This is a genomic window from Mycobacterium colombiense (genome assembly GCF_001665835.1).
GTDB classification, from domain to species: domain Bacteria; phylum Actinomycetota; class Actinomycetes; order Mycobacteriales; family Mycobacteriaceae; genus Mycobacterium; species Mycobacterium colombiense_A.
In genome coordinates this window covers 1-57671 of the sequence record NZ_LZSX01000081.1, presented here as the reverse complement: position 1 = coordinate 57671, position 57671 = coordinate 1, and the positions used below count along the sequence as shown (strand labels likewise).

The 57671-nt window shown below is 67.4% G+C and carries 57 protein-coding genes (1 of these 57 running past the window's edge); 47 read left to right on the top strand and 10 right to left on the bottom strand.

Annotated elements, in window-relative coordinates:
• Positions 1-225: the 5' portion of a winged helix-turn-helix transcriptional regulator gene (locus tag A5760_RS19880; protein WP_064883957.1), read on the bottom strand. 105 nt of this gene lie to the left of the window's left edge; only the first 225 of its 330 coding nucleotides appear in the window; its start codon is at positions 223-225; its stop codon lies off the left edge, out of view.
• Between the two features lie 66 nt (positions 226-291).
• Here A5760_RS19880 and A5760_RS19875 point away from each other — a divergent pair, with 66 nt between their 5' ends.
• The 3 genes from A5760_RS19875 to rplL all read left to right on the top strand — a co-directional run bounded on the left by A5760_RS19875 (position 292) and on the right by rplL (position 2050).
• Positions 292-732 (top strand): DUF1772 domain-containing protein, encoded by a 441-nt coding sequence (locus A5760_RS19875; RefSeq protein ID WP_064883898.1) that lies wholly within the window; start codon positions 292-294, stop codon positions 730-732.
• 247 nt (positions 733-979) lie between these two features.
• Positions 980-1612: a 50S ribosomal protein L10 gene (rplJ, locus tag A5760_RS19870; RefSeq protein WP_064883896.1), complete on the top strand. Its 633-nt coding sequence runs from the start codon at positions 980-982 to the stop codon at positions 1610-1612.
• A 42-nt stretch (positions 1613-1654) separates the two neighbouring features.
• Positions 1655-2050 carry a 50S ribosomal protein L7/L12 gene (gene rplL, locus A5760_RS19865; protein WP_007767831.1) on the top strand — a complete coding sequence of 132 codons (396 nt, stop codon included), beginning with the start codon at positions 1655-1657 and terminating at the stop codon, positions 2048-2050.
• Between the two features lie 49 nt (positions 2051-2099).
• Here rplL and A5760_RS19860 read toward each other — a convergent pair whose 3' ends face one another.
• Positions 2100-2771, bottom strand: coding sequence for a TetR/AcrR family transcriptional regulator (locus A5760_RS19860; RefSeq protein WP_064883954.1), 672 nt, complete (start codon positions 2769-2771; stop codon positions 2100-2102).
• A 71-nt stretch (positions 2772-2842) separates the two neighbouring features.
• Between A5760_RS19860 and A5760_RS19855 the strand changes: the two genes are divergently transcribed.
• From A5760_RS19855 to A5760_RS19815, 9 genes are all read left to right on the top strand, one after another.
• Entirely contained in the window at positions 2843-4345 is a 1503-nt protein-coding gene (locus tag A5760_RS19855; RefSeq protein ID WP_064883894.1) for a carotenoid oxygenase family protein, read from the top strand.
• A gap of 182 nt (positions 4346-4527) precedes the next feature.
• Positions 4528-5538 (top strand): ABC transporter ATP-binding protein, encoded by a 1011-nt coding sequence (locus tag A5760_RS19850; RefSeq protein WP_064883892.1) that lies wholly within the window; start codon positions 4528-4530, stop codon positions 5536-5538.
• 392 nt (positions 5539-5930) lie between these two features.
• Positions 5931-9437 (top strand): DNA-directed RNA polymerase subunit beta, encoded by a 3507-nt coding sequence (locus A5760_RS19845; RefSeq protein WP_155764390.1) that lies wholly within the window; start codon positions 5931-5933, stop codon positions 9435-9437.
• Positions 9438-9495: 58 nt separating this feature from the next.
• Positions 9496-13446 (top strand): DNA-directed RNA polymerase subunit beta', encoded by a 3951-nt coding sequence (locus A5760_RS19840; RefSeq protein WP_064883887.1) that lies wholly within the window; start codon positions 9496-9498, stop codon positions 13444-13446.
• A 92-nt stretch (positions 13447-13538) separates the two neighbouring features.
• Positions 13539-14294, top strand: a complete 756-nt coding sequence (locus A5760_RS19835; RefSeq protein ID WP_064883885.1) for a deoxyribonuclease IV — start codon at positions 13539-13541, stop codon at positions 14292-14294.
• A 59-nt stretch (positions 14295-14353) separates the two neighbouring features.
• On the top strand, positions 14354-15982 hold the full coding sequence (locus tag A5760_RS19830; protein WP_064883883.1) for an acyl-CoA dehydrogenase family protein: 1629 nt from the start codon (positions 14354-14356) through the stop codon (positions 15980-15982).
• 8 nt (positions 15983-15990) lie between these two features.
• The gene (locus tag A5760_RS19825) at positions 15991-16929 is read left to right on the top strand and encodes a crotonase/enoyl-CoA hydratase family protein (RefSeq protein WP_064883881.1); all 939 of its coding nucleotides are present in this window, start codon (positions 15991-15993) and stop codon (positions 16927-16929) included.
• A gap of 2 nt (positions 16930-16931) precedes the next feature.
• Entirely contained in the window at positions 16932-17651 is a 720-nt protein-coding gene (locus tag A5760_RS19820) for a PaaX family transcriptional regulator C-terminal domain-containing protein (RefSeq protein WP_064883879.1), read from the top strand.
• A complete protein-coding gene (locus tag A5760_RS19815; RefSeq protein WP_064883877.1) occupies positions 17648-18415 on the top strand; it encodes a crotonase/enoyl-CoA hydratase family protein in 768 nt (255 codons plus the stop codon). The genes A5760_RS19820 and A5760_RS19815 overlap by 4 nt, the downstream gene beginning before the upstream one ends.
• Before the next feature lie 15 nt (positions 18416-18430).
• On the opposite strand, the gene A5760_RS19810 is transcribed toward A5760_RS19815, so the two are convergent.
• From A5760_RS19810 to A5760_RS19800, 3 genes are all read right to left on the bottom strand, one after another.
• Positions 18431-19174 (bottom strand): DUF732 domain-containing protein, encoded by a 744-nt coding sequence (locus A5760_RS19810; protein WP_064883875.1) that lies wholly within the window; start codon positions 19172-19174, stop codon positions 18431-18433.
• A 245-nt stretch (positions 19175-19419) separates the two neighbouring features.
• Positions 19420-19905, bottom strand: a complete 486-nt coding sequence (locus tag A5760_RS19805; protein ID WP_064883873.1) for a DUF3060 domain-containing protein — start codon at positions 19903-19905, stop codon at positions 19420-19422.
• A 45-nt stretch (positions 19906-19950) separates the two neighbouring features.
• The gene (locus A5760_RS19800) at positions 19951-20328 is read right to left on the bottom strand and encodes a DUF3060 domain-containing protein (RefSeq protein ID WP_064883871.1); all 378 of its coding nucleotides are present in this window, start codon (positions 20326-20328) and stop codon (positions 19951-19953) included.
• 196 nt (positions 20329-20524) lie between these two features.
• Here A5760_RS19800 and A5760_RS19795 point away from each other — a divergent pair, with 196 nt between their 5' ends.
• The 9 genes from A5760_RS19795 to A5760_RS19755 all read left to right on the top strand — a co-directional run bounded on the left by A5760_RS19795 (position 20525) and on the right by A5760_RS19755 (position 29829).
• Positions 20525-21169: a TetR/AcrR family transcriptional regulator gene (locus A5760_RS19795; protein WP_064883870.1), complete on the top strand. Its 645-nt coding sequence runs from the start codon at positions 20525-20527 to the stop codon at positions 21167-21169.
• Positions 21170-21505: 336 nt separating this feature from the next.
• Positions 21506-21880: a 30S ribosomal protein S12 gene (rpsL, locus tag A5760_RS19790; RefSeq protein WP_007767794.1), complete on the top strand. Its 375-nt coding sequence runs from the start codon at positions 21506-21508 to the stop codon at positions 21878-21880.
• Positions 21880-22350 carry a 30S ribosomal protein S7 gene (gene rpsG, locus A5760_RS19785; RefSeq protein WP_007767793.1) on the top strand — a complete coding sequence of 157 codons (471 nt, stop codon included), beginning with the start codon at positions 21880-21882 and terminating at the stop codon, positions 22348-22350. Before rpsL ends, rpsG begins: the two co-directional genes overlap by 1 nt.
• Positions 22351-22433: 83 nt before the next feature.
• On the top strand, positions 22434-24539 hold the full coding sequence (gene fusA / locus A5760_RS19780) for an elongation factor G (RefSeq protein ID WP_064883868.1): 2106 nt from the start codon (positions 22434-22436) through the stop codon (positions 24537-24539).
• Positions 24540-24647: 108 nt separating this feature from the next.
• Positions 24648-25838 (top strand): elongation factor Tu, encoded by a 1191-nt coding sequence (gene tuf / locus A5760_RS19775; RefSeq protein WP_064883866.1) that lies wholly within the window; start codon positions 24648-24650, stop codon positions 25836-25838.
• A gap of 164 nt (positions 25839-26002) precedes the next feature.
• Complete coding sequence (locus A5760_RS19770; protein ID WP_155764389.1) at positions 26003-26773, top strand: PE family protein; 771 nt, start codon at positions 26003-26005, stop codon at positions 26771-26773.
• 91 nt (positions 26774-26864) lie between these two features.
• The gene (locus tag A5760_RS19765) at positions 26865-27698 is read left to right on the top strand and encodes an SHOCT domain-containing protein (protein WP_064883862.1); all 834 of its coding nucleotides are present in this window, start codon (positions 26865-26867) and stop codon (positions 27696-27698) included.
• A 90-nt stretch (positions 27699-27788) separates the two neighbouring features.
• The gene (locus tag A5760_RS19760) at positions 27789-28616 is read left to right on the top strand and encodes a mycofactocin-coupled SDR family oxidoreductase (RefSeq protein WP_064883860.1); all 828 of its coding nucleotides are present in this window, start codon (positions 27789-27791) and stop codon (positions 28614-28616) included.
• Positions 28617-28641: 25 nt separating this feature from the next.
• Positions 28642-29829 (top strand): NAD(P)/FAD-dependent oxidoreductase, encoded by a 1188-nt coding sequence (locus A5760_RS19755; RefSeq protein ID WP_064883858.1) that lies wholly within the window; start codon positions 28642-28644, stop codon positions 29827-29829.
• 21 nt (positions 29830-29850) lie between these two features.
• On the opposite strand, the gene A5760_RS19750 is transcribed toward A5760_RS19755, so the two are convergent.
• Complete coding sequence (locus A5760_RS19750; protein WP_064883856.1) at positions 29851-30678, bottom strand: inositol monophosphatase family protein; 828 nt, start codon at positions 30676-30678, stop codon at positions 29851-29853.
• A gap of 540 nt (positions 30679-31218) precedes the next feature.
• On the opposite strand from A5760_RS19750, the gene A5760_RS19745 reads away from it, so the two are divergent.
• The gene (locus A5760_RS19745; RefSeq protein ID WP_082279543.1) at positions 31219-32079 is read left to right on the top strand and encodes an aldo/keto reductase; all 861 of its coding nucleotides are present in this window, start codon (positions 31219-31221) and stop codon (positions 32077-32079) included.
• Positions 32080-32136: 57 nt separating this feature from the next.
• On the opposite strand, the gene A5760_RS19740 is transcribed toward A5760_RS19745, so the two are convergent.
• Together A5760_RS19740 and mftR are read right to left on the bottom strand one after the other, a co-directional pair.
• Complete coding sequence (locus tag A5760_RS19740; protein ID WP_064883854.1) at positions 32137-33183, bottom strand: DUF2332 domain-containing protein; 1047 nt, start codon at positions 33181-33183, stop codon at positions 32137-32139.
• Positions 33180-33776, bottom strand: a complete 597-nt coding sequence (gene mftR / locus A5760_RS19735) for a mycofactocin system transcriptional regulator (protein ID WP_196772144.1) — start codon at positions 33774-33776, stop codon at positions 33180-33182. Before mftR ends, A5760_RS19740 begins: the two co-directional genes overlap by 4 nt.
• A gap of 98 nt (positions 33777-33874) precedes the next feature.
• Here mftR and mftA point away from each other — a divergent pair, with 98 nt between their 5' ends.
• The 7 genes from mftA (at position 33875) to mftG (ending at position 40419) form a co-directional block, all read left to right on the top strand.
• Positions 33875-33964, top strand: coding sequence for a mycofactocin precursor MftA (mftA, locus tag A5760_RS19730; RefSeq protein ID WP_064883852.1), 90 nt, complete (start codon positions 33875-33877; stop codon positions 33962-33964).
• The gene (gene mftB / locus A5760_RS19725; protein WP_196772143.1) at positions 33949-34275 is read left to right on the top strand and encodes a mycofactocin biosynthesis chaperone MftB; all 327 of its coding nucleotides are present in this window, start codon (positions 33949-33951) and stop codon (positions 34273-34275) included. Before mftA ends, mftB begins: the two co-directional genes overlap by 16 nt.
• A complete protein-coding gene (gene mftC / locus A5760_RS19720) occupies positions 34272-35477 on the top strand; it encodes a mycofactocin radical SAM maturase (RefSeq protein ID WP_064883848.1) in 1206 nt (401 codons plus the stop codon). Before mftB ends, mftC begins: the two co-directional genes overlap by 4 nt.
• Before the next feature lie 2 nt (positions 35478-35479).
• Entirely contained in the window at positions 35480-36667 is a 1188-nt protein-coding gene (gene mftD / locus A5760_RS19715; RefSeq protein ID WP_064883846.1) for a pre-mycofactocin synthase MftD, read from the top strand.
• Positions 36668-36830: 163 nt separating this feature from the next.
• Positions 36831-37562: a mycofactocin biosynthesis peptidyl-dipeptidase MftE gene (gene mftE / locus A5760_RS19710; RefSeq protein ID WP_064883844.1), complete on the top strand. Its 732-nt coding sequence runs from the start codon at positions 36831-36833 to the stop codon at positions 37560-37562.
• Entirely contained in the window at positions 37559-38971 is a 1413-nt protein-coding gene (gene mftF / locus A5760_RS19705) for a mycofactocin biosynthesis glycosyltransferase MftF (protein WP_064883842.1), read from the top strand. Before mftE ends, mftF begins: the two co-directional genes overlap by 4 nt.
• Positions 38972-38979: 8 nt before the next feature.
• Positions 38980-40419 carry a mycofactocin system GMC family oxidoreductase MftG gene (mftG, locus tag A5760_RS19700; protein ID WP_064883840.1) on the top strand — a complete coding sequence of 480 codons (1440 nt, stop codon included), beginning with the start codon at positions 38980-38982 and terminating at the stop codon, positions 40417-40419.
• Positions 40420-41099: 680 nt separating this feature from the next.
• Here mftG and A5760_RS19690 read toward each other — a convergent pair.
• Positions 41100-42689, bottom strand: coding sequence for an MFS transporter (locus tag A5760_RS19690; protein ID WP_064883836.1), 1590 nt, complete (start codon positions 42687-42689; stop codon positions 41100-41102).
• Between the two features lie 142 nt (positions 42690-42831).
• Between A5760_RS19690 and A5760_RS19685 the strand changes: the two genes are divergently transcribed.
• The 14 genes from A5760_RS19685 (at position 42832) to A5760_RS19620 (ending at position 52785) form a co-directional block, all read left to right on the top strand.
• Positions 42832-43434 carry a TetR/AcrR family transcriptional regulator gene (locus tag A5760_RS19685; RefSeq protein ID WP_064883834.1) on the top strand — a complete coding sequence of 201 codons (603 nt, stop codon included), beginning with the start codon at positions 42832-42834 and terminating at the stop codon, positions 43432-43434.
• Positions 43435-43862: 428 nt separating this feature from the next.
• Positions 43863-44168 carry a 30S ribosomal protein S10 gene (gene rpsJ, locus A5760_RS19680; RefSeq protein ID WP_003873519.1) on the top strand — a complete coding sequence of 102 codons (306 nt, stop codon included), beginning with the start codon at positions 43863-43865 and terminating at the stop codon, positions 44166-44168.
• A 13-nt stretch (positions 44169-44181) separates the two neighbouring features.
• Positions 44182-44835 (top strand): 50S ribosomal protein L3, encoded by a 654-nt coding sequence (gene rplC / locus A5760_RS19675; protein WP_064883832.1) that lies wholly within the window; start codon positions 44182-44184, stop codon positions 44833-44835.
• Positions 44835-45515 (top strand): 50S ribosomal protein L4, encoded by a 681-nt coding sequence (gene rplD / locus A5760_RS19670; protein ID WP_064883830.1) that lies wholly within the window; start codon positions 44835-44837, stop codon positions 45513-45515. The genes rplC and rplD overlap by 1 nt, the downstream gene beginning before the upstream one ends.
• Positions 45516-45818: a 50S ribosomal protein L23 gene (gene rplW, locus A5760_RS19665; RefSeq protein ID WP_007773589.1), complete on the top strand. Its 303-nt coding sequence runs from the start codon at positions 45516-45518 to the stop codon at positions 45816-45818. It abuts the gene before it with no gap.
• A gap of 27 nt (positions 45819-45845) precedes the next feature.
• Positions 45846-46688 carry a 50S ribosomal protein L2 gene (gene rplB, locus A5760_RS19660; RefSeq protein ID WP_064883828.1) on the top strand — a complete coding sequence of 281 codons (843 nt, stop codon included), beginning with the start codon at positions 45846-45848 and terminating at the stop codon, positions 46686-46688.
• A gap of 17 nt (positions 46689-46705) precedes the next feature.
• Entirely contained in the window at positions 46706-46987 is a 282-nt protein-coding gene (gene rpsS / locus A5760_RS19655) for a 30S ribosomal protein S19 (protein WP_007773585.1), read from the top strand.
• Entirely contained in the window at positions 46984-47550 is a 567-nt protein-coding gene (rplV, locus tag A5760_RS19650) for a 50S ribosomal protein L22 (protein ID WP_007773584.1), read from the top strand. Before rpsS ends, rplV begins: the two co-directional genes overlap by 4 nt.
• Positions 47550-48389 (top strand): 30S ribosomal protein S3, encoded by an 840-nt coding sequence (gene rpsC, locus A5760_RS19645; RefSeq protein WP_064883826.1) that lies wholly within the window; start codon positions 47550-47552, stop codon positions 48387-48389. Before rplV ends, rpsC begins: the two co-directional genes overlap by 1 nt.
• A 3-nt stretch (positions 48390-48392) precedes the next feature.
• Entirely contained in the window at positions 48393-48809 is a 417-nt protein-coding gene (gene rplP / locus A5760_RS19640; RefSeq protein WP_007773582.1) for a 50S ribosomal protein L16, read from the top strand.
• A complete protein-coding gene (gene rpmC / locus A5760_RS19635; protein WP_007773580.1) occupies positions 48809-49042 on the top strand; it encodes a 50S ribosomal protein L29 in 234 nt (77 codons plus the stop codon). The genes rplP and rpmC overlap by 1 nt, the downstream gene beginning before the upstream one ends.
• Entirely contained in the window at positions 49042-49398 is a 357-nt protein-coding gene (gene rpsQ / locus A5760_RS19630) for a 30S ribosomal protein S17 (protein WP_064883824.1), read from the top strand. Before rpmC ends, rpsQ begins: the two co-directional genes overlap by 1 nt.
• A gap of 88 nt (positions 49399-49486) precedes the next feature.
• A complete protein-coding gene (locus A5760_RS19625) occupies positions 49487-51847 on the top strand; it encodes an arylsulfatase (RefSeq protein ID WP_064883822.1) in 2361 nt (786 codons plus the stop codon).
• Between the two features lie 11 nt (positions 51848-51858).
• On the top strand, positions 51859-52785 hold the full coding sequence (locus A5760_RS19620) for a DUF4436 domain-containing protein (protein ID WP_064883820.1): 927 nt from the start codon (positions 51859-51861) through the stop codon (positions 52783-52785).
• Positions 52786-52791: 6 nt separating this feature from the next.
• Here the strand turns inward: A5760_RS19620 and pstS are convergent, their stop codons facing one another.
• Entirely contained in the window at positions 52792-53913 is a 1122-nt protein-coding gene (pstS, locus tag A5760_RS19615) for a phosphate ABC transporter substrate-binding protein PstS (protein ID WP_064883818.1), read from the bottom strand.
• A gap of 266 nt (positions 53914-54179) precedes the next feature.
• Between pstS and A5760_RS19610 the strand changes: the two genes are divergently transcribed.
• The 4 genes from A5760_RS19610 to A5760_RS19595 all read left to right on the top strand — a co-directional run.
• Positions 54180-55124 carry a DUF4436 domain-containing protein gene (locus tag A5760_RS19610; protein WP_064883816.1) on the top strand — a complete coding sequence of 315 codons (945 nt, stop codon included), beginning with the start codon at positions 54180-54182 and terminating at the stop codon, positions 55122-55124.
• 21 nt (positions 55125-55145) lie between these two features.
• Positions 55146-56036: a formylglycine-generating enzyme family protein gene (locus A5760_RS19605; protein WP_064883814.1), complete on the top strand. Its 891-nt coding sequence runs from the start codon at positions 55146-55148 to the stop codon at positions 56034-56036.
• Positions 56037-56288: 252 nt separating this feature from the next.
• Positions 56289-57224: a DUF4436 domain-containing protein gene (locus A5760_RS19600; protein ID WP_064883812.1), complete on the top strand. Its 936-nt coding sequence runs from the start codon at positions 56289-56291 to the stop codon at positions 57222-57224.
• 36 nt (positions 57225-57260) lie between these two features.
• A partial coding sequence (locus A5760_RS19595; RefSeq protein ID WP_155764386.1) for a DUF222 domain-containing protein occupies positions 57261-57671 on the top strand: 411 nt, incomplete at its 3' end.

Below are 57671 nucleotides of genomic sequence, written 5' to 3'. Positions count from 1 at the left end.
CACCGTGCGCGCGTCGTGGCGCTCGATGATCCCGGCGTCGACCAGTTCGTGCAGGTGCCGGATGAGCATCCGTTCGGTGATGCCGGGGATGCTGCGCCGCAGTTCGGCGGTGCGCATCGGGCCGTCGCACAGTCGCCACAGGATGGTGCCCTTCCAGCGGCCGTCGATGACCGACAGCGCGGCGTCGATCGGGCAGTCGCTGAGTTCCTTCTTCGATACGGACACGAGCACCTCGCTGACTAATTTGTCAGTACCTTGATATTTGTCAGCATAACCGCAAAGGTCATTGCCATGAACAACAGCATCGACGCGCTCGCGGTTGTGGTGACCGGACTGATGGTCGGCGTGGAGCTGGCGGTCGCGGTCTTCTTCAACCCGCTCATCGCCCGGCTGCCCGACGACGGCTTCCGGGCGGCCCGCGGCGGTGCCGCCCGCGCGCTGGGCACGACGATGCCGTTTTGGTACGCCGTCACCCTGCTGCTGGTGGCCTCGCTCGCCATCCAGGAGCGCGGCGAGCAGCGCGACTGGCTCTGCGGCATCGCCGCGGGGCTGATGGCCGCGGTGATCCTGCTGACCATCGCCCTGCTGGTGCCGATCAACAACCGCATCGCGAAGTGGCCGAGCACCGGTGAGCTCTCGCGCGAGCTCGCGGCCCGCTGGGATCGACGGCACCGGGTGCGGGTGATCCTGCTGCTGGCGGTGTTCGTCCTGCTGGTCCTCGCCGTCACCTGAGGCCACCGTTTTGGCTGATCGCGCGGGCCACGCTATTCTGTTAGCCGATCCACCGAAGACCGTCGGTCACCGAGCAATCGGTTGAAGGTCCGGGAGCATCCCGGCGGCCCACGCAGGAGGACGAGGCATCAGCGCCGGCTCGCGCCGGCGTATTTCACGCCCCGGCCGCTTCTGCGCCGGGGCGTTCGTCGTTCTTCGGGGGAATCGAGACGACACGTCGCATTGTCTTTCACTTCAGGAGGTAGGCATGGCCAGGGCTGACAAGGCCACCGCCGTTGCAGACATCGCCGAGCAGTTCAAGGAATCGACCGCGACCCTGATCACGGAGTACCGGGGTCTGACCGTCGCCAACCTGGCCGAGCTGCGGCGCTCGCTCAACGGGGCGGCCACCTACTCGGTGGCCAAGAACACGCTGGTCAAGCGTGCGGCTTCGGAGGCCGGGGTCGAGGGGCTCGACGAGCTGTTCGCCGGCCCGACGGCCATCGCGTTCGTCACCGGGGAAGCGGTCGACGCCGCCAAGGCCATCAAGACTTTCGCCAAGGAACACAAGGCGCTGGTCATCAAGGGCGGCTACATGGACGGCCGTGCGCTCACGGTCGCCGAAGTCGAGCGCATCGCCGACCTCGAGTCGCGCGAGGTGCTGCTGGCCAAGCTGGCCGGCGCGATGAAGGGCAACCTCGCCAAGGCGGCGGGGCTGTTCAACGCTCCCGCTTCGCAGGTCGCCCGCCTCGCGGCAGCGCTGCAGGAGAAGAAGGCCGCCGAAGGTCCCGCCGCTGCTGCAGAACCCGCAGCCGCTGCGGAGCCCGCCGCGGACGCCACCCCGGAACCCGCTTCGGAAGCGCACGCCGAGGCGCCGGAAACCCCGGCCGAAGCCCAGTAACAACCAACCCGGAACCTGGAAAACAAGGAAGGACCCACACCCATGGCAAAGATGTCTACTGACGACCTGCTCGACGCTTTCAAGGAAATGACCCTGCTGGAGCTCTCCGACTTCGTGAAGAAGTTCGAGGAGACCTTCGAGGTCACCGCGGCCGCCCCGGTCGCCGTTGCCGCCGCCGGTGGTGGCGCTGCCGGTGGCGCGCCCGCCGAGGCCGCCGAGGAGCAGTCGGAGTTCGACGTCATCCTCGAGGCCGCCGGTGACAAGAAGATCGGCGTCATCAAGGTGGTCCGCGAGATCGTCTCCGGCCTGGGCCTCAAGGAGGCCAAGGACCTGGTCGACGGCGCGCCCAAGCCGCTGCTGGAGAAGGTGGCCAAGGAGGCCGCCGACGAGGCCAAGACCAAGCTCGAGGCCGCCGGCGCCACCGTCACCGTCAAGTAAGTCGCAAGCGCGCCACCCCCGGGATCACCATCCCGGGGGTTTCGTGCGTTCAGTGCCTGGCCGACCGCAGCGACTGCTCCACCCGTTCGGGTGAATCCCCGAGGGCGACAAGCAAGTTCGTAGTCATCGCACCGAGCACCGGTGCGACCGCCGAGTCGTCGTCGCCGTAATAGCCGGCCAGCTCCAGCATGACGAACCCGTGGATCAACGCCCAGAATTGGGCCGCGGTGGCCACGACGGACGCGTCGTCGTGCGCGGCGCCCACGGTGATCCGGCGGGCCAGCATGCACCGGTGCACCCCGCGCACCACGTGCGCGAAGCTGGGATAGCTCCGCTCGATCTCGGCGACCGTCAGCGTCAGGACGTTGTGGGCGGGCGCGTTGATGCCGTGCGCGCTGGTGCTGCCGAACATCAGTCGGTACATGTGCGGGCGCCTGATGGCGTAGCGGCGGTAGGCCGCACCGGTGACGAACAAATCGGCGACCGGGTCGGCGGTCCGCGGCACCGTCAGCGCTTCGTCGAACTGCCGCAGGCCCTCCTCGGCCACCTCCGCGATCAGCCCCCGCATGCCGCCGAAGTGCGTGTACACCGCCATCGTGGAGGTTCCCGCGGTGCCGGCCACCTTGCGCGTCTGCAGGGCGTCGGGCCCGTGCTCGTCGAGCAGGCCGACCGCGGCGTGCAGCATCTCGTCGCGAACGCTGCGCTGAAGCTCTGAAGTCATCGTTGCCATCTTCTCATCGGCGGCGTACCGTGCCAATAACGCTGAAATAACAATGTTATAGGAGTTCAGCCTTGGTGACTACGGCAACCGCCAAATCCGGCAACCCCTACCTCGAGGACTTCCTGGCGCCGGTGAGCGCGGAAGTCACCGCGCACGATCTGCGCGTCACCGGTCGCATTCCCGAACACCTCGACGGCCGCTACCTGCGCAACGGGCCCAACCCGGTCGCCGAGGTGGACCCGGCCGTCTACCACTGGTTCAGCGGCGACGGCATGGTGCACGGGGTGGCGCTGCGCGACGGGCAGGCCCGCTGGTACCGCAACCGCTGGGTGCGCACCGCGCACGTCTGCAGGGCATTGGGCCGGCCGGCGCCCCGCGGGCTGAACCCCCGCGCCGGGATGCTCTCCGCCGGCCCGAACACCAATGTGCTGAGCCATGCCGGGCAAACGCTGGCGCTCGTCGAGGGGGGCGGGGCGAATTACCGGCTGACCGACGAGCTGGACACCGAGGGGCCGTGCGATTTCGACGGCACCCTGTTCGGGGGCTATACCGCCCATCCGCACCGCGATCCCCGCACCGGCGAATTGCACGCGGTGTCCTACGCGTTCACCCGCGGGCGGACCGTGCAGTACTCGGTGATCGACACCGCCGGCCGTGCCCGTCGCACCGTCGACATCGAGGTCGGCGGGTCGCCGATGATGCACGACTTCTCGCTGACCGACAAATACGTGGTGATCTACGACCTGCCGGTGACGTTCGATCCCGTGCAGGTGATGCCGACGAACGTGCCGCGTTGGTTGGGTTTGCCGGCCCGGCTCGTGATGCAGTCATTGCTCGGACGCGTCCGGATCCCCGGTCCGGTGACCACGATGATCAACCGCAATCGCGAGCCGATCAATCGGATGCCCTACCGGTGGAATCCGGACTACCAGGCGCGCATCGGCGTCATGCCGCGCGAGGGCGGCAACAAAGACATCCGCTGGTTCGACATCGAACCCTGCTACGTCTACCACCCGCTCAACGCCTACACCGAGATGCGCGGTGGCGCTGAGGTTTTGGTGCTCGATGTGGTCCGCTACTCGCGGATGTTCGACCACGACCTGCGCGGCCCCGGCGACAGCCGGCCGACGCTGGACCGCTGGACAGTCAACCTCGCGACCGGGGCGGTGACCAGCGAACGCCACGACGATCGCCCGCAGGAGTTTCCGCGCATCAACGAGGGCCTGCTGGGCGGGCGGCACCGATTCGGCTACACCATCGGCACCGACGGCGGCTACCTGTCGAACGGGGCGTCCGAGATGTCCACCGCGCTCTACAAGCACGACTATGCGACCGGATCGAGTACGGCCGCTGCCCTCGATGCCGGCCTTTTACTCGGCGAGATGTCCTTTGTGCCGAACCCCGGCGCCCGCGCCGAAGACGACGGCATCCTGATGGGCTTCGGCTATCACCGCGACCACGATGAGGGCCAGTTGCTCTTGCTGGACGCGCAGACGCTCGAGCGGGTGGCCACGGTCCACCTGCCGCAGCGGGTGCCCATGGGCTTCCACGGCAACTGGGCGCCCACTGGCTAACGCTCGGCTAACACGTGCGTCAAATAAGTTGTGCCCTGCGGGCTTCCGGCTGATCTCAGGACCGTCAATATTTCCCCGCTGTCGCCCGCATCCCTGCTGCCGTGTGGCAGGCGTGCGCTACAGTGACTCATGCCACATAAAAGGGCAGGTGGCGGGCACAAGTTTCGACGGAAGGATTTCCCATGGGCGTCGCTATCGAGGTGAATGGACTTACGAAGTCCTTCGGCTCCTCGAGGATTTGGGAAGACGTGACACTGGAAATCCCCGCCGGGGAGGTCAGCGTCCTGCTGGGGCCGTCGGGTACCGGCAAATCGGTTTTCCTGAAGTCCTTGATCGGTCTGTTGCGGCCCGAGCGCGGCTCGGTCGTCATCGACGGCACCGACATCCTGCAGTGCTCGGCCAAGGAGCTCTACGAGATCCGCACGCTGTTCGGCGTGATGTTCCAGGACGGTGCCCTGTTCGGTTCGATGAACCTGTTCGACAACGCGGCGTTCCCGCTGCGCGAGCACACCAAGAAGAAGGAAGGCGAGATCCGTGACATCGTCATGGAGAAGCTGACCCTGGTCGGTCTCGGTGGCGACGAGAAGAAGTTCCCCGGCGAGATTTCCGGTGGTATGCGCAAGCGCGCCAGCCTGGCCCGTGCCCTGGTGATGGACCCGCAGATCATCCTCTGCGACGAGCCCGACTCCGGTCTGGACCCGGTCCGTACCGCGTACCTGAGCCAGTTGATCCTCGACATCAACGCCCAGATCGACGCCACGGTGCTGATCGTTACCCACAACATCAACATCGCCCGCACCGTGCCGGACAACATGGGCATGCTGTTCCGTCGCAAGCTGGTCATGTTCGGCCCGCGCGAGGTGCTGCTGACCAGCGAGGAGCCGGTCGTGCGGCAGTTCCTCAACGGCCGCCGGATCGGGCCGATCGGGATGTCCGAGGAAAAGGACGAGGCGACCATGGCCGAAGAGCAGGCCATGATCGACGCCGGTCACCACGCCGGCGGTGTCGAGGAGATCGAGGGGGTGCCGCCCCAGATCGTCGCGACGCCCGGGATGCCCGAGCGCAAGGCGGTCGCCCGCCGCCAGGCCCGGGTGCGCGAGATCCTGCACACCCTGCCCAAGAACGCTCAGGCCGCCATCCTCGACGACCTGGAGGGCACGCATAAATTCCGCGCGCACGAGTTCGGCGACTAGGGCGCGATGCCCGTCGTGTTTCGCGATAACTCCGCGTAACACGACGGCCCGCCCTCTTGACGGCGGGCCGTAAACGGGCCAGTCTGTTGGGCAGCATGTATCCAGCGGAGAGTCGAAACGCCAGCCAGCGCCGATGTCCCTGGACTGCTGATGTTGGGAAGTTGAGGAATGCGCCGTCCTGCGCTATTGTTGGACGTTGCGCTGGCTACCTCCTGCCCACCTCACCCGCCACCTGACACCGTGGTCTAAGCCTGAGCCCCCTCAAGCGGCTTAGTTCTAGTTGCGCGTGAGATCCGGACAGATCGTTCGCCGGCCGAACCGACACAATTCGCGGCGAGCTGGCCGGTGGTCCCGGCCTTCGTGAGTCGCACGAGGTGCTGGAAGGATGCATCTTGGCAGATTTCCGCCAGAGCAAGACGGATCGCCCACAAAGTTCCTCTAACGGAAGTTCCTCAAACGGCTCCGTGCCTGGAGCGCCCAACCGAGTTTCCTTCGCCAAGCTCCGCGAACCGCTCGAGGTTCCGGGTCTGCTTGACGTGCAGATCGACTCCTTCGAGTGGTTGATCGGCGCGCCGCGGTGGCGTGAGGCCGCCGCCGCTCGCGGGGACGTGACTCCGGTGGGTGGCCTGGAAGAGGTGCTCTACGAGCTCTCGCCGATCGAGGACTTTTCCGGCTCGATGTCGCTGTCGTTCTCCGACCCGCGTTTCGACGAGGTCAAGGCGCCGGTCGACGAGTGCAAAGACAAGGACATGACGTACGCGGCCCCGCTGTTCGTCACGGCCGAGTTCATCAACAACAACACCGGCGAGATCAAGAGCCAGACGGTCTTCATGGGTGACTTCCCGATGATGACCGAAAAGGGCACCTTCATCATCAACGGGACCGAGCGTGTGGTGGTCAGCCAGCTGGTCCGCTCGCCGGGCGTGTACTTCGACGAGTCGATCGACAAGTCGACCGAGAAGCTGTTGCACAGCGTCAAGGTGATCCCGAGCCGTGGTGCGTGGCTGGAGTTCGACGTCGACAAGCGCGACACCGTCGGCGTCCGTATCGACCGCAAGCGCCGCCAGCCGGTCACCGTGCTGCTCAAGGCGCTGGGCTGGACGAACGAGCAGATCACCGAGCGGTTCGGTTTCTCCGAGATCATGATGTCGACGCTGGAGAAGGACAACACCGCCGGCACCGACGAGGCGCTGCTGGACATCTACCGCAAGCTGCGTCCGGGCGAGCCGCCGACCAAGGAGTCCGCGCAGACCCTGCTGGAGAACCTGTTCTTCAAGGAGAAGCGCTACGACCTGGCCCGGGTGGGCCGCTACAAGGTCAACAAGAAGCTCGGCCTCAACGTCGGCGAGCCGATCACGTCGTCGACGCTGACCGAGGAAGACGTCGTCGCCACCATCGAGTACCTGGTACGCCTGCACGAGGGCCAGGCCACGATGACCGTCCCCGGCGGCACCGAGGTGCCGGTGGAGACCGACGACATCGACCACTTCGGCAACCGCCGGCTGCGCACCGTGGGCGAACTGATCCAGAACCAGATCCGGGTCGGCATGTCGCGCATGGAGCGCGTGGTCCGGGAGCGGATGACAACGCAGGACGTCGAGGCCATCACGCCGCAGACCCTGATCAACATCCGGCCGGTCGTCGCCGCGATCAAGGAGTTCTTCGGCACCAGCCAGCTGTCGCAGTTCATGGACCAGAACAACCCGCTGTCCGGGCTGACCCACAAGCGTCGCCTGTCGGCGCTGGGCCCCGGCGGTCTGTCCCGTGAGCGCGCGGGTCTGGAGGTCCGTGACGTCCACCCGTCGCACTACGGCCGCATGTGCCCGATCGAGACCCCGGAGGGTCCGAACATCGGTCTGATCGGTTCGCTGTCGGTGTACGCCCGGGTCAACCCGTTCGGCTTCATCGAGACGCCGTACCGCAAGGTCGTCGACGGTGTGGTCTCCGACGAGATCCACTACCTGACCGCCGACGAGGAGGACCGCCACGTCGTGGCGCAGGCCAACTCGCCGATCGACGACAAGGGCCGGTTCGAGGAGACCCGCGTCCTGGTCCGCCGGAAGGCGGGCGAGGTCGAGTACGTGCCCTCGTCCGAGGTGGACTACATGGACGTGTCGCCGCGCCAGATGGTGTCGGTGGCCACGGCCATGATCCCGTTCCTCGAGCACGACGACGCCAACCGTGCCCTGATGGGTGCCAACATGCAGCGCCAGGCGGTTCCGCTGGTGCGCAGCGAGGCGCCGCTGGTGGGTACCGGCATGGAGCTGCGCGCGGCGATCGACGCCGGCGACGTGGTCGTGGCCGACAAGGCCGGGGTGATCGAGGAGGTCTCCGCCGACTACATCACCGTGATGGCCGACGACGGCACCCGGCACACCTACCGGATGCGCAAGTTCGAGCGGTCCAACCACGGCACCTGCGCCAACCCGTCGCCGATCGTCGACGCGGGGGAGCGGGTTGAGGCCGGCCAGGTCATCGCCGACGGTCCCTGCACCGAGAACGGTGAGATGGCGCTGGGCAAGAACCTGCTCGTGGCGATCATGCCGTGGGAAGGCCACAACTACGAGGACGCGATCATCCTCTCCAACCGGCTGGTTGAGGAGGACGTGCTCACCTCGATCCACATCGAGGAGCACGAGATCGACGCCCGCGACACCAAGCTGGGCGCCGAGGAGATCACCCGGGACATCCCGAACGTCTCCGACGAGGTGCTGGCCGACCTGGACGAGCGCGGCATCGTGCGCATCGGTGCCGAGGTCCGCGACGGCGACATCCTGGTCGGCAAGGTCACCCCGAAGGGTGAGACCGAGCTGACCCCGGAGGAGCGGCTGCTGCGTGCGATCTTCGGCGAGAAGGCCCGCGAGGTCCGCGACACCTCCCTGAAGGTGCCGCACGGCGAGTCCGGCAAGGTCATCGGCATCCGGGTGTTCTCCCGCGAGGACGATGACGAGCTGCCGGCCGGTGTCAACGAGCTGGTGCGCGTCTACGTGGCCCAGAAGCGCAAGATCTCCGACGGCGACAAGCTCGCCGGACGCCACGGCAACAAGGGCGTCATCGGCAAGATCCTGCCGCAGGAGGACATGCCGTTCCTGCCGGACGGCACTCCGGTGGACATCATCCTGAACACGCACGGTGTGCCGCGACGGATGAACATCGGTCAGATCCTGGAGACCCACCTCGGGTGGGTGGCCAAGTCCGGCTGGAACATCGACGGTTCGCCCGAGTGGGCGGTCAACCTGCCCGAGCAGCTGCGGCACGCGCAGCCGGATCAGATCGTGTCGACGCCGGTGTTCGATGGCGCCAAGGAGGAGGAGCTGCAGGGCATGCTGTCCTGCACGCTGCCCAACCGCGACGGTGAGGTCATGGTCAACGGCGACGGCAAGGCGGTGCTGTTCGACGGCCGCAGCGGCGAGCCGTTCCCGTACCCGGTGACCGTCGGCTACATGTACATCATGAAACTGCACCACCTGGTGGACGACAAGATCCACGCCCGCTCCACCGGCCCGTACTCGATGATCACGCAGCAGCCGCTGGGTGGCAAGGCGCAGTTCGGTGGCCAGCGCTTCGGTGAGATGGAGTGCTGGGCCATGCAGGCCTACGGTGCGGCGTACACGCTGCAGGAGCTGTTGACCATCAAGTCCGACGACACCGTCGGCCGGGTCAAGGTGTACGAGGCGATCGTCAAGGGCGAGAACATCCCGGAGCCGGGCATTCCCGAGTCCTTCAAGGTGTTGCTCAAGGAACTGCAGTCGCTCTGCCTCAACGTCGAGGTGCTCTCCTCGGACGGTGCGGCGATCGAACTGCGCGAAGGCGAGGACGAGGACCTCGAGCGGGCGGCGGCGAACCTGGGAATCAACCTGTCCCGCAACGAATCTGCGTCTGTTGAGGACCTGGCTTAGCGGAAGCGAAGCCAGCCCTCTTATTGGTAACTAAACCCGCAAGGGGAAAGGGAGTTACGTGCTCGACGTCAACTTCTTCGATGAACTCCGTATCGGCCTGGCCACCGCGGAGGACATCAGGCAATGGTCTTACGGCGAGGTCAAGAAGCCGGAGACGATCAACTACCGCACGCTGAAGCCGGAGAAGGACGGGCTGTTCTGCGAGAAGATCTTCGGACCGACTCGCGACTGGGAGTGCTACTGCGGCAAGTACAAGCGTGTCCGGTTCAAGGGCATCATCTGTGAGCGCTGCGGCGTCGAGGTGACCCGCGCCAAGGTGCGTCGCGAGCGGATGGGTCACATCGAGCTGGCCGCGCCCGTCACGCACATCTGGTACTTCAAGGGTGTGCCGTCGCGGCTGGGCTACCTGCTCGACCTGGCGCCGAAGGATCTCGAGAAGATCATCTACTTCGCCGCCTACGTCATCACCTCGGTCGACGACGAGATGCGCCACAACGAGCTCTCGACGCTCGAGGCCGAAATGATGGTGGAGCGCAAGGCCATTGAGGACCAGCGCGACGCCGACCTGGAGGCCCGCGCCCAGAAGCTCGAGGCCGACCTGGCCGAGCTGGAGGCCGAGGGTGCCAAGGCCGACGCGCGCCGCAAGGTCCGCGACGGCGGCGAGCGCGAGATGCGTCAGCTGCGCGACCGGGCCCAGCGCGAGCTGGACCGGCTCGAGGAGATCTGGACGACCTTCACCAAGCTGGCCCCCAAGCAGCTGATCGTCGACGAGAACCTCTACCGCGAGCTGATCGACCGCTTCGGTGAGTACTTCACCGGTGCCATGGGTGCGGAGTCGATCCAGAAGCTGATCGAGAACTTCGACATCGACGCCGAGGCCGAGATCCTGCGTGACGTCATCCGGAACGGCAAGGGGCAGAAGAAGCTTCGCGCCCTCAAGCGGCTCAAGGTGGTCGCCGCCTTCCAGCAGTCGGGTAACTCCCCGATGGGCATGGTGCTCGACGCCGTCCCGGTGATCCCGCCGGAACTGCGCCCGATGGTGCAGCTCGACGGTGGCCGGTTCGCCACGTCGGACCTGAACGACCTGTACCGCCGCGTGATCAACCGGAACAACCGCCTCAAGAGGCTGATCGACCTCGGCGCGCCCGAGATCATCGTCAACAACGAGAAGCGGATGCTGCAGGAGTCGGTGGACGCGCTGTTCGACAACGGCCGTCGCGGCCGCCCGGTCACCGGGCCGGGTAACCGCCCGCTGAAGTCGCTTTCCGATCTGCTCAAGGGTAAGCAGGGCCGGTTCCGCCAGAACCTGCTCGGTAAGCGCGTCGACTACTCGGGCCGTTCGGTCATCGTGGTCGGCCCGCAGCTCAAGCTGCACCAGTGCGGTCTGCCCAAGCTGATGGCGCTGGAGCTGTTCAAGCCGTTCGTGATGAAGCGGCTGGTCGACCTCAACCACGCGCAGAACATCAAGAGCGCCAAGCGCATGGTGGAGCGCCAGCGTCCCCAGGTGTGGGATGTCCTCGAAGAGGTCATCGCCGAGCACCCGGTGCTGCTGAACCGTGCACCCACCCTGCACCGGTTGGGTATCCAGGCCTTCGAGCCAATGCTGGTGGAAGGCAAGGCGATCCAGCTGCACCCGCTGGTGTGTGAGGCGTTCAACGCCGACTTCGACGGTGACCAGATGGCGGTGCACCTGCCGCTGAGCGCCGAGGCGCAGGCCGAGGCACGCATCCTGATGCTGTCGAGTAACAACATCCTGTCGCCCGCGTCGGGCCGACCGCTGGCCATGCCCCGTCTGGACATGGTGACCGGTCTGTACTTCCTGACCACCGAGGTCGACGGCGACAAGGGCGAATTCAAGGCGGCCGCCAAGGACGAGCCCGAGGTCGGGGTGTACTCCTCGCCGGCCGAGGCGATCATGGCGTCCGACCGTGGCGTGCTGTCGGTGCGGGCCAAGATCAAGGTGCGACTGACCCAGCTGCGTCCGCCCACCGAGATCGAGGCCGAGCTGTTCGGCGCCAACGGCTGGCAGCCGGGCGATGCCTGGCTGGCCGAGACCACTTTGGGCCGTGTGCTTTTCAACGAACTGCTGCCGGTGGGCTACCCGTTCGTGAACAAGCAGATGCACAAGAAGGTGCAGGCGTCGATCATCAACGATCTGGCCGAGCGCTACCCGATGATCGTGGTCGCGCAGACCGTGGACAAGCTCAAGGACGCCGGTTTCTACTGGGCGACCCGCAGTGGTGTCACCGTCTCGATGGCCGACGTGCTCGTCCCGCCGCGCAAGAAGGAGATCCTCGACCAGTACGAGGAGCGGGCCGAGAAGGTCGAAAAGCAGTTCCAGCGTGGTGCTTTGAACCACGACGAGCGCAACGAGGCGCTGGTGGAGATCTGGAAGGAAGCCACCGACGAGGTCGGTCAGGCGCTGCGGGAGCACTACCCGGCCGACAACCCGATCATCACGATCGTCGACTCGGGCGCCACGGGTAACTTCACCCAGACGCGAACGCTGGCCGGCATGAAGGGTCTGGTGACCAACCCGAAGGGTGAGTTCATCCCGCGTCCGGTCAAGTCGTCCTTCCGTGAGGGCCTGACCGTGCTGGAGTACTTCATCAACACCCACGGCGCTCGAAAGGGCCTGGCGGACACCGCGTTGCGTACCGCCGACTCCGGTTACCTGACCCGTCGTCTGGTGGACGTCAGCCAGGACGTCATCGTCCGCGAGCACGACTGCGAGACCGAGCGCGGCATCATCGTCGAGCTGGCCGAGCGTCAGCCCGACGGCACCCTGATCCGCGACCCGTACATCGAAACCTCGGCGTACGCACGGACTCTGGGCGCCGACGCGGTCGACGAGGCCGGCAACGTCGTCGTGGCGCGTGGTGAAGACCTGGGCGACCCGTCGATCGAAGCCCTACTGGCGGCGGGCATCACGCAGATCAAGGTGCGCTCCGTGCTGACGTGCACCACCGGTACCGGTGTGTGCGCGACCTGTTACGGGCGGTCGATGGCCACCGGAAAGCTGGTCGACATCGGCGAGGCCGTCGGTATCGTCGCGGCCCAGTCCATCGGTGAGCCCGGCACCCAGCTGACCATGCGTACCTTCCACCAGGGTGGTGTCGGTGAGGACATCACCGGCGGTCTGCCCCGTGTGCAGGAACTGTTCGAGGCCCGCATCCCGCGCGGTAAGGCGCCGATCGCCGACGTCACCGGGCGGGTTCGTCTCGAGGACGGTGAGCGCTTCTACAAGATCACCATCGTTCCCGACGACGGCAGCGAAGAGGTCGTGTACGACAAGCTCTCCAAGCGGCAGCGGCTGCGTGTGTTCAAGCACGAAGACGGTTCCGAGCGCGTGCTGTCCGACGGCGACCACGTCGAGGTGGGCCAGCAGCTGATGGAAGGCTCGGCCGACCCGCACGAGGTGCTGCGCGTGCAGGGCCCCCGCGAGGTGCAGATCCACCTGGTCCGCGAGGTCCAGGAGGTCTACCGCGCTCAGGGTGTGTCGATTCACGACAAGCACATCGAGGTGATCGTTCGCCAGATGCTGCGCCGCGTCACCATCATCGACTCGGGTTCTACGGAGTTCCTGCCCGGCTCGCTGATCGACCGTGCCGACTTCGAGGCGGAGAACCGCCGGGTGGTGGCCGAGGGCGGCGAGCCCGCGGCCGGCCGTCCGGTGCTGATGGGTATCACGAAGGCGTCGCTGGCCACCGACTCGTGGCTGAGTGCGGCGTCGTTCCAGGAGACCACGCGTGTGCTGACCGATGCGGCGATCAACTGCCGCAGCGACAAGTTGCAGGGTCTGAAGGAGAACGTGATCATCGGAAAGCTGATCCCGGCCGGTACCGGTATCAACCGGTACCGCAACATCCAGGTGCAGCCGACCGAGGAGGCCCGGGCCGCCGCGTACACGATCCCGTCCTACGAGGATCAGTACTACAGCCCGGACTTCGGCCAGGCCACCGGTGCCGCGGTGCCGCTGGACGACTACGGCTACAGCGACTACCGCTAAGTCGACAACGAAAAAGCCCCGGGTTCGCCCGGGGCTTTTTCGTTTGCGCGGGGCCGTCGCGGCCGTCGGAGGCCGTCACTAGACTGGCCGACGTGCTCATCGGTTCACACGTCCGCAACGACGACCCGCTGGCCGCCGCGCAAGCCGATGGCGCCGACGCGGTGCAGTTCTTCCTCAGCAACCCGCAGAGCTGGAAGAAACCGAAACCCCGTGACGACGCCGAGGCGCTCAAAGCGTCGACCGTGCCGCTTTACGTCCATGCGCCGTACCTCATCAACGTCGCATCGGCGAACAACCGCATCCGGATCCCGTCGCGCAAAATCCTGCAGGACACCTGCGACGCGGCCTCTGAAATCAACGCGACGGCGGTCATCGTGCATGGCGGCCACGCCGATGACGACGACATGGAAGCCGGCTTCGAGCGGTGGGTCAAGGCGCTGGACTACCTGGAAACGGATGTTCAGGTGTATCTCGAAAATACCGCCGGCGGCGATCACGCAATGGCCCGTCATTTCGACACCATCGGCAGACTGTGGGATCACATCGGCGACAAGGGAATTGGGTTCTGCCTGGATACCTGTCACGCCTGGGCGGCCGGTGAGGCCCTGATCGATGCGGTCGACAGGATCAGGGCCCTGACCGGACGCATCGACCTGGTGCACTGCAACGACTCGAGGGACGCGGCAGGCTCCGGTGCCGACCGGCACGCCAACTTCGGCACCGGCCAGATCGACCCGGACCTGCTCGTCGCCGTGGTCAAGACCGCCGACGCGCCGGTGATCTGCGAGACCGCGGACGAGGGCCGCAAGGACGACATCGCGTTCCTGCGGGAGCACACCGAGAGCTGACCGCCCGGCCCGGCTGTTACACCTCTTGTGCAACTGTCGAGAAAATGTAACATGGTGGCATGTCGGACACCCATGTCGTCACCAACCAGGTCCCGCCCCTGGAAAACCACAACCCCGCCGGCTCCGCGGTGCTCATCGAGGCCCTGATCCGCGAGGGCGGGCAGTGGGGCCTGGACGAGGTGAACGAGGTGGGCGCGCTGTCGGCCACCCACCAGGCGCAGCGGTGGGGCGAGCTCGCCGACCGCAACCGGCCCGTCCTGCACACCCACGACCGCAACGGTCACCGCGTCGACGAGGTCGAATACGACCCCGCCTATCACGAACTGATGCGCGCTGCGGTCGCCCACGGCATGCACGCCGCGCCCTGGGCCGACGAACGCCCGGGTTCCCACGTCGTCCGCGCCGCCAAAACGTCGGTGTGGACGGTCGAGCCGGGCCACATCTGCCCGATCTCGATGACGTACGCCGTCGTTCCGGCGCTGCGCTTCAACCCCGAGCTGGCCAAGGTGTACGAGCCGCTGCTGACCAGCCGCGAATACGACCCCGAGCTCAGGGTGGCCACCACCAAGCCGGGCATCACCGCGGGCATGTCGATGACCGAGAAGCAGGGCGGCTCCGACGTGCGCGCCGGCACCACCGAGGCGACCCCCAACGCCGACGGCACCTATCGCCTGACCGGTCACAAGTGGTTCACCTCGGCGCCGATGTGCGACATCTTCCTGGTGCTGGCGCAGGCGCCGGGCGGGCTGTCCTGCTTCATGCTGCCCAGGGTCCTGCCCGACGGCGCCCGCAACCGAATGTTCCTGCAGCGCCTCAAGGACAAGCTCGGCAACCACGCCAACGCGTCCAGTGAGGTCGAATACGACGGCGCGATCGCGTGGCTGGTGGGGGAGGAAGGGCGCGGCGTGCCCACCATCATCGAGATGGTCAACCTCACCCGGCTGGATTGCACGCTGGGCAGCGCCACCAGCATGCGCACCGGTCTTACCCGGGCGATCTACCACGCCCAGCACCGAAAGGCCTTCGGCGCCTACCTGATCGACCAACCGCTGATGCGCAACGTGCTGGCCGACCTGGCCGTCGAGGCGGAGGCGGCCACCATGGTCGCGATGCGGATGGCCGGCGCCACCGACAAGGCCGTGCGCGGCGACCAGCGGGAAGCGCTGCTGCGCCGCATCGGCCTGGCGGCCAGCAAGTACTGGGTGTGCAAGCGCGCCACGCCGCACGCCGCCGAGGCGCTGGAATGCCTGGGCGGCAACGGCTATGTCGAGGACTCCGGCATGCCGCGGCTGTACCGCGAGGCGCCGCTGATGGGCATCTGGGAGGGCTCGGGCAACGTCAGCGCGCTGGACACGTTGCGCGCCATGGCAACTCGTCCCGAGTGCGTCGAGGTGCTGTTCGACGAGCTCGCCGACGGCGCGGGTCAGGACCCGCGCCTGGCCAACCACGTTGCGCGGCTGCGCGATCAGCTGGGCGACCTGGAGACCATTCAGTACCGCGGCCGCAAGGTGGCCGAAGACATCTGCCTGGCGCTGCAGGGCTCGCTGCTGGTGCGGCACGGCCACCCGGCCGTCGCCGAGGCATTCCTCACCACCCGCCTCGACCGCCGGTGGGGCGGTGCCTTCGGCACCATGCCCGACGGGCTCGACCTCGCACCGATCCTGGAGCGGGCGCTGGTAAAGGGCTGAGCCACAATATGACTCACGCGATCAGGCCGGTCGACTTCGACAACCTCAAAACGATGACCTACGAGGTCACCGATCGGGTCGCGCGCATCACGTTCAACCGGCCGGACAAGGGCAACGCGATCGTCGCGGACACCCCGCTGGAACTCTCGGCGTTGGTGGAGCGCGCCGACCTCGACCCGAACGTGCACGTCATCTTGGTGTCCGGTCGCGGCGAGGGCTTCTGCGCGGGCTTCGACCTGAGTGCCTACGCCGATCGCACCGGCTCGGCCGGCGGCACCGGCGCGTACCAGGGCACCGTGCTGGACGGAAAGACCCAGGCGGTCAACCATTTGGCCGATCAGCCGTGGGATCCGATGATCGACTATCAGATGATGAGTCGCTTCGTGCGGGGCTTCTCCAGCCTGATGCACGCCGACAAGCCGACGGTGGTCAAGATCCACGGCTATTGCGTGGCCGGCGGCACCGACATCGCGCTGCACGCCGACCAGGTGGTCGCCGCCGCCGACGCCAAGATCGGCTATCCGCCGACCCGGGTGTGGGGCGTCCCGGCGGCCGGCCTGTGGGCGCACCGCCTCGGCGATCAGCGCGCGAAAAGACTGTTGTTCACCGGTGATTGCATCACCGGGGCGCAGGCCGCCGAGTGGGGTTGGGCGGTCGAGGCGCCGGATCCGGCGGACCTCGACGAACGCACCGAGCGGCTGGTCGAGCGGATCGCCGCGGTGCCGGTCAACCAGCTGATCATGGTCAAGCTCGCGCTGAATTCCGCTCTGCTGCAACAGGGGGTGGCGACCAGCCGGATGGTCAGCACGGTGTTCGACGGTGTCGCCCGGCATACGCCCGAGGGGCACGCCTTCGTCGCGGACGCCGTCGAGCACGGATTCCGCGAGGCGGTGCGGCACCGCGACGAACCGTTCGGCGACCACGGCCGCCGCGCGTCCGGAGTGTAGCCATGCCGGACATGACAGCGCGGTCGGTGGTGCTCAGCGTGCTGCTCGGCGCCCACCCCGCGCACGCCCGGGCCAGCGAACTGGTCAGGCTCACCTCGGATTTCGGCATCAAGGAGTCGACGCTGCGGGTGGCGCTGACCCGCATGGTCGGTGCCGGCGACCTGATCCGCTCCGCCGACGGCTACCGGCTCTCCGATCGCCTGCTGACCCGGCAGAAGCGCCAGGACGACGCCATCGACCCGAGGGTGCAGCCCTGGAGCGGCGAGTGGGTCACGCTGATCGTGACCAGCGTCGGAAATGACGCGCGCACCCGCGCGACGCTGCGAACCACCTTGCACGACAAGCGCTTCGGTGAGCTCCGCGAAGGGGTGTGGATGCGGCCCGACAACATCGAGGCGGAGCCCGGCCCCGAGATCACCGCCCAGGCGAGGGTGCTGCGGGCACGCGACGACGACCCCGCCGAGCTGGCCGCGCAGCTGTGGGACCTGCCCGCCTGGGCCCAGACCGGCCATCAGCTGCTCGACGAGATGGCCGCCGCGCCAGACATTCCCGGCCGTTTTCTGGTGGCCGCGGCGACGGTGCGCCACCTGCTGACCGACCCCGTGCTGCCCGACGAGCTGCTGCCGGCCGACTGGCCCGGCGCCCGGTTGCGGGCGGCCTACCACGACTTTGCCGCTGAGCTGCTGCGGCGGCGCGAACCACTATTTGCGGAGGCGACATGAGTGAACCGGTGCGGATCGAGCGCAACGGCCCGGTGACCACGGTGATCATCAACCGGCCGGCGGCCCGCAACGCGGTCAACGGACCGACGGCCGCCGCGCTGTATTCGGCTTTCGAGGAGTTCGACCGCGACGACACCGCGTCGGTGGCCGTGCTGTGGGGCGACAACGGAACCTTCTGCGCCGGAGCCGATTTGAAGGCCTTCGGCACACCCGACGCCAACGCCGTGCACCGCACCGGCCCGGGCCCGATGGGCCCGACGCGGATGGTGCTGTCCAAGCCCGTCATCGCCGCGGTCAGCGGCTACGCCGTCGCCGGTGGCCTGGAACTGGCCATCTGGTGTGACCTGCGGGTGGCCGAGGAGGACGCCGCGTTCGGCGTGTTCTGCCGGCGCTGGGGCGTCCCCCTGATCGACGGCGGCACCGTCCGGCTGCCCCGGCTGATCGGGCACAGCCGCGCGATGGACATGATTCTCACCGGCCGCGCGGTGGCCGCCGACGAAGCCCTGGCCATCGGATTGGCGAATCGGGTTGTGCCCAAGGGGCAGTCGCGCCAGGCCGCCGAGGAATTGGCGGCGCAGCTGGCGGCGCTGCCGCAGCAGTGCCTGCGCTCCGACCGGCTCTCGGCGCTAAACCAGTGGGGCGCAACCGAATCCGACGCGATCGACTTCGAATTCGCCAGCATCTCGCGGGTGGCCGCGGAGGCGAACGAAGGGGCGGGGCGCTTCGCGGCGGGCGCGGGACGGCACGGGGCGCCGGCCGGCTAGCCGACGCCCGGCGTCTTACGGTGCGAGCCTCACCCTACCGGGCGGTGTGGGGGGTGACTCCGGATCATCGCCGCCACCGCTTCCACTGCCGGGAGGGCTCCCCGGCGCAGGAGCGGCCGGCGGCTCCTGTTGCGGCCCCTGCTGAGGCGGTGGCGGTTGTTGCCGCGGGGGCGGTATCGCGACCGGCCGGGGTGGCGTCAAGACCTGGGCCGTCGGCGGCGGCGGTGGCGGAAGTTGCGGTGGTTCCGGCTGGGCGGTTTCTCCCAGGGCAAACGGTCCCGACGCGGGCGCAACGTTGGTCACCTGCAAGGCGGCGTGGTGCGTGTTCGACGTGGCGGCCCGCGACGGTTCGTCCGATCCGGGCGCGGGATTCGCCATGGCCGAGATGGAAGCGATCTTCGCTTGGTTGTTCGGACAGTAGGCCTCGACCGCGGCAGAGATGAATCGGGCAACGGTGCGCATGACACGGTCGGGAGGGTAGGGGCCGCCGCCCGAATTGGCATTGAACGCCCGTTCTTTCATGTCGTCGACTACCCCGTTCACCGGCATGCCGCCATCGAGTTGGCGACAAATCCTGTGGGCGGTGGAGATGAGGCTCGGCACGTTCTCGAGCGCTGGGATTTCCTTCTGGTCGAGCAGCGCCACAAACTGGTCGTCGGGGTTGGGGTCGGCCGCCGCCGCGCCGTGGGGCAGCATGACGACACCGGTCAATACCACGATGGCCGTAACCAGCGCCCTGGCGTGGTTAGTGCTGAACATGGCTGGATTCCGTTCTACCGGAACGATCATATGCCCCGGCCCTGCACGCGGCATCTCGAGCGGGGACGGTACGCAGGTCAAACACCGGCGGCGGCTGCAGAAGCGGAGGCATCGGCTGCCCGGTGTGATCTAGGTGGGTATGAAAATGGTTATGGCGCAGGGGCAACACTGCGCGGCAGATGTTGAAGACTCCACACGGGCGGTCTTCGCATAGGCGAAAACCCGTGCCGGCGAACGACTACCGGTCAGCTGCCCTTGTTGATCGTGTTGCTCTGGCCGATCTTGTCCACCTTGGGGTCACCGTCCTTGTAGGTGATGGTGTTGTTCATCCCCAGCACGGTGATGCGCGTGTTCACCTTGTCGAACGTGATCTTGTTGTTGGTGCCGCTCACGGTGGCCGTCTCGCACGTGCCGGTGATGGTCAGGTTGTTGTCCGAGCCGCCGACGTTCAGCGACTTGCCGCTGGCGCAGTCCAGGGTGGCGGTGGTGCCCATCGACCCGTAGTTGATCGTGTTGCCGATCTCGATGGACGCGGTGGTGCTCGCCCCGCCCGATCCCGTCGTCGGCGCGGCGCCCGCGCTGGTCGTCGCGCTGCTCTTCGTGGTGGTCGTCGAGGACCCCGCCGGCGGGTTGGCCGTCGAACTGCAGCCGGCCAGCACCAGGGCGGCGGCGGCCGGTGTCATTGCGAGCACGGCCAGGCGCAGCGAGCGGTCACGGATGTAGGCGGGCATAGTTCCTCGATTCCCCTCGATCGGATGATGTTGTGCTGCCGCGGTTTAGGCCGGCACCTGCTGGAGCCGGTTGGTCATGCCCAGTTCGCGGCCGCGGTCCCACAGGGCGGGCTGACCACTCTTGTAGAACACCGTCTGGTTGTAGCCGTACACGGTGATGTCGTGCGACACCGAGTCGGCGACGACGGTGTTCGACGAGCCCATCACCGTCACGGCGTAGCAGTTGCCGAGCGCGGTGACGGTGATGCCGCTGCCGTTGACCATCAGCGTGGCGTCGTTGCAGTCGATCGTCTGCTCGATGTCCTGCCCGATGACGTGGGTGTCGCCGTTCTTGGCCTGCGCGACCCACGGTGGGGCGGCGACGCCGGCGACCACGGCGATGAGACAGGTGGCCAGTGACCCGGCGACCGTAGTCCACTTCACTGCGGGCCCCCTTTTGGACGGGTCGGCTGCTCGAAACGAGGCAAGCATGACATTACGTGCATTTGCCTGCCCGATGGCAGACTTTATTTTCCGTTGCCGGGCGCGCATATCGCCTCCGGGAGATTAATCTCTGAACTGGCGTCAACTAGAGTCATTAGTTAACCGCAACCCGTTCACGCAATCGAAGGGCGACGCCATGGCAGCTCCACCGGATCCGCCGTCGGCGGTCGGGCGCCAGCGCGCGGGGCGGCCCGCCTCCCGTCCGGCCAAGCTCAGCCGGGACGGGATCATCGACGGCGCCTTGACGTTCCTGGACCGCGAGGGCTGGGACGCGCTGACCATCAATGCGCTGGCCTTGCAGTTGGGCACCAAGGGGCCGTCGCTGTACAACCACGTCGACAGCCTGGAGGACCTGCGGCGCGCGGTGCGGATCCGCGTCATCGACGACATCATCACGATGCTCAACCGGGTCGGCCAGGGCCGCGCCCGCGACGACGCGGTGCTGGTGATGGCCGGTGCCTACCGCAGCTACGCCCACCACCACCCGGGCCGCTACTCGGCCTTCACCCGGATGCCGTTCGGCGGTGACGATCCCGAGTACACCGCCGCGACCCGCGGCGCGGCCGCCCCGGTGATCGCCGTACTGTCCTCCTACGGTCTGGACGGCGAGGCGGCCTTCCACGCGTCGCTGGAGTTCTGGTCCGCCCTGCACGGCTTTGTTTTGCTGGAGATGACGGGTGTGATGGACGAGATCGACACCGACGCGCTGTTCTCCGACATGGTGCTGCGGCTGGCGGCCGGCCTGGAAAGGCGCACCGCCGCCGATGGCGCACGCTACTAGTTCAATGATGGCGACCCGCTGCGCCCGGCTCCGCCGCGCTTGCGATCGCCACTAGTCCCATGGTGGCGGCCCCCAGCCCCCGGCCGGCGCCGACGTCGCTTTGACCTGCGAGACCGGCGGCGGGTATTGTGGTCCCTCGTGCCTGGCGGCTTACGGCGCCTAACCGTAAGGGAGTGAATGCCGGGCGAATTCGCGTGTCCACGGAGCATCGGACCAAGTCCGGTGCGCAGCGCATGCGACACACCCGGACGCGGGGTGATGCGCCCGGACATAACTGCAGTACACAGACTTGAAAACGCTAGAAGTATGCCGAACACGAACACAGAAAGCCGGTAGATGCCAACCATTCAGCAGCTGGTCCGCAAGGGTCGCCGCGACAAGGTCGCCAAGGTCAAGACCGCGGCCCTGAAGGGCAGCCCGCAGCGCCGTGGCGTATGCACCCGCGTGTACACCACCACCCCGAAGAAGCCGAACTCGGCGCTTCGGAAGGTCGCCCGCGTGAAGCTGACGAGCCAGGTTGAGGTCACCGCCTACATCCCCGGCGAGGGCCACAACCTGCAGGAGCACTCGATGGTGCTGGTGCGCGGTGGTCGTGTGAAGGACCTGCCCGGTGTCCGGTACAAGATCATCCGCGGTTCGCTCGACACCCAGGGTGTCAAGAACCGCAAGCAGGCTCGCAGCCGTTACGGCGCCAAGAAGGAGAAGAGCTGATGCCGCGCAAGGGGCCCGCGCCGAAGCGTCCGTTGGTCAATGATCCGGTCTACGGCTCGCAGCTGGTGACGCAGCTGGTGAACAAGGTTCTGCTGGACGGGAAGAAATCGCTGGCCGAACGCATTGTTTATGGAGCGCTCGAAAACGCCCGGGAAAAGACGGGTACCGATCCCGTGATCACTCTCAAGCGCGCAATGGACAACGTCAAGCCCTCCCTCGAGGTGCGCAGCCGCCGCGTCGGTGGCGCTACGTACCAGGTCCCCGTCGAGGTGCGTCCGGATCGCTCCGTGACGCTGGCCCTGCGTTGGTTGGTCAGCTTCTCCAAGCAACGCCGCGAGAAGACCATGGTCGAGCGGCTGGCCAACGAGATCCTGGATGCCAGCAATGGCCTCGGTGCCGCCGTCAAGCGGCGCGAGGACACCCACAAGATGGCCGAGGCCAACCGCGCCTTCGCGCACTATCGCTGGTAGGGGCTCCAACCGCGTCATGGCAGGGTGGCCGGGCGCAAAGCGACAGCGAATAACCAAGCAATCGAAAGAGTGGGAAGACTTCTGTGGCACAGAAGGACGTGCTGACCGACCTCACCAAGGTCCGCAACATCGGCATCATGGCGCACATCGACGCCGGCAAGACGACGACGACCGAGCGCATCCTCTATTACACCGGTATCAGCTACAAGATCGGTGAGGTGCATGACGGCGCCGCCACCATGGACTGGATGGAGCAGGAGCAGGAGCGGGGGATCACCATCACCTCCGCGGCTACCACCTGCTTCTGGAAAGACAACCAGATCAACATCATCGACACCCCCGGGCACGTCGACTTCACCGTCGAGGTGGAGCGCAGCCTGCGCGTGCTCGACGGTGCCGTGGCCGTCTTCGACGGCAAGGAAGGTGTCGAGCCGCAGTCCGAGCAGGTCTGGCGGCAGGCCGACAAGTACGACGTCCCGCGCATCTGCTTCGTCAACAAGATGGACAAGATCGGCGCCGACTTCTACTTCTCCGTGAGGACCATGGAGGAGCGCCTCGGCGCCAACGTCATCCCTATTCAGCTGCCCGTCGGCTCCGAGGGTGACTTCGAAGGCATCGTCGACCTGGTCGAGATGAACGCCAAGGTGTGGCGCGGTGAGACGAAGCTGGGCGAAACCTACGACACCATCGACATCCCGGCCGAGCTGGCCGAGAAGGTCGAGGAGTACCGCACCAAGCTGCTCGAGGCCGTTGCCGAGACCGACGAGGCGCTGCTGGAGAAGTACCTCGGCGGCGAAGAACTCACGGTCGAGGAGATCAAGGGCGCCATCCGCAAGCTGACCATCAGCTCGGAGGCCTACCCGGTGCTGTGCGGCAGTGCGTTCAAGAACAAGGGCGTGCAGCCGATGCTTGACGCCGTCATCGACTACCTGCCCTCGCCGCTGGACGTGCCGCCGGCCGTCGGCCACGCACCGGGCAAGGAGGACGAGGAGATCACGCGCAAGCCGTCCACCGACGAGCCGTTCTCCGCGCTGGCGTTCAAGGTCGCCACCCACCCGTTCTTCGGCAAGCTGACCTACGTCCGGGTCTACTCGGGCAAGGTCGACTCCGGCAGCCAGGTCATCAACGCCACCAAGGGCAAGAAGGAGCGGCTGGGCAAGCTGTTCCAGATGCACTCCAACAAGGAGAACCCGGTGGAGACGGCTTCGGCCGGGCACATCTACGCGGTGATCGGCCTCAAGGACACCACCACCGGCGACACCCTTAGTGACCCGAACCACCAGGTCGTGCTGGAGTCGATGACCTTTCCCGACCCGGTCATCGAGGTGGCCATCGAGCCCAAGACGAAGAGCGACCAGGAGAAGCTGAGCCTGTCGATCCAGAAACTCGCCGAAGAGGACCCGACCTTCAAGGTCCACCAGGACTCCGAGACCGGCCAGACCGTCATCGGCGGGATGGGCGAGTTGCACCTGGACATCCTGGTGGACCGGATGCGCCGCGAGTTCAAGGTCGAAGCCAACGTCGGTAAGCCGCAGGTCGCCTACAAGGAGACCATCAAGCGGACGGTGGAAAAGGTCGAGTTCACCCACAAGAAGCAGACCGGTGGCTCCGGCCAGTTCGCCAAGGTGCTGATCAGCCTCGAGCCGTTCCACGGCGAAGACGGTGCGACGTACGAGTTCGAGAACAAGGTCACCGGTGGCCGCATCCCGCGTGAGTACATCCCATCGGTCGACGCCGGTGCGCAAGACGCCATGCAATACGGTGTCCTGGCCGGCTACCCGCTGGTGAACTTGAAGGTCACCCTGCTCGACGGGGCCTTCCACGAGGTCGACTCGTCGGAAATGGCGTTCAAGATCGCCGGTTCCCAGGTGCTGAAAAAGGCTGCGCAGCAAGCGCAACCGGTCATCCTGGAACCAATCATGGCCGTCGAGGTCACCACGCCCGAGGACTACATGGGCGACGTGATCGGCGACTTGAACTCCCGCCGTGGCCAGATCCAGGCCATGGAGGAGCGGAGCGGTGCGCGCGTGGTCAAGGCGCATGTGCCGCTGTCGGAGATGTTCGGCTACGTCGGCGACCTGCGGTCCAAGACCCAAGGCCGGGCGAACTACTCCATGGTCTTCGACTCGTACGCCGAAGTGCCGGCGAACGTGTCAAAGGAGATCATCGCGAAGGCGACGGGCCAGTAACGGCCAGCGGAGTAATCTTGCCGGGTCATTGGAATGCCTTGGGCGCGGCACAACTGAAAACACCAACACTGCTTTAACAAGCACCAACTAGTCCAGGAGGACACAGAAGTGGCGAAGGCGAAGTTCGAGCGGACGAAGCCGCACGTCAACATCGGGACCATTGGTCACGTTGACCACGGCAAGACCACGCTGACCGCGGCTATCACCAAGGTTCTGCACGACAAGTACCCCAACCTGAACGAGTCCCGCGCGTTCGACCAGATCGACAACGCACCCGAGGAGCGTCAGCGCGGTATCACCATCAACATCTCCCACGTGGAGTACCAGACCGAGAAGCGTCACTACGCGCACGTCGACGCCCCGGGTCACGCCGACTACATCAAGAACATGATCACCGGTGCGGCCCAGATGGACGGCGCGATCCTGGTGGTCGCCGCCACCGACGGCCCGATGCCGCAGACGCGTGAGCACGTGCTGCTGGCCCGTCAGGTCGGTGTGCCCTACATCCTGGTCGCGCTGAACAAGGCCGACATGGTCGACGACGAGGAGCTGCTTGAGCTCGTCGAGATGGAGGTCCGCGAACTGCTGGCCGCCCAGGAGTTCGACGAGGACGCCCCGGTGGTGCGGGTCTCGGCGCTCAAGGCGCTCGAGGGCGACGCCAAGTGGGTCGAGTCCGTCGAGCAGCTGATGGAGGCCGTCGACGAGTCCATCCCGGACCCGGTCCGCGAGACGGAGAAGCCGTTCCTGATGCCCGTCGAGGACGTCTTCACCATCACCGGTCGTGGCACGGTGGTCACCGGTCGTGTCGAGCGCGGCGTGATCAACGTGAACGAGGAAGTCGAGATCGTCGGTATCAAGCCGACCAGCACCAAGACCACCGTCACGGGTGTGGAGATGTTCCGCAAGCTGCTCGACCAGGGTCAGGCCGGCGACAACGTCGGGCTGCTGCTGCGTGGCATCAAGCGTGAGGACGTCGAGCGCGGTCAGGTCGTCGTGAAGCCCGGCACCACCACGCCGCACACCGAGTTCGAGGGCAGCGTCTACATCCTGTCCAAGGACGAGGGCGGCCGGCACACGCCGTTCTTCAACAACTACCGTCCGCAGTTCTACTTCCGCACCACCGACGTGACCGGTGTGGTGACGCTGCCGGAGGGCACCGAAATGGTGATGCCCGGTGACAACACCAACATCTCGGTGAAGCTGATCCAGCCCGTCGCCATGGACGACGGTCTGCGCTTCGCGATCCGTGAGGGTGGCCGCACCGTCGGCGCCGGCCGGGTCGTCAAGATCATCAAGTAGTTCGAACCGCCGCAAAGCCCGGATTGCCGACTCGGCAATCCGGGCTTTGTGCTTTGGTAGCGGCGCCGGCCCGGACAGACGCGGGGAAATCATGCGGCGACGGCTCCGGCTGGTTTAGGATTTGCTCATAATTCTCCTGACCGTAGCGTTGCGGGGAGGTGTCGATGTCGTTCGTTCAAACGTCGCCCGAATTCGTCGCGGCTGCCGCGGGGGACCTGGCCAGCATCGGGTCGACGATCAGCTCTGCCAACGTGGCCGCGTTGGGTCCGACATCGGGCGTGCTGGCCCCCGGCGCCGACGAGGTGTCTGCGAGTATCGCCGCACTCTTCGATGCGCACTCCCAGGTGTATCAGGCGCTCAGCGCCCAGGCGGCCGCGTTTCACAGCCAGTTCGTCCAGCTGATGAATGGCGGTGCGGCGCAGTATGCCTTCGCCGAGGCCGCCAACACCTCGCCCTTGCAGACCGCGGCGGCCCCGGCGTCGATGGCCGCACAGGTGCCGGCGGTGAGCGCCGGTGCCGTGGGTACTGCCGCGCCGACCGCGCCCGCGGGACCCCTGGCGGCGGCGGTCGCGCCGGCAGCGGCCGCGGCTTCTCCGGTACCGGCCGGCACGCCGGTCGCGGCGGCTCCCGCGGGATCGGCCACGCTGGCCTCGTCCACCATGCCGGCCGGCGCGGCGCGGGTGGTGACGCCGGCCTACGCTCCGGCGAGTGGGCCGGCCACCGTGCAGCCGGCGGCGTCGGTCGCGACGCCGGCCGGAACTACCGCCGCGCCGATGCAGACGGCAGTGCCGCCGCAGACCTCGCCGGCCTCCACGATGCCGGTGTCGGCGCGTACCGCTGCGCCCACCCCGGCCGCGGCGCAGCCGGCACACCCGGCGCAACCGGCGGGCGCGCCGGTCAAGCGGGTGCCGATCGTGCCCACCGAATCGGTGTAGGGGACCGGACGCGGTTTGCGCGTATCGCGTTCGTCGGGACACCCTTAGCGCTAATCTGACACGGATTCGCCAGTAAGCCGAGGAGGGTCATGTGTTAGCGCGCTACCTGAAGGCACAGTTGGTGGTTTTGCTGTGCGGCGGCCTGGTCGGACCGATCTTCCTGATCGTGTACTTCACCCTCGGGCTCGACAGCCTGCTGCAGTGGATGTTCTACGTGGGCCTGCTGATCACCGTCGCCGACGTGCTGATCGCGCTCGCCCTGGCGAACTACGGCGCCAAGTCGTCGGCAAAGGTGGCCGCGCTCGAGCAGAACGGGGTGCTGGCGCTCGCCCAGATCACCGGGATCACCGAGACGGGGACGTGGGTCAACAACCAGCAGGTCGTCAAGGTGCACCTGCACATCGCGGGCCCAGGACTCCTGCCGTTCGACAGTGAGGACCGGGTCATCGCCAGCGTCACCCGGCTCGGCAACCTCAACGCCCGCAAGGTGGTGGTGCTGGTCAACCCCACCACCAGCGAATACCGAATCGACTGGGAGCGAAGCGCTTTGGTCAACGGCCTGGTTCCCGCGCAGTTCACGGTGGCCGAGGACAACCAAACCTACGACCTGAGCGGGCAGGCCGGCCCGTTGATGGAGATCCTGCAGATCCTCAAGGCCAACAACGTTGCGCTCAACCAGATGGTCGACATCCGGTCGAACCCGGCCCTGCGCGCCCAGATACAGGCGGTGGTGCGCCGCGCGGTCGAACAGCAGGCCCCCGCCGCGCAGCCGGCGCCGGCCGGGGCGCCCGCGGCGGCGGTCGTCACACCGCCCGAACCGTCGATCGCCGCACGGCTGCAGGAGCTGCAGGATCTGCACGTCAGCGGGGCACTGACCGACGCCGAATACACCAGCCGGCGCGCGGCGATCATCGCCGACATCTGACGGCCCGCCCGGCTGCGCCGGGTGAATTAGAACACGTTTCAGTTGCGCTGCTAGCCTGGCTTGGTCTAACGGCGGTCGAAGGGGTTACACGTGGCTGAACAGGCGGGATCACTGCAGGGACGGGTCGCATTCATCACCGGGGCCGCCCGCGGGCAGGGGCGCTCGCACGCGGTGCGGCTGGCCCGCGAGGGCGCCGACATCATCGCGCTGGACATCTGCGCGGCGGCATCGGCCAGCGTGACGTACACGCCGGCCACCCGCGAAGACCTCGACGAGACCGCGCGCCTGGTGGAGAACGAGGGCCGCAAGATCCTTACCCGCGAGGTCGACGTCCGCGACGATGCCGCGCTGCGCGATCTGGTGGCCGACGGGATCGAGCAGTTCGGCCGGCTCGACATCGTGGTGGCAAACGCGGGAGTGCTGAGCTGGGGCCGCATCTGGGAGCTCACCGACGAACAGTGGGACACCGTCATCGGTGTCAACTTGACCGGCACCTGGCGCACGCTGCGCGCCACCGTGCCCGCCATGATCGAGGCGGGAAACGGCGGATCCATCGTCGTGGTCAGCTCGTCGGCGGGCATCAAGGCCACCCCGGGCAACGGCCACTATTCGGCCAGCAAACACGGACTCACGGCGCTGACCAACACGCTGGCGATCGAGCTCGGCGAATTCGGCATCCGGGTCAACTCCATCCACCCGTACTCGGTGGACACCCCGATGATCGAGCCCGAGGCGATGATGGAGATTTTCGCCAAACATCCCACCTTCGTGCACAGCTTTCCGCCAATGCCGGTGCAGCCCAACGGGTTCATGGCGGCCGACGAGGTGGCCGACGTGGTGGCCTGGCTGGCCGGCGACGGCTCGGGCACCCTCACGGGCACTCAGATCCCCGTGGATAAGGGTGCCCTAAAGTACTGACCGGCCATCGTGCTAAGAACTCCACGTGAGTAGTGACGCAAGCGCGAACAACGGAATCGTGATCGTCGGCGGCGGATTGGCCGCCGCCCGCACCGCCGAGCAGCTGCGGAAGTCGGCGTATTCGGGGCCCATCACGATCGTCAGCGACGAGGTGCACCTGCCCTACGACCGCCCGCCACTGTCCAAAGAGGTGTTGCGCAAGGAGGTCGACGACACCGCGCTCAAACCGCGGGAGTGGTACGACGAGAACGACATCACCCTGCGACTGGGGTCGGCCGCGAGCAGCCTGGACACCGCGGCGCAGACGGTGACGCTGGACGACGGGACCACGCTGGGCTACGCCGAACTCGTCATCGCCACGGGCCTGGTGCCCCGGCGCATCCCGGCGATCCCGGATCTCGAGGGCATCCGCGTGCTGCGGACCTTCGACGAAAGCATGGCGCTGCGCAAGCATGCGTCGGCGGCCCAGCGTGCCGTCGTCATCGGTGCCGGGTTCATCGGCTGCGAGGTGGCGGCCAGCCTGCGCAGCCTGGGCGTGGACGTGGTGCTGGTGGAGCCGCAGCCGACACCGCTGGCCGCGGTGCTCGGCGAGCAGATCGGCGAGCTGGTGGCCCGGCTGCACCGCGCCGAAGGCGTCGACGTCCGCCTCGGGGTCGGGGTGACGGAGGTGCGTGGCGACTCGCGCGTCGAGGCGGTGGTGCTCAGCGACGGCACCGAACTGCCGGCCGACATCGTGGTCGTCGGCATCGGGTCGCGCCCGGCGACCGAATGGCTCGAGGGCAGCGGGATCGAGGTCGACAACGGCGTCATCTGCGACGAGGCCGGACGCACCAGCGCACCGAATGTGTGGGCGCTCGGTGACGTCGCCTCGTGGCGGGACGCGACGGGACATCAAGGGCGCGTGGAACATTGGAGCAACGTCGCCGATCAGGCCCGTGCCGTCGTGCCCGCGATGCTGGGCCAGGACGTGTCGCCGGTGGTGGTCGTCCCCTACTTCTGGAGCGACCAGTACGACGTCAAGATCCAGTGCCTGGGCGAGCCGGAGGCCGACGACATCGTCCATGTCGTCGAGGACGACGGCCGCAAGTTCCTGGCCTACTACGAACGCGACGGCGCCCTGGTCGGGGTGGTCGGCGGCGGGATGCCGGGCAAGGTCATGAAGGCCCGCGCCAAAATCGCCGCGGCGGTGCCCATCGCCGAAATGCTGGGCTGACAGGGTCTTTCGCGCTCGCGGCTAGCCGACGGCAGCCGCGTACCGGTCGCTGGGGATCTCAGTGTTGAGGATCACCGTGGCGAGCTGCTCGGTGATACCCGGCGCGGTGACGATCGTCGACGCGGAGCTGTGGGTGTGCGGGTTGCCCTGCGCGTCGGTGAGCTGCGCTCCGGCCTCGCGGGCGATCAGCGTCCCCGCTGCGGTGTCCCACGGTTTGTTGGACATCATCACGCAAGCGTCCACGGCGCCCTCGGCGACGAAGGCGAGGTCGAGCGTCGCCGCCCCGATCATCCGGATGCGCTCGACGCGGGGCACCAGCTCGGTGGTGAGCGCCAGCCGGTGCTGATTGAGCCGGCCGGCGTCGTGGCCGACGGCGTAGTCGCCGAGGGACACGATGGCGCCGCTGAGGCTGTCGGTGGCGCTGGCGGTGATCCGTTGCCCGTTGACGAACGCGCCTTTGCCTTCGATGGCGTGGTAGGTCTTGCCGAGCAGGGGAGCGTGGGTGACGGCCACCACGGTGCGCCCGGCGTGTAGCAGGGCCAGTGATACCGCGCACAGCGGCAGGCCGTGGACGAAGTTGGACGTTCCGTCGATGGGGTCAAGAACCCAGAGCCACTCGGACGTTTCGATCTCCGGCTGCTGCTCGGACTCTTCGGCCAGTAGCGCGATATCGGGTGTGGTCTGGGCGAGGTAGGCGGCGATGTCGCGCTGGATTGCGAGGTCGACGTCGGTGACGGTGTCGCGGTCACCCTTGTGCTGCACCGAGCTCGGCTGCGACTTCTTGAGCGTGGTGGCGCCGATTTGTGTTGCCTGCCAGGCTATTTCGAAAAATTCTTGCATTGTCTTCATGGGACAGGTCTGCCTCGCTTCCGGTGTTGGCGTGCGTTCGGCGTTTGTCGAGCATAAGGGATCGGCGAATTGGCGTCGCGCGCGCCCCACTGAACACCGGAAAATCGAAAGCACTTAGACCGTCAAGATTTTCGCTCGTGTATCCCGTCTGCCTGGAAGGTTCGGCGCGAATTGGGCATACGCCACAGTCGAATTCGAGGGTGATACACCTCACGGGAAGCACTTGTTCGGAAAGTTCATCGGGGGCAGGGTCGCGGCACTGTAGCCGGTGTCACACAATTGCCATCACCAGCGACGCCAAACGCATTGTGCTGGAAACCCGTAACTCCGAGCCATGACGAATTTTGCTGCCCCGACATATACCGCCGCACTCGGTGCACCGCTTGCCGAGCTTGGCTACTGTCTGCAGGCGAGCGATGTTGGGGACCTTTTCACAACGCAGTGGGTTGGCTGAACCGCCCGGCCTGCGGGCCGCCGCTGAATCATCGTTCCTTTCCCAGATAACCCAGTAACCAACTTGAGCAGGCAGGTGATTGGCAAGTGACAGTGATTGATGAGATATACAGCTCGCCCAGCGCGATTCCGACCGTCGCACTCAATGACGAGGCGAAGATGCCTGTACTTGGCTTGGGGGTAGCCAAGTTGTCCGACGAGGAGACGGAAAGCTCGGTACTCGCGGCGCTGGAGGCCGGCTGTCGCCTCATCGACACCGCCGCTTCCTACGGGAACGAGGAAGCCGTCGGCCGCGCGATCGCCGCCTCGGGCATTCCCCGCGAGGATTTGTTCGTCGCCACCAAGTTGGGCACCTCGAAGCAGGGCTTCCACACCGCCCAGGAGTCGTGCAAGGCGAGCCTGGACCGGCTCGGGCTGGACTACCTCGACCTCTACCTGATCCACTGGCCGGCGCCGAAGCTGGGCAAGTACGTGGAGAGCTTCGAGGGCATGAAGGTCGCCCGCGACGAGGGGCACGTCCGCTCGATCGGCGTCTGCAACTTCACCGAGGAACTGCTGGCGACGGTCATCGAGGAAACCGACGAGGTGCCGGCCGTGAACCAGGTCGAGTTGCACCCGCGGCTCAACCAGGCCGACCTGCGCCTGGCCCACGCCGAGCACGACGTGCAGACGCAGTCCTACAGCCCGCTGGGTGTCGGCAAGATGCTCGAGAACCCGACGGTGACTTCGATCGCCGCCGAGTACGGCCGCACCCCCGCCCAGGTACTGGTCCGGTGGAACCTGCAATTGGACAACGTCGTCGTCTCGCGGTCGTCCAAGCCCGAGCGCGTCGCCCAGAACCTGGACGTGTTCGACTTCACCCTCGCCCCCGAGCACATGGAGGCCATCGAAGGATTGCATGACGGCACGCGCGTGCTGCACGATCCGATGACCTTCATGGGGACCTAGCCCCGATTTGGTCGCAGCCGGATGCCTTACCGCAGTAGGGCATTCGGCTGCACCGGGCTACCGCCAGTCCACCGGGGGGCCGTGCGGATGGCATTCGCCCAGCGTCTGCGGGACGCCGTCCGGCCAGCTGCGGGCCCGCACCACGAACCTGATCGGCGCGCCCGGGCCGTCGCGCGCGGGCTCCATCGTGAGGTGGGCGAAGGGCGAGCGGGCGTCCGCCCGGGCGGCCAGCGCGTCCGCGTGGGCGCGCACCGCGGTGCGTTCGTCGGCGGACAGATACTGCCAAGTGATCGAATGCCACAGCACGGTCAGCGCACCATCGGCCAGCGTCAGTCCGGCGACCGCGTCGGCCGCGGTGCGGCGCTCGAGTGCCGCCGGCTCCCGGCGGGCGACCTCGATGGCGCCGCGCAGGCGCGCCAGCCGGGCGGCCTGGTCGGGCCAGACATAGCTCAGTACGGTCAGTTCCCCGTCGGCGTCGCCGACGTCGATGGGCGCGATGTCGTACCCGTGCCGCGCGACGATCCGCAATTCGCGCCGGGGCGGCAGCGCGCCGCGCCATGCGTCGTCGATGATCACCGGTGAGTCCGCCGGCCCCCACTGGCCACCGGCGAAGCCGTAGCGGTAGTGGTCTGCGCGCAGGTTCAGCCCCGCACTCGAGCCGATCTCGAAAAGCCGTATGGGCAAGCCGAATTCGTGGTTGATGTGCAGTAGTCCGCCGATCAGGGCGGCCGAGCGGCCCACCTCGTTGGTCTGCGGCGGCCGGCTCAGCGCGGCGCGCAGCGCGTCGATGTGACCGGCGGCGACGTCCAGGATCTCCGGCCAGGCGGCTCTGGCCTCCCACTCACCCCCGGTGCTGGGGTAGAAGCGGCGCAACCGCGCCGCCCGGCCGTCGAGCACCAACCGGTGCAGCCCGCCGAACAACCGCAGCGGCACCGCGTCGCGCGACGGGGCATCCTCGCGCCCGGCCAAGACGGTCGCGAAGACGCCGCCGGCTTCGACGTCGCCGGCGACCAGTTCGAACAGCTCGCCGTACATCGGCGAGCCCGACGAGGCGCAGAACCTGCCCTGCGACCGCAGGGTGTGCACCAGGTGCTCGAGCGTCACCCGTGCAGCCCGTGCAGTCCGGCGCCCACAACGTCGAAGGCGTTGCCCAGGGCAACCGGCAGCGGGACGGATTCATCGCTCAGCCAGTGCTCATAGGCGGACAAGGCCACTCCGAGCATCGTCCAGGCGACGGTCTGGGGCAGCAGATCAGCGGTCTTGCAGTCCAGGCGGCGCGCCACGAACCCGGCGATCACGTCACGCCACCCGGCGTACATCGTCATCGAATACGCTTGCAGCTCAGCGGTTTGCAGGATCACCCGCATGCGCTGGCGGTGCCGGGCGGTCTCGGATTCGTCGAAGGTGTTGAACGCCAACAGTGCAGCGCGCAGCGCTTCACCCAGGCCCACGCCGGCATCGACGCTGTCGAGCAGATCGCGCAGGTGGGCAAGGTGATTGTCGAAGTCACCCCAGGGGATGGCGTTCTTGGACGCGTAATAGCGGAACAGGGTCCGGCGGGAGATGCCGGCGGCCTGCGCGACGTCGTCGACGCTCACGTCGGCGAAACCGCGGGCCGTGAACATGTCGATGGCGACGTCGGTGATGTGGTGCGGGGTGGTCGAGCGGCGCCTGCCCACCCGCGGCTGCGGCATCATCGGACCCCGCCCTTCCATTTCGGCACTCGATGCCATATTCTGGCCGCGAGTGTGACTCAGACCCCATCGTTGTCAAGACCGGACGAAAGGCAAGGCCCGTGGACCACGAGACCGAAACTGACCCCCAACTCGTCACCGAGACCCTGGTCGAAGAGGTGTCCATTGACGGCATGTGCGGGGTCTACTGACCGTGCCCGCGCCCGCGCAGGCTCGGACGGCGACGCCGTTCGATCCTGATCGCGGCTGGCGATTGCACCCGCAGGTGGCGGTTCGGCCGGAACCGTTCGGCGCGCTGCTCTACCACTTCGGTACCCGCAAGCTGTCGTTTCTGAAGAACCGCACCATCCTCACGGTGGTGCAGTCGCTGGCCGACCATTCCGACATCCGGTCCGCCTGCCGCGCGGCCGGCGTGGACGACGCCGCTCAGGCGCCGTACCTGCATGCGCTGGGTGTGCTCGTCGAGTCCAACATGCTGGTGCCCAGGAAGGACCATCAATGACCACAGCGGCCCCCGTACCCCGGCTGATCGAGCAGTTCGAGCACGGACTCGACGCGCCCATCTGCCTCACCTGGGAGCTGACGTACGCCTGCAACCTGGCCTGCGTGCACTGCCTGTCGTCGTCGGGCAAGCGCGACCCGCGCGAGCTGTCCACCCGTCAATGCAAGGACATCATCGATGAGCTGGAACGCATGCAGGTGTTCTACGTCAACATCGGTGGCGGGGAACCCACTGTGCGCCCGGACTTTTGGGAACTGGTCGACTACGCGACCGAACACCACGTCGGCGTGAAGTTCTCCACCAACGGCGTCCGCATCACGCCCGAGGTCGCCGCGCGGCTGGCGGCCAGCGACTACGTCGACGTCCAGATCTCGCTGGACGGCGCCACCGCCGAGGTCAACGACGCCGTCCGCGGACCCGGCTCGTTCGACATGGCCGTGCGTGCCCTGGAGAATCTGGCCGCGGCGGGATTCAAAGACGCCAAGATCTCCGTGGTCGTCACCCGGCACAACGTCGACCAGCTCGACGAATTCGCTGCGCTGGCAAGCCGATACGGCGCAACGCTGCGGATCACCCGGCTTCGCCCGTCCGGACGCGGCGCCGACGTCTGGGAAGAGCTGCACCCCACCGCCGACCAGCAGGTCCAGCTGTATGACTGGCTGGTCGCCAAGGGCGAGCGGGTGCTCACCGGCGACTCCTTCTTCCACCTGGCCCCGCTCGGCCAATCCGGCGCCTTGGCCGGCCTGAACATGTGCGGCGCGGGCCGCGTCGTGTGCCTGATCGACCCGGTCGGCGACGTGTACGCTTGCCCGTTCGCCATCCACGACCGCTTCCTGGCTGGAAACGTGGTGTCCGACGGTGGGTTCGACAACGTCTGGAAGAACGCCCCGCTGTTCCGCGAGCTGCGAGAGCCGCAGTCGGCGGGCGCCTGCGGCAGCTGCGGTCACTACGACAGCTGCCGGGGCGGATGCATGGCCGCCAAATTCTTCACCGGCCTGCCGCTGGACGGGCCGGATCCCGAATGCGTCCAGGGCCACAGCGCGACGGCGCTGGCACACGACCGCGAGACGCCGCGCCCCCGGGCCGATCATTCCCGCGGCAAGCGCATCCGCCAGCCGGTGCCGCTGACGCTGTCGCTGCGGCCGCCGACGGTCACGCCGGAGACGCCGCCGGCACGCATGTGTAACGAAAGCCCGGTGTGACAATGGCCGACGCATGGTTCGAGACCGTCGCCATCGCGCAGCAACGCGCCAAGCGCCGACTGCCGAAATCGGCCTACTCGTCGCTGATTTCGGCCAGCGAAAAGGGAGTCACGGTCTCCGACAACGTCGCAGCGTTCAGCGAGCTCGGATTCGCGCCGCACGTCATCGGCGCGCAGGAAAAGCGCGACTTGTCGACCAACGTTATGGGACAAGAGATTTCGCTCCCGGTGCTGATCTCGCCGACGGGCGTGCAGGCGGTGCACCCCGATGGTGAGGTCGCCGTGGCGCGGGCCGCAGCCGCCCGCGGCACCGCCATGGGGCTGTCCTCGTTCGCCAGCAAGCCGATCGAAGAGGTCATCGCGGCCAACGCCAAGCTCTTCTTCCAGGTGTACTGGCTGGGTGACCGCGACGCGATCGCGGCGCGGGTCGAGCGCGCCCGCGCGGCCGGGGCCGTCGGGCTGATCGTCACCACCGACTGGAGCTTCTCGCACGGCCGGGACTGGGGCAGCCCGTCGATCCCGGAGAAGATGGACCTCAAGACCATCGTCAAGATGAGCCCGGAGGTCATCACCAAGCCGCGGTGGTTCCTGCAGTGGGCGAAGACCATGCGGCCGCCGGAGCTGCGCGTGCCCAACCAGGGCCGCCGCGGCGAGCCCGGGCCGCCCTTCTTCCAGGCGTACGGGGAGTGGATGGGCACGCCGCCGCCGACCTGGGAGGACATCGCCTGGCTCCGCGAACTGTGGGGCGGGCCGTTCATGCTCAAGGGCGTGATGCGCGTCGACGACGCCAAAAGGGCCGTGGACGCGGGGGTTTCGGCCATTTCGGTGTCGAACCACGGTGGTAACAACCTGGACGGCACGCCGGCCTCGATCCGCGCCCTGCCCGCGGTGGCCGCGGCCGTCGGCGACCAGGTTGAGGTGCTCCTCGACGGTGGCGTGCGGCGCGGAAGCGACGTCGTCAAGGCCGTGGCGCTGGGAGCGCGGGCGGTGATGATCGGCCGGGCCTACCTGTGGGGGCTGGCCGCGGCCGGCCAACCGGGTGTGGAGAACGTGCTCGACATTTTGCGCGGCGGCATCGACTCGGCGCTGATGGGTCTCGGACTCTCATCGGTTCACGACCTCGGACCGGACCACATTCTGGTGCCGCCCGGATTCACCCGGGCGCTGGGCGCGCCCTCGGGTGGCGCGTAGCAAAAGCCTGAGTATTCCGGGCGGACATATACGGATTAAGTGACGCCGGCGCAAATCGTGATACGGGCGGGGTATCCGTGACGGACGAGCCCAGAATTCGAACGCCCAGTGAACGACCCAGAAAAAAAGTTTTTTTCAAGCTTCAACAATTGGTGCACGCCAGGTGAATTCGTCCTACCATCACCGAGTGTCCGTACTCGGCGAATTGGGAGCCGCGACGTCGAGCCAGCTATCAAGCACATCGGCGTCGGTAATGGTTCCGCTGGGGTCGACCGAGCAACACGGTCCGCACCTGCCGCTGGACACCGACACCCGGATAGCGACGGCGGTCGCCGGCGGCGCTCAAGCCCGCCTCGGGCAGGGGTGGCTGGTGGCGCCGGCCATCGCCTACGGCGCCAGCGGAGAGCACCAGAGTTTCGCCGGGACGATCTCGCTGGGCACCGAGGCGCTGACGTTGCTGCTGGTCGAGTACGGCAGGTCAGCGGCCGGCTGGGCTCGGCGCCTCGTCTTCGTCAACGGCCACGGCGGCAATGTCGAGGCGCTGAGCAGCGCGGTGGCCCTGTTGCGCACCGAGGGCCGCGACGTCGGCTGGTCCCCCTGCCTGACCGCCGGAGGTGACGCCCACGCCGGCCATACCGAAACCTCGGTGTTGCTGCACATCTCGCCGGCCGTGGTCCGGACCGAGCAGTCGGTGGCCGGCAACACCGCGCCCCTGCCCGAGTTGCTCGGGTCGATGCGTCGTGGGGGGGTCGCGGCGGTCAGCCCGGTCGGGGTGCTGGGCGACCCGACCACCGCCACCGCCGCCGAGGGCGAGCGGATCTTGGCCGAGATGGTCGACGGCTGCGTGCGCCGGGTCGCCCGGTGGCGGCCCGGGCCCGACGGGATGCTGACATGAGCGCACACCGGCTACCGGACGGGTTCGCCGTTCAGGTCGACCGCCGCGTGCGGGTGCTCGGCGATGGCTCGGCGCTGCTCGGCGGTTCGCCGACCCGGCTGCTGAAGTTGGCTCCGGCCGCGCAGGACATGCTCTCGGAAGGCCGGCTGAAGGTGCGCGACGAGCTCAGCGCCCAACTCGCCCGCACCCTGCTGGACGCCACGGTTGCCCACCCGCGGCCCGCGGGGGGCCCATCGCACCATGACGTGACGGTGATAATCCCGGTGCGGGACAACCTTTCTGGGGTGCGACGCTTGGTGAGCTCGCTGCGGGGCCTGCGCGTCGTCGTGGTGGACGACGGCTCGTCCCCCCCGGTCGAGCCGGACGACTTCGTCGGCGCGCACTGCGACATCGAGGTGCTGCACCACCACCGCAGCAAGGGCCCGGCGGCGGCCCGCAACACCGGGCTGGGGGCCTGCCGGACGGACTTCGTCGCCTTCCTGGACTCCGACGTCGCACCGCGCCGGGGCTGGCTGGAGGCGCTGCTCGGTCACTTCTGCGACCCCACGGTCGGCCTGGTCGCGCCCCGCATCGTCGGCCTGTCGCACAGCGAGAACGTGGTGGCGCGGTACGAGGCGGTGCACTCGTCGCTGGACCTCGGCGAGCGCGAGGCGCCGGTGCTGCCGCACAGCACGGTGTCCTACGTGCCCAGCGCGGCGATCATCTGCCGGTGCTCGGCGATCCGGGAGGTCGGCGGGTTCGACGAGACCCTGCAGTCCGGCGAGGACGTCGACCTGTGCTGGCGGCTCATCGAGTCGGGCACCAGGCTGCGTTACGAGCCGATCGCGCTGGTCGCCCACGACCACCGCACCGAATTGCGGGGTTGGCTTGCGCGCAAAGCGTTTTACGGCGGTTCGGCGGCTCCGCTGTCGGTGCGCCACCCGGACAAGACCGCGCCGGTGGTGATCTCCGGCTGGGCGCTGATGACGTGGATCCTGATGGCCTTCGGCTCCACCCTGTCGCGGCTGGCGTCCATCGTCCTGGCCGTGCTGACCGGCCGCCGGATCGCGCGGGCGATGCGCAGCGCCGAGACGTCGATGACCGATGTCGCGATGATCGCGGGTCGCGGCCTGTGGTCGGCGGCGCTGCAGCTGGCGTCGGCGCTGTGCCGGCACTACTGGCCGCTGGCGCTGGTGGCCGCCACCATGTCGCGCCATTGCCGGCGGGTGGTCCTCGTCGCGGCCGTGATGGACGGGGTGGTCGACTGGCTTCGCCGCCGCGACGCGATCAGTGACGACGTCGAACCGATCGGGCTGCCGACGTACCTGGTGCTCAAGCGCGTCGACGACCTGGCGTACGGGCTCGGGTTGTGGTGGGGTGTGCTACGGGAACGCAACGTACGCGCCCTGAAACCCCAGATCCGGAGTTAACCACCACCTTGACCACAGCCGCCTCGCACAGCGATGTGCTGATCGTCGGCGCCGGCAGTGCAGGATCGGTTGTTGCGGAACGTCTTTCCACCGACCCGCGGTGCGCGGTGACCGTGCTCGAGGCAGGGCCGGCGCTCGACGATCCGGGACTGCTCGCCCAGACTGCCAACGGGTTGCAGTTGCCGATAGGTGTCGGCAGTCCGCTGGTACAGCGCTACCAAACCCGCCTCACCGACGAGCCCGCCCGCCAGCATCCCCTCGTGCGCGGGGCGACGGTGGGCGGATCGGGCGCGATCAACGGCGGCTACTTCTGCCGCGCGCTGCCGCGCGACTTCGACCGCCTCGCCATCCCGGGCTGGGGGTGGCCCGACGTGCTGGACAGCTTCCGTGCCATCGAGACCGACCTGGACTTCGACGGTCCCGCCCACGGCGACAGCGGTCCCATCCAGGTGCGCCGCACGCACGAGATGACCGGCACCACCGAGCGGTTCATCGCCGCCGCCGAGCGCGCCGGCTTCGGCTGGATCGCCGACCTCAACGATGCCGCGCCAGATCAGATTTCGGGGATCGGCGCCGTCCCGCTCAACATCGTCGACGGCGTGCGGCGGGGCTCCGGCGCGGGATACCTGATTCCGGCGCTGGGCCGGCCGAACCTGAACCTGCACGCGCGGACCCGGGTGGCAAGGCTGCGTTTCGCCGGCACCGCCGCGGTGGGCGTCGACGCGGTCGGCCCGCACGGCCGGCTGACCCTGACCGCCGACCGAGTCGTGTTGTGCGCCGGTGCGATTGAGACCGCACGCCTGCTGATGGCCTCGGGGATCGGTGACGAGCCGATGCTGGCCGCCGCCGGCGTGCCGGTGGTGGCGCCGCTGCCGGTCGGCATGTCTTTCAGCGATCATGCCGAGTGGGTGCTGCCCACCGATTGGACGGTGGCCCCCGGACGGCCGGTGCTCGAGGTGGTGCTCAGCACGGCCGACGACCTCGAGATCAGGCCGTACACGGGCGGATTCGTGGCGATGACCGGCGACGGCACCGCCGGGCACGCCGACTGGCCACACCTTGGGGTGGCGTTGATGCAGCCGCGCGCCCGGGGGCGCATCACGCTGGTCTCGGACGACCCCGAGGTGGCGCCGCGCATCGAGCACCGCTACGACAGCCAGCCCGAGGATGTCGCGGCGCTGCGCAGGGGCAGCGAGCTGGCCCGCGAATTGGCCGGCGGCACAATCGATGTCGCGGCGGCCGTCTGGTCGACCTCGCAACACCTGTGCGGCACCGCACCGATGGGCGCCGACGGCGACCCGCGCGCCGTCGTCGATGCCCGGTGCCGGGTGCTGGGCATCGACAACCTGTGGGTGGTCGACGGCTCGATCCTGCCCGCGATCACTAGCCGCGGCCCGCACGCCACGATCGTGATGATCGGGCACCGGGCCGCGGAGTTCGTTCAGTGAAGCTGGACAGTGGGCGGGCCGCGATGCGATAGCCGAAGAATCGGCACCGCAGCGGCCCGCCCGACGAGGCGGCGCAAAATCATGCGGTCCACGTAGATGGCCACGACAAGTGGCTGTGCGCGCGCAGGTGTGCGTCGCGCGATCAATGCGTCGCAATATTCGTGGACGGCACGACCGCCATCTCATGCTTCGATAGCCCGTGTTCTTTTTTTGTCAGTTACCTCCTTTCACCTATCTGCGAAAGACGTTGGCAGGACGGAGGTGAACGCTGCCGCGCCCACACGAGGGAGACCGGCCATCGGCCTCCGGTGTCCTGCGGGTGCGTCGAGCACCTGGTGCGCGTCGGCATGATGGAGGCCAGGGTGGTCGTGCGGCGCGGGCCTCGCCGCGCCGCGGGCAACTCGCGGCTGGGGTATCGAACCGGCACGCTCGGTCGCCGCAGGCGCATCCATTCGGCCTCCACGATCGCCGCCGCCTCACGGAGCGCCGCGCATGCCGGTTCGACCACGCTCGTAACGCCCATCAACACCACATCCACCTCGCCGTACAGAGATGATTTGCATCTGTCGATATACATCCCTGATACCAGAAACGGCTGGCGGTTGCAAGCTTTCGCGGCGCCGTCATGCATGTTGAATCCGCTGTCGGACAACAGCATTGGTCTTGACCGAAGTGGCGCGTCAGCGGTGCGACAGCATCCGCCGCACCGGGCGTAGCTGGCGGCCGTCGCGGCCGGGCGCCCATACCCCGATCGCCACGGCGGCGACGGCGACGATCGCGGCCATCGTGATGGTGGAGGCGTGCAGGGCCGCCAGGAACGCGGACTTGCTGATGTCGGCCAGCTGCCGGCCCTGGGGCCCGAGCCGGCCGGCGATCTCCACGGCCTTGGCCAGCGAGTCGGTGGCCTGGCCGCGGACCGGCGCCGGAAATCCCGCCAGCCTGGGTGCAAGCTCGTGCGAGTAGCGGCCGGCCAGGATGGAACCGGCCACCGCGATGCCCAGCGCGCCGCCCATCTCGCGCGACGTGTCGTTCACCGCGGAGGCCACACCCTGCTTCTCGTCGGGAACCGCACCCATGATCGCCGAAGTCGTCGGCGCCGTGCATATTCCGATTCCGGTGGCGAGAATCAGAGTGGGCCAGGCGAATTCGATATACGTCGAGTGCAGGTCCAGCCCGTACATGCAGCCGAACCCGACCGCCATCAGCAGTGTGCCGACGAACAACACCAGCCGCAGCCCCAGCTTGGGCACGTACCAGAACGACAGGGCCGAGAAGATGCCCAGCGGCACCATGAACGGCCCGAAGGCGGTCGCCGTCGCCAGCGCGGAGTAGCCCATGATCTGCTGCACGTATTGCATGCCGATGTAGAAGAAGCCGAAGGTGGCGCCGAACAGGATGACGATCGCGGTCACCCCGGTGGCGAAGTTCGGGTCGGCGAACAGCCGGACGTCCAGCAGTGGTTGCCTGCCCCGCAGCGCCAGGCGCAACTCGACGGCACCGAACGCCGCGGCGATCACCGCGCCGACGACGAGGCCGCCCCACACCACCGGATCGCTCCAGCCGCGCCCGGGCGCTTCCAGGATGGCGGCCACCGCGATGGCGACCGCCGCGCCGATCAGGACCGCGCCCAGCGCATCGACCCGGGGGGCGCCCGCGTCGCGCGACGACGCGACGGTGCAGGCCAGCGCGAAGATCACCAGGCCGGCGATGCCCAGCGACCAGAAGATGGCATGCCAGTCCCAAAACCGAAGCAGCAGGCCAGAACCGAGCATGCCCAGGACGCCGCCGGAACCGGCGGTCCCGGCCCAGATGCCAACGGCCTTGGTGCGGTCCTCTTTTGGATAGGCCACGGTCAGCAGCGACAGCGTGGCGGGCATGACGAACGCGGCGCCGATCCCGGCCACCGCCCGGCCCGCGATGATCTGCGCCGGGTTGTGCAGCAGCGCCGGGGTCATCGAACCGATCGCGAACACCAGCAGTCCGGTCAGCAGCGCACCGCGCCGGCCGTAGCGGTCACCGATCGCGCCGGCCGGCAGCAGCAGACACGCCAGAGCCACGGTGTAGCCGTCGACGACCCAGTTCAGTTCCGATGCGGTGGCCGAGGTGGCCACCGCGAGGTCGCCGAGCGCGGTGTTCAGGGCCGTCATCGACGCCACCACCAGAGCGACGGCCATGCAGGCGACGGCCAGCGTCCAGTTTCGGGCGCGGAAGCTATCGCCGATGCCGATCCCGTCAGTACGCTGGTCAGTCCGGACGAGGGTTTCGACCATGCGGTTCGCCTCCTTGGGAGCATGCGAAGTTTCGAGACCAATAGTCTTGTAGGTAGACGGCTAGTCTCGTCCTCAAACAGGGAGGTGGGTCACAATCGCCACCGGGACGTCCGACCCGCGCCCCGCGAGATCGCGGGCCAGGCTGCTAGACGCCGCCGTCACGCTGCTGCGTGCCGGGGGTCCCAGCGCGGTGACGGTCGACGCGGTCACCCGCACCGCCAACGTGGCCCGGGCCACCCTGTATCGCCACTTCCCGAGCGGAAACGACCTACTGGCAGCGGCTTTCAACAGCCTGATCCCGGCGTCGCCAACCCCGCCCGCCGAGGGTTCGCTGCGCGACCGGCTGGTCGCCGTGGTGCTGGCCCAGGCCGAATCCGTGGCCCAGGCGCCCACCGTCATGACGGCCATGTCCTGGCTGGCGCTGGGGCGCGACCTGGAGGGTCTGCCCGAGCCGCGACACAGCCACAACGCCGACAGCGCGGCAATCACCACCCTGCGCGAGCGCATCGCCCAGCAGTACGCCGAGCCCTTCGACGCCATTTTCGACAGCCCGGAGGCCGCCGAGCTGGGGGAGGTGGACCGGTCGCGGGCGATCGCCCTGCTCATCGGCCCGCTGGTGCTGGGCCGGCTGTCCACGCTGCCCGATTTCGACTACCACCAGTGCGCGCTGGCGGCCGTCGACGGCTTCTTACATGTGCAGTGCGGCAGCGCCGGCGCAGCGAACATCGAATCGGCCGGCGCCTGAGGCTCCGGCGCCAGCCGCCTCGAGGGCTGTGACCAGCGCATTTACGCCCCGGTGCTACCGTCCTCGGATCGGGTACGGTCGATTCGGCCCGAGATCGCGGCCGAATTTTGTTCGGGCCACGATCTGAGGCATACTGTTCAGGTTGCCTTGAGCCGGGTTCGCGCCTGGTCGGGCATACGACCAGCGTCCAAACGGGCGCGTCCGGTCCCATCCTTTGAGAGCGACGAATTTCGATCGCGGATGAGGCTGCGTGAGGGTGACACGCCCGACCGCGGGGGCCGGTGGACCACGACAGGTAAACAGCGGCGCAATATCCGGCGCAACGCTCGATCGGCCCAGAGTTGGCCGGCCCGATCGGCGCGCCGGTGGCACTGAGGACTATGCGAGCCCGGATACCGGGCCCCAACAGGAGTGAGGGTAGGAGAAGCGTGGCGGGACAGAAGATCCGCATCAGGCTTAAGGCCTACGACCATGAGGCTATTGACGCGTCGGCGCGCAAGATCGTCGAGACCGTCGTCCGCACGGGTGCCAGCGTTGTAGGTCCGGTGCCGCTGCCGACTGAGAAGAACGTGTATTGCGTCATCCGCTCACCGCACAAGTACAAGGACTCGCGGGAGCACTTCGAGATGCGCACGCACAAGCGGCTGATCGACATCCTCGACCCGACGCCGAAGACCGTCGACGCGCTGATGCGCATCGACCTTCCGGCCAGTGTCGACGTCAACATCCAGTAGGAGATCCAGACTCATGGCAAGAAAAGGCATTCTGGGTACCAAGCTGGGCATGACGCAGGTGTTCGACGAGAACAACAAGATCGTGCCGGTGACGGTCGTCAAGGCCGGCCCGAACGTGGTGACCCGGATCCGTACCCCCGAGCAGGACGGCTACAGCGCCGTACAGCTGGCCTACGGCGAGATCAGTCCCCGCAAGGTCAACAAGCCGGTGACCGGTCAGTACGCGGCCGCGGGCGTGAACCCGCGTCGGTTCCTGGCCGAGCTGCGCCTGGAAAACCCCGAGGCGGCCGCCGAGTACGAGGTCGGCCAGGAGCTGACGGCGGAGATCTTCGCCGACGGCGTCTACGTCGACGTCACGGGCACCTCCAAGGGCAAGGGTTTCGCCGGCACCATGAAGCGTCACGGCTTCAGTGGTCAGGGCGCCAGTCACGGCGCCCAGGCGGTGCACCGCCGCCCGGGCTCGATCGGCGGCTGCGCCACCCCCGCCCGGGTGTTCAAGGGCACCCGGATGTCGGGCCGGATGGGTAGCGATCGCGTGACCGTCCAGAACCTGTTGGTGCACAAGGTCGATACCGAGAACGGCGTGCTGCTGATCAAGGGCGCGGTCCCCGGCCGCACCGGTGGACTCGTCGTGGTCCGCAGCGCGGTCAAACGAGGTGAGAAGTGATGGCAGAAGGCTCCAAGACGCTCAAGATTGACGTCAAGACGCCGGGCGGCAAGGTCGAGGGCTCGATCGAGCTGCCGGCCGAATTGTTCGACGCCCCGGCCAATATCGCGCTGATGCACCAGGTCGTCACCGCGCAGCGGGCGGCGGCGCGTCAGGGCACGCACTCGACCAAGACGCGCGGCGACGTCAGCGGCGGTGGCCGTAAGCCGTACCGGCAGAAGGGAACCGGCCGGGCCCGACAGGGTTCGACACGCGCCCCGCAGTTCACCGGCGGTGGCGTCGTGCACGGACCCAAGCCCCGCGACTACAGCCAGCGCACGCCCAAGAAGATGATCGCCGCGGCGTTGCGCGGCGCACTGTCCGACCGGGCGCGCAACGGCCGTATCCACGCGATCACCGAGCTGGTGCCGGGTCAGACGCCGTCCACCAAGAACGCCAAGGCGTTCCTGGGCACGCTGACCGACCGCAAGCGGCTGCTGGTCGTGATCGGCCGCAGCGACGAGGCCGGCGCCAAGAGCGTGCGCAACCTGCCCGGTGTGCACATCCTGACCGCCGACCAGCTCAACACCTATGACGTGCTGCGCTCCGACGACGTGGTGTTCAGCGTTGAGGCGCTCAACGCCTACATCGCCGGGGCCACCGGCGGTGCCGCCGACAAAGATGTGGAGGTAACGGCGTAGATGGCGACCATCACTGACCCCCGCGACATCATTCTCGGCCCGGTCATCTCGGAGAAGTCCTATTCGCTGCTCGACGACAACGTGTACACGTTTGTGGTGCACCCGGATTCGAACAAGACGCAGATCAAGATCGCTATCGAGAAGATCTTCTCCGTCAAGGTCGCATCGGTGAACACCGCGAACCGGCAAGGTAAGCGGAAGCGCACCAGGACCGGATTCGGCAAGCGCAAGAGCACCAAGCGGGCCATCGTCACGCTGGCGCCGGGCAGCAAGCCGATCGATCTGTTCGGGGCACCGGCGTAGCCGCCGCGAGAGGAAACCTGATTAGACATGGCAATTCGTAAGTACAAGCCGACGAGTCCGGGCCGCCGCGGCTCGAGCGTGTCCGATTTCTCCGAGGTCACTCGTTCCGCCCCGGAGAAGTCGCTGGTGCGTCCGCTGCACGGCCACGGTGGGCGAAACGCGCACGGCCGCATCACCACCCGCCACAAGGGTGGTGGCCACAAGCGCGCCTACCGGGTGATCGACTTCCGTCGCAACGACAAGGACGGCGTCAACGCCAAGGTCGCGCACATCGAGTACGACCCCAACCGGACCGCCAACATCGCACTGCTGCACTTCCTGGACGGCGAGAAGCGCTACATCATTGCGCCGCAGGGACTCTCGCAGGGCGACGTGGTGGAGTGCGGCCCGAACGCGGACATCAAGCCGGGCAACAACCTGCCGCTGCGCAACATCCCGGCCGGTACCGTGATCCACGCCGTGGAGCTGCGTCCGGGCGGCGGCGCCAAGCTGGCGCGCTCCGCCGGGTCCAGCATCCAGCTGCTCGGTAAGGAGGGCACCTACGCGTCGCTGCGTATGCCCAGCGGTGAGATCCGCCGCGTCGACGTGCGCTGCCGCGCCACGGTCGGCGAGGTCGGCAACGCCGAGCAGGCGAACATCAACTGGGGCAAGGCCGGCCGGATGCGGTGGAAGGGCAAGCGCCCTTCGGTCCGTGGTGTCGTCATGAACCCGGTGGACCACCCGCACGGTGGTGGTGAGGGTAAGACCTCCGGTGGTCGTCACCCGGTGAGCCCGTGGGGCAAGCCCGAGGGCCGCACCCGCCACCCCAACAAGGCCAGTAACAAGCTCATTGTCCGACGCCGGCGCACCGGCAAGAAGCACGGTCGCTAGGAAGTCAGGAGTAGCACATGCCACGCAGCCTGAAGAAGGGCCCGTTCGTCGATGGCCACCTGCTGAAGAAGGTGGACACGCAGAACGAGAAGAACACCAAACAGGTGATCAAGACATGGTCGCGGCGTTCGACGATCATTCCTGACTTCATCGGCCACACCTTCGCCGTCCACGACGGACGCAAGCACGTCCCGGTGTTCGTCACCGAGGCGATGGTCGGCCACAAGCTTGGTGAATTCGCGCCCACCCGCACCTTCAAGGGACACATCAAGGACGACCGGAAGGCCAAACGGCGATGACCACAACGGAATTCCCATCGGCGGTGGCCAAAGCACGTTTCGTGCGGGTGTCGCCGAGAAAGGCGCGCCGGGTGATCGACCTGGTGCGCGGCCGCTCGGTGGCCGACGCGCTGGACATCTTGCGCTGGGCGCCGCAGGCCGCCAGTGAGCCGGTGGCCAAGGTGATCGCCAGCGCCGCGGCCAACGCGCAGAACAACAACGGACTGGACCCGGCGACCCTGGTGGTCGCCACCGTCTACGCCGACGAGGGCCCCACCGCCAAGCGCATCCGTCCGCGCGCCCAGGGCCGCGCGTTCCGGATCCGCAAGCGCACCAGCCACATCACGGTCGTGGTGGAAAGCCGGCCGGGCAAGGACCAGGGATCGGCGAAGTCGACCCGGGCCCGCCGCGCCGAGGCCAGCAAGGCCGCCGCGAAGGCCCCCGCCAAGAAAGCACCGGCCAACAAGGCACCCGCCAAGAAGGCCGGGGCTGGTTCGGGGACCAAGGCGCCCGCGAAGAAGGCCGCCGCGAAAGCCGAAGCCAAGACGTCTGAGACCTCTGACGCGAAGGGAGGCTCAGACTAGTGGGCCAGAAGATCAATCCGCACGGCTTCCGGCTGGGCATCACCACCGACTGGAAGTCACGCTGGTACGCCGACAAGCAGTACGCGGACTACGTCAAGGAAGACGTCGCGATCCGGCGGCTGCTCTCGACCGGCCTGGAGCGCGCCGGCATCGCCGACGTGGAGATCGAGCGCACCCGCGACCGGGTCCGGGTCGACATCCACACCGCGCGTCCCGGCATCGTGATCGGCCGCCGCGGCACAGAGGCCGACCGGATCCGTGCCGACCTGGAGAAGCTGACCGGCAAGCAGGTGCAGCTCAACATCCTCGAGGTCCGAAACCCGGAGTCGCAGGCACAATTGGTGGCCCAGGGTGTTGCCGAGCAGCTGAGCAACCGTGTGGCGTTCCGCCGCGCGATGCGTAAGGCGATCCAGTCGGCGATGCGTCAGCCCAACGTCAAGGGCATCCGGGTGCAGTGCTCCGGCCGCCTCGGTGGCGCCGAGATGAGCCGCTCGGAGTTCTACCGCGAGGGCCGCGTGCCGCTGCACACGCTGCGCGCCGACATCGACTACGGCCTGTACGAAGCCAAGACCACCTTCGGCCGGATCGGCGTGAAGGTGTGGATCTACAAGGGCGACGTCGTCGGTGGGAAGCGGGAATTGGCCGCCGCCGCTCCGGCGGGCGCCGAGCGTCCGCGCCGCGAGCGTCCGTCGGGCACCCGCCCGCGCCGCAGCGGCGCGTCGGGCACCACGGGCACCAGCACCGAGGCCGGCCGCGCGGCCGCGAGCGCCGAAGAGGGCGCTGCAGCCGCCGCGTCCCAGTCCGCACCCGCTGCAGAACCACAAAGCACGGAGAGCTGAATCATGTTGATTCCCCGCAGGGTTAAACACCGTAAGCAGCACCACCCCCGCCAGCGCGGCATCGCCAGTGGCGGCACGGCGGTGAACTTCGGTGACTACGGCATCCAGGCTCTGGAGCACGCCTACGTCACCAACCGGCAGATCGAGTCCGCTCGTATCGCCATCAACCGGCACATCAAGCGTGGCGGCAAGGTGTGGATCAACGTCTTCCCCGACCGCCCGCTGACCAAGAAGCCCGCCGAAACCCGCATGGGTTCGGGTAAGGGTTCGCCGGAGTGGTGGGTCGTCAACGTCAAGCCGGGCCGGGTGCTGTTCGAACTCAGCTACCCCAACGAGCAGACCGCCCGGGCGGCGCTGACCCGCGCAATCCACAAGCTGCCGATCAAGGCTCGCATCGTGACTCGAGAGGATCAGTTCTGATGGCCGTGGGAATTTCGCCTGGCGAACTGCGTGAGCTCACCGAGGAGGAGCTGGCCGAGCGGTTGCGCGAATCCAAGGAAGAGCTTTTCAATCTGCGTTTCCAGATGGCGACCGGACAGCTCACCAACAACCGCCGGCTCCGCACGGTGCGTCAGGAGATCGCGCGCGTCTACACCGTGCTGCGCGAACGAGAACTGGGCTTGGCTTCCGGGCCCGACGGTAAGGAATCGTGATGGCAGAAGCCAAGAAGGCTGCCCCCAAGAAGGCCGCCAAGACCGAGGTCGCGTCGAAGGACGGGAATCTCAAAGGCCCCAAGAACACTCCGGCCAACCCGAAGGTGCGGGGCCGCCGCAAGGTGCGCATCGGCTACGTGGTGAGTGACAAGATGCAGAAGACCATCGTGGTCGAGCTCGAAGACCGCGTGCGTCACCCGCTGTACGGCAAGATCATCCGGACCACCACGAAGGTCAAGGCGCACGACGAGAACAGCACCGCCGGGATCGGTGACCGCGTCTCGCTGATGGAGACCCGCCCGACGTCGGCGACCAAGCGTTGGCGGCTCGTCGAAATTCTGGAAAAGGCGAAGTAAGCCCTTTCAGTACCACCACCGCAGCGCCCGGTCCCGGGTGTAGTCTTCACGCACGTTCGGCAAGTCCGCTACGAGAGTGAGGCTGACGATGGTGGCTGGGTCGGGGCAGTTCAACGGGAAGATCGAGCTCGACATCCGGGATTCCGAACCGGATTGGGGGCCCTACGCCGCGCCGACGGCGCCCCGGAACGCGCCCAACGTGCTGTACCTGGTGTGGGACGACACGGGCATCGCGACCTGGGACTGCTTCGGCGGCCTGGTCGAGATGCCCGCCATGTCGCGCATCGCCGAGCGCGGCGTCCGCCTCTCGCAATTCCACACCACCGCGCTGTGCTCGCCCACCCGGGCGTCGTTGCTCACCGGCCGCAACGCCACGACCGTCGGCATGGCCACCATCGAGGAGTTCACCGAGGGCTTCCCCAACGCCAACGGCCGCATCCCGTTCGAAACCGGCCTGCTCTCCGAGGCTCTCGGCGAACGGGGATACAACACCTACTGCGTGGGCAAGTGGCACCTGACGCCCCTCGAGGAATCGAACCTCGCCTCGACGAAGCGGCACTGGCCGACCTCGCGCGGCTTCGAACGGTTCTACGGGTTCCTGGGCGGGGAGACCGACCAGTGGTATCCGGACCTGGTGTACGACAACCACCCGGTCACTCCGCCGGGCACCCCGGAGGACGGCTACCACCTCTCGAAGGACCTCGCCGACAAGGCTATCGAATTCATCCGTGACGCCAAAGTGATTGCGCCCGAGAAGCCTTGGTTCTCCTACGTGTGCCCCGGCGCCGGGCATGCACCGCATCATGTCTTCAAGGAGTGGGCGGACCGCTACGCCGGCAAGTTCGACATGGGCTATGAGCGGTACCGCGAGGTGGTGCTGGAGCGGCAGAAGTCGCTGGGGATCGTGCCGCCCGAGACCGAATTGTCGCCGGTGAACCCATATCTCGACGTGAAGGGGCCGGGCGGCGAACCGTGGCCGTTGCAGGACACGGTGCGGCCCTGGGAATCGCTGAACGACGAAGAGAAGAGGCTGTTCTCCCGGATGGCCGAGGTGTTCGCCGGATTCCTGAGCTACACCGACGCCCAGATCGGCCGGATCCTGGACTATCTCGAGGAATCGGGTCAGCTGGACGACACCATCATCGTGGTCATCTCCGACAACGGTGCCAGCGGTGAGGGCGGCCCGAACGGATCAGTCAACGAGGGAAAGTTCTTCAACGGCTACATCGACACCGTCGAAGAAAGCATGAAGCTCTTCGAACACCTCGGCGGACCGGAGACCTACAACCATTACCCGATCGGATGGGCGATGGCGTTCAATACGCCCTACAAGCTGTACAAGCGCTACGCCTCGCATGAGGGCGGCATCGCCGACACGGCAATCATCTCGTGGCCCAACGGAATTGCCGCACACGGTGAGGTCCGCGACAACTACGTCAACGTCTGCGACATCACCCCGACCATCTACGACCTGCTGAGCATGACGCCGCCGGAAACGGTCAAGGGCATCGCCCAGAAGCCGCTCGACGGCGTGAGTTTCAAAGCGGTCCTTGATGATTCGGGCGCCGACAGCGCCAAGAGCACCCAGTTCTACACCATGCTGGGCACTCGTGGCATCTGGCACCAGGGCTGGTTCGCCAACACCGTGCACGCGGCGACACCGGCCGGCTGGTCACACTTCGACGCCGACCGCTGGGAACTGTTCCACATCGAGGCCGACCGCAGCCAATGCCACGACCTGGCGGCCGAAAACCCGGACAAACTCGAAGAACTCAAGGCGCTGTGGTTCTCGGAGGCGGCCAAATACAACGGGCTGCCGCTGTCGGATCTGAACATCCTGGAGACCCTGGGGCGGTCGCGGCCGTATCTGGTCAGCGACCGGAACAGCTACATCTACTATCCCGACTGCGCCGATGTCAGCATCGGTGCCGCCGCCGAACTCCGCGGCCGGTCGTTCTCGGTGCTGGCCGAGGTGACCGTGGACACCACCGGCGCCGAGGGGGTGCTGTTCAAGCAGGGCGGCGCGCACGGCGGGCATGTGCTGTTCATTCAGGACGGGCGGCTGCATTACGTGTACAACTTCCTCGGCGAGCGCCAGCAGGAGGTGTCGTCGTCCGGCGCCGTGCCCCTGGGCAAGCACCTGTTCGGTGCCAGCTATTCACGCACCGGAACGGTCGAGAACAGTCATACGCCGCTGGGCGACGTCACGCTGTTCATCGACGACAACGTCGTCGGCACGCTGACCGGGGTGACCACCCACCCCGGCACGTTCGGGCTGGCCGGTGCGGGTATCACGGTCGGGCGCAACGGCGGATCGGGAGTGTCCAGCCGCTACAAGGCGCCGTTCACGTTCACCGGCGGCACCATCACCCAGGTCACCGTCGACCTGTCCGGCCGGCCCTACGTGGATGTGGAAACCGAGATCGCGCTTGCCTTTTCGCGGGACTGATGGGTACCCCAATGACCGCCGGGCCTCCGGCCCCGCCGGCACCGACCGGCGCACGAGGGCGGCAAATCGCGATCGCGTTCGGGATTGTCGCCTCCCTCATCGTTATCTACGTGCTGTCGCTGATCGCCGTGCACCTGCTGGCCAAATCGGCGCCCCCGCTGCCCGCGGTGGACCTGAGCAAGGTCGAGGCCGAGGACAGCGTCGTACAGGTGCGGCTGGAGAAACTGGACACCGTCGCGAACAGATTGACGGTCAATGTGCTCGTTTACCCCAAAGACACGTTGTACGACAAGAACTTCGGCGTGCTGACGACCGACGCGGCGGTGCGGCTGTATCCCGACAACGACCTGGGTGACCTGCAGTACCCGGTCGGCAAGGCGCCAGCACAGGTGACCACGACCATCGAGGCGCACGGCGATCCCGCGAACTGGCCGTTCGATTCGTACCGAACCGGGGTCATCTCGGCCGACGTGTTCACCGGCTCCGGCGCCAACAAGGAGAAGACGGCCGCCCGCGTCGAAGCCACCGGCGGGCTGGACGGGTGGGATGCCACCGTCACCCGCGTCCACGACGCCGAAGACAACAACCCAGATCTCAAGGACGACTTGGTGATTACGCTGCACCGGGCCAAGGGGCAGCTGATCTTCGATGTCGGCATCTGCCTGGTCTTGATCTCGCTGCCCGTCCTGGCGCTCTGGGTTGCCATTCCCGTGGCGCTGGGCAGGACGTCGTTCCTGCCGCCGCTCACCACGTGGTACGGCGCAATGCTTTTCGCCATCGTCCCGCTGCGCAACATCCTGCCGGGCAGCCCACCGTACGGCTCGTGGGTCGACCAGGCCATCGTGCTGTGGGTGTTGATCGGGCTGGTCGGTGCGCTGACGCTGTTCCTGGTCGGGTGGTGGCGACAACGCGATCGAAAAACGCCTACCCAGACCTGAATTCACTCATTCGGGCTTCGGTGCGTCCATCGAGCTGATCGCGTCCACCGCGCTGGAGACCCGGGCCTGGAAGTCGGCCGACAACGGGATATAACCGCTTCTGGCCAGTTCGATCTGGCCGGGGCCGATGGCCGCCTGCAAAAAAGCCTTGACCGCCTTGGCCACATCGTAGGTCGGGTACTTCGAGCAGACGATCTCGTAGGTGGCCAACACGATCGGGTAGACGTCGGGCTGGGCGGGGTTGTAGAACGACGACAGGTCGAGCACCAGATCGTTTCCCGCGCCGGTGATCTTGGCGGCCTTGATGGTTTTGCCGACCGTGTCGGTGCCGATCCGGACCGGGCGCAACGACCTGCGGCTGGCCGGCGTCTTGATCTCGGCGGCGAATAGGCCTTGCTGGAGCGCGAACGAGAGTTCGTTGTAGCCGATCGCCCCCTCGGTGCTCTTCACGGCGGCAGCGACGCCGGTGTTGCCGACGGCGCCGGTACCCACGCCGCCGTTGAAGGTCTTGCCCGCACCCTTGCCCCAGGCCCCGCCGGACGCGGACTGCAGGTAGGCCTGGAAGTTGTCGGTGGTGCCCGAGTCGTCGCTGCGGTAGATGACGTGAATGTCCTCGGCCGGCATGGAGGCGTTGAGCGACGCCAGGGCCGGGTCGTCCCAGCGCGTGACGGTGCCGTTGAAGATCTTGGCCAGCGTGGGCGCGTCGAGCACCAGGGAGTCGACGGTGGCGAGGTTGTAGGTGATGGCCAGCGGGCCGAACACCACCGGCAGGTTCCAGGCGTCGGCGCCGCCGCACCGCCGCTTGGCGGCGGCGTACTGGTCTCCCGACAGCGGTGTGTCCGATCCGGCGAAATCGGTTTTGCCGGCGAGGAAGTCGTTGATGCCGTTGCCGGACCCGTTGGCGGTGTAGTTGAGGCTCTGCGACGAGCAGGCCTGGTGATAGGCGTCGATGAATTTGGTCATCGCGTTCGCTTGCGCGGTCGAGCCGCTGGCCGCCAGGGTCTGCTTGCCCCCGCAATCGACCTTGGCCCCGGCGGTGTACGGCAGGCTCGCGGGGGAGTTGCTGCAGGCCGAGACCAGCATGGCGCCGGCCGCCAGGGCGCCGGCGACCGAACGATTGCGCTTCACCCCTTGACATTTACCGCCACGGATTAACAGGCAAACAAAATCCGGATGAACTGGAGCGCCGACCCTCGGTGCGGCGAAGGTTTGCGCGGTCGAGCGGTCGGCCGCCGCCGGCTCGGCATATCCGTTTCGCTGAGCCGGGCGGCGCGGCGTGGTGTGTCGGCGAAAATTACCTAAGCATGACGAATTTTCAAACTTGCCCCGCCGCGAGGTGGAGTTCGCTAGCATTCGTCTTCGAGTGCTCGAATCCCAAACGGAAGTGTTCCCCGATGACCCATCTAGCGCCACCCTCGCCATCACCTCCGGCGCCGCCGGAGCAACCGCCCGCCGCACCTGCTCCCGCGGCCGCGTCCGGTCGGCGTAAACGGCGCAGGGTCATCGCCGTGGCCGCAGTCGCGGGCTTTGTCGCCGCCTACGTCCTGTCGCTGTTCGGCGTGCATCTGCTGGCCCAGACCGCGGGGCCGCTCAAGCCGCCGGACCTCAACGCGACCAACGACACCGTCGTGCTGGTGCGCCTCGAGAAGCTGGACACCGTCGCCAACCGCCTCACGGTCAAGGTGCTGGTGACCCCCGAGGACTCGATGTTCGACAAACGCCTCGAAGTGCTGAAGACCGACACCGCGGTGCGCATGGACCCGCCGAATGACCTGGGGGACTTGCAGTATCCGGCCGGTAAGTCGCCGGCGCAAGTCGCGACGACCATTGAGGCGCACGGCAACCCGAACAACTGGCCGTTCGACTCCTACCGCACCGACGCCCTGTCCGCCGAGGTGCTGGTCGGCCAGGGCGATGCGCGCCGTTACGTTCCCGCGCGGGTGGAGGTCACCGGCGGATTGGACGGCTTCGACGTCGACGTCCAGCGGGTCGGCGAAGCCAGCCAGGACTCCGACCGCGCCGACAACGTCATCATCACGTTGCACAGGTCGAAGAGCACGCTGATCTTCGATGCGGGGATCTGCCTCGTGCTCTTCGCCTTGCCCGCCTTGGCATTGACCATCGCCGTGCTGATGCTGACGGGTCGGCGGAAATTCCTGCCGCCGTTCGTCACGTGGTTCGCCGCCGTGCTGTTCGCCGTCATCCCCATCCGTAATTTCCTGCCCGGCTCGCCGCCGGCGGGAGCCTGGGTCGACCAGGCGCTGGTGCTCTGGGTGCTGATAGCGCTGGTGGTGGCGATGATCATGTTCTTTGTCACGTGGTACCGACAAACAGATTGAGCGGCGTCATAGCCTGAAGGGGTGCTGAGCGAGCTGGTCGACCTTCCGGGCGGGTCATTCCGCATGGGGTCGACCAGCTTCTACCCGGAAGAGGCGCCGATCCACACCGTGACGGTGGGTCCCATCGCGGTGGAACGCCATCCGGTGACCAACGCACAGTTCGCCGAATTCGTCAACGCCACCGGATATGTCACGGTGGCCGAGCAGCCGATCGACCCCGCGCTCTACCCGGGAGCGAACGCGGACGATTTGTGCCCGGGCGCAATGGTTTTCCGGCCGACGCCAGGGCCGGTCGACCTGCGCGACTGGCGGCAGTGGTGGCAGTGGATGCCTGGGGCGAGCTGGCGCCATCCGTTCGGGCCCGACAGCGATGTCGCGGACCGCGGCGATCATCCGGTGGTGCAGGTGGCGTACCCGGACGCGGCGGCCTATGCGCGCTGGGCCGGCCGGCGGCTGCCGACCGAGGCCGAGTGGGAGTACGCGGCCCGGGCCGGATCCACGACGACGTACTCGTGGGGTGACGAGCCCACGATCGGCGGGCGGTTGATGGCCAACACCTGGCAGGGCAACTTCCCGTACCGCAATGACGGCGCGCTCGGCTGGGTGGGAACGTCGCCCGTTGGCACGTTTGCCCCCAACGCTTTTGGGCTGGTCGACATGATCGGCAACGTGTGGGAGTGGACGGCCACCGAGTTCGCCGCCCACCACCGGCTCGAGGCGCCGCCCAAGTCCTGCTGCACCCCGTCGGGTCCGGCCGATCCGTCCGTCAACCAGACGTTGAAGGGCGGCAGCCACCTGTGCGCGCCGGAGTACTGCCACCGCTACCGCCCGGCGGCCCGGTCACCGCAATCGCAGGACTCCGCGACGACACACATCGGGTTTCGCTGCGTGGCGGACGCCTCGCCGGGCTAGCAAATCCTCAGCCCCGCGCCGGCCGGGTGCGCCCTGCCCGTTTCGGCCGGTGAAGTTAACGGTGCGTGTCCGATGGGTGTCCGACTCCTGTTATGTTTCTGGACAGGGGATTTCGCCGCGCGTGAGGTTCCGTCGTTCGCTAACATCTGACGACGTGTCGCCCCGCTGCAGCCCGATGTCGTCAGCGGTACCGGCCTGGCGCCAGCAAGCCTTGCGCTACGTGCGGCCCACCATTGCTCGCGGCGGCGGCCGATGACCACGGAGGCTCCGACTCCCGTCGCGCCGGCTCCGGCGCCGCCCGCGAAGAAGAAGCGCGAGGCACCGCGCATCGCGATCGGCGTGTGCATTCTCGCGGCGGTCATCATCGTCTACGTCCTGTCGCTTTTCGGTGTGCATTTTCTGCAGCGGTCGGAGGGGCCGCTGCCCCCACTGGACCTGAGCCAGGGCGGCGGCGACGCCACGATCGTGCAGCTGCGCCTCGAAGAGTTGAAGCCGGTCGCCAACCGCCTGTCCGTCGAGGTGCTCGCCTATCCCGGAGTTGCCCAGTACGACAACCGTTTTGACGTGCTGGCCAACGACGTCGCGGTACGCCTATATCCCACAAGTGATCTGGGCGATCTGCAATACCCGAAGGGCAAGGCGCCTGCGCAGCTCAGCACCACCATCGAGGCGCACGGCGACCCCGGTAACTGGCCGTTCGACTCCTACCAGACCGAGCCGATCGCGGCCGATGCATTCGTCGGGAGCGGTGAGAACCGCAAGAAGGTGCCCGCCCGCGTCGAAGTGACCGGCGCACTGGACGGCTGGGAGATCAGCGTCAACCGGATGCACGACCCGAGCGCGTTGCGCACCTCCCGCGCGACCGACAACGGCAACGTGGTGATCACGCTGAAGCGGGCCAAGGGTCCGCTGATCTTCGACCTCGGGATCTGCCTGGTGCTGATCAGCCTGCCCACCCTGGCCCTGCTGGTCGCCATTCCGATGGCGCTGGGTAGAAGGAAGTTCCTGCCGCCGTTCGCCACCTGGTACGCCGCGAACCTGTTCGCGATCGTCCCGTTGCGCAACATCCTGCCCGGGGCGCCTCCGCCCGGTTCGTGGATCGACCAGGCGATCGTGCAGTGGGTGCTCATCGCGCTGGTGACGGCCATGAGCTTGTACATCGTGGCCTGGATCCGGCAGGGCGACTGACCGTACTTGTCGGAGCCCGGTGGCATAATCGAACATATGTTCGGAGATGTGATCGCCCGATTCGACGAGCTTGTCGAGCGGCACCATCCGTCGGCAACGCCGGAGTCGGCCGCGCTGCTGGAGCGGATTGGTGCGTTTTCGCGGGTCGAGAACCGCGCAGCGGCTGAGCAGTTGGCGGCGATCGGAGACTTGTTTTCGTATCGACTTTCGCGCTGCTCGGAGTGCGAGGAGTGGGCGGTCGACACCGAGGCGGCGGTGAGCGCGGAAGTGGCCGCGGAGCTGCGGATCGGCCAGGGACTGGCCGCCAGCCGCGTGCGCTATGCCCGTGCGATGCGTGAGCGGCTGCCGAAAATGGGTGCGGTCTTTCGGACCGGCGATATCGACTACCGAATGTTTCAAACGATGGTGTTCCGCACCGATTTGATCACCGACCCCGACGTGTTGGGC

Excerpts from the sequence above, each read along its gene's own strand:
- mftF (WP_064883842.1), top strand. The coding sequence starts at position 37,559 with ATGAGCGCACACCGGCTACCGGACGGGTTCGCCGTTCAGGTCGACCGC.
- mftR (WP_196772144.1), bottom strand. The coding sequence starts at position 33,776 with ATGATGCCGCAGCCGCGGGTGGGCAGGCGCCGCTCGACCACCCCGCAC.
- rplV (WP_007773584.1), top strand. The coding sequence starts at position 46,984 with ATGACCACAACGGAATTCCCATCGGCGGTGGCCAAAGCACGTTTCGTG.
- rpsL (WP_007767794.1), top strand. The coding sequence starts at position 21,506 with ATGCCAACCATTCAGCAGCTGGTCCGCAAGGGTCGCCGCGACAAGGTC.
- A5760_RS19830 (WP_064883883.1), top strand. The coding sequence starts at position 14,354 with ATGTCGGACACCCATGTCGTCACCAACCAGGTCCCGCCCCTGGAAAAC.
- A5760_RS19815 (WP_064883877.1), top strand. The coding sequence starts at position 17,648 with ATGAGTGAACCGGTGCGGATCGAGCGCAACGGCCCGGTGACCACGGTG.
- A5760_RS19600 (WP_064883812.1), top strand. The coding sequence starts at position 56,289 with ATGACCACGGAGGCTCCGACTCCCGTCGCGCCGGCTCCGGCGCCGCCC.
- rpsG (WP_007767793.1), top strand. The coding sequence starts at position 21,880 with ATGCCGCGCAAGGGGCCCGCGCCGAAGCGTCCGTTGGTCAATGATCCG.
- A5760_RS19625 (WP_064883822.1), top strand. The coding sequence starts at position 49,487 with ATGGTGGCTGGGTCGGGGCAGTTCAACGGGAAGATCGAGCTCGACATC.
- rpsQ (WP_064883824.1), top strand. The coding sequence starts at position 49,042 with ATGGCAGAAGCCAAGAAGGCTGCCCCCAAGAAGGCCGCCAAGACCGAG.
- A5760_RS19610 (WP_064883816.1), top strand. The coding sequence starts at position 54,180 with ATGACCCATCTAGCGCCACCCTCGCCATCACCTCCGGCGCCGCCGGAG.
- rplL (WP_007767831.1), top strand. The coding sequence starts at position 1,655 with ATGGCAAAGATGTCTACTGACGACCTGCTCGACGCTTTCAAGGAAATG.
- A5760_RS19805 (WP_064883873.1), bottom strand. The coding sequence starts at position 19,905 with ATGCCCGCCTACATCCGTGACCGCTCGCTGCGCCTGGCCGTGCTCGCA.
- A5760_RS19810 (WP_064883875.1), bottom strand. The coding sequence starts at position 19,174 with ATGTTCAGCACTAACCACGCCAGGGCGCTGGTTACGGCCATCGTGGTA.
- A5760_RS19620 (WP_064883820.1), top strand. The coding sequence starts at position 51,859 with ATGACCGCCGGGCCTCCGGCCCCGCCGGCACCGACCGGCGCACGAGGG.
- A5760_RS19750 (WP_064883856.1), bottom strand. The coding sequence starts at position 30,678 with ATGAAGACAATGCAAGAATTTTTCGAAATAGCCTGGCAGGCAACACAA.
- rplJ (WP_064883896.1), top strand. The coding sequence starts at position 980 with ATGGCCAGGGCTGACAAGGCCACCGCCGTTGCAGACATCGCCGAGCAG.
- A5760_RS19860 (WP_064883954.1), bottom strand. The coding sequence starts at position 2,771 with ATGACTTCAGAGCTTCAGCGCAGCGTTCGCGACGAGATGCTGCACGCC.
- A5760_RS19690 (WP_064883836.1), bottom strand. The coding sequence starts at position 42,689 with ATGGTCGAAACCCTCGTCCGGACTGACCAGCGTACTGACGGGATCGGC.
- A5760_RS19875 (WP_064883898.1), top strand. The coding sequence starts at position 292 with ATGAACAACAGCATCGACGCGCTCGCGGTTGTGGTGACCGGACTGATG.
- A5760_RS19820 (WP_064883879.1), top strand. The coding sequence starts at position 16,932 with ATGCCGGACATGACAGCGCGGTCGGTGGTGCTCAGCGTGCTGCTCGGC.
- A5760_RS19825 (WP_064883881.1), top strand. The coding sequence starts at position 15,991 with ATGACTCACGCGATCAGGCCGGTCGACTTCGACAACCTCAAAACGATG.
- rplB (WP_064883828.1), top strand. The coding sequence starts at position 45,846 with ATGGCAATTCGTAAGTACAAGCCGACGAGTCCGGGCCGCCGCGGCTCG.
- mftD (WP_064883846.1), top strand. The coding sequence starts at position 35,480 with ATGGCCGACGCATGGTTCGAGACCGTCGCCATCGCGCAGCAACGCGCC.
- A5760_RS19770 (WP_155764389.1), top strand. The coding sequence starts at position 26,003 with ATGTCGTTCGTTCAAACGTCGCCCGAATTCGTCGCGGCTGCCGCGGGG.
- mftC (WP_064883848.1), top strand. The coding sequence starts at position 34,272 with ATGACCACAGCGGCCCCCGTACCCCGGCTGATCGAGCAGTTCGAGCAC.
- rpsS (WP_007773585.1), top strand. The coding sequence starts at position 46,706 with ATGCCACGCAGCCTGAAGAAGGGCCCGTTCGTCGATGGCCACCTGCTG.
- rplW (WP_007773589.1), top strand. The coding sequence starts at position 45,516 with ATGGCGACCATCACTGACCCCCGCGACATCATTCTCGGCCCGGTCATC.
- rplD (WP_064883830.1), top strand. The coding sequence starts at position 44,835 with ATGGCAGAAGGCTCCAAGACGCTCAAGATTGACGTCAAGACGCCGGGC.
- rplP (WP_007773582.1), top strand. The coding sequence starts at position 48,393 with ATGTTGATTCCCCGCAGGGTTAAACACCGTAAGCAGCACCACCCCCGC.
- rpmC (WP_007773580.1), top strand. The coding sequence starts at position 48,809 with ATGGCCGTGGGAATTTCGCCTGGCGAACTGCGTGAGCTCACCGAGGAG.
- A5760_RS19795 (WP_064883870.1), top strand. The coding sequence starts at position 20,525 with ATGGCAGCTCCACCGGATCCGCCGTCGGCGGTCGGGCGCCAGCGCGCG.
- rplC (WP_064883832.1), top strand. The coding sequence starts at position 44,182 with ATGGCAAGAAAAGGCATTCTGGGTACCAAGCTGGGCATGACGCAGGTG.
- A5760_RS19850 (WP_064883892.1), top strand. The coding sequence starts at position 4,528 with ATGGGCGTCGCTATCGAGGTGAATGGACTTACGAAGTCCTTCGGCTCC.